Below are 55,215 nucleotides of genomic sequence, written 5' to 3'. Positions count from 1 at the left end.
TGTTCTTCGTTTGTTTATCCTATACATCTTGGTACTTATTCTCACTTTTTGTCTTTCATCTCGTGTTACCAGAAGATGTCATGACATCACTCGACATCGTCGCGTTCGGATTCAGTCCGGTTATCGCTCTTGTTGTCACCATCGGATCGCTACGTTTGATTGAACGGCGCATGAAACCTAAATTTACCCCCCTTTTATTCATCGGGTATATGCTTTCAACAAGTGTTTTGATCTATTATTCAGTTGCCTACGCGCTTCTACCCCGACTGTGACTTGCAACTCCCCAGCAATTGGCATATGCTACGCTTATAGCTTGCTAGGTAAGGGGGGATACGATGAACGCACAGTATATCCTCGACTGGATGCCGCTCGTGATTCCTGTCGGTGCCATCGTCTTTATTGTCGTCATTGCGCGTAAGGCTTCAAAAATCGATGCTGAAAAGTAAGAAGACTCCAACTAGGGAGTCTTTTTTTATCGGATTCCGTTGACACTTTATTCGCTCGATTTCCCTATTGTTCGAAAACATAACGCCACACATTTTTATGGTATAAAGAAACTAGGTGAAAGACCTAATATCAGGAAATCATGGAGGGACAGATGAGACAAAGAACCGTCATGACTTTACTTGCACTCAGTCTACTGCTTACCGTGTGTATGTTGAAAAAATCGACGTTGACGCCAAAAGCTAGTACCATCGATCTCACCATCGCTGTCGTCGGAACGGCTCCAGTTCTTACACAATCTCCGGACTTCCACTCAATTGATCTGTAGGAAATCAAAGGAGATTTACGTCAATATGACGCCGTCATGATCATGCCGGAGTACTTACATAAGGCAGCAGGACGTGACTATCCCTCCGTCTACCGGAAAGCACATATTCCATTTTTCTTCATCGGCTCTCAAAAATCCATCGAACCGTTTCTTGATCCGAGTCTCTCCTATGAGGGAAGCATCTCGGTGCCGAATCCGACGTTTGCAGCTGGTATGCTCTATGACGATACGCAAGAGACGACCTGGTTGTTCGGAGAGGGGATCGAACGACCGAATCGTTCGGAGCAACTGAGGATCTATCAATCGATTTTTCAAACGATTGAACAGAGCCACCTGGAAAATTAACGCTTGAAGGAAACTAAACCGAAAGTGTCCGGAAGTGTACTCATTTCTTTCCGCTTCGGTCTGTTTTTCGTCCATCGAAATGTTTTGTTGGCGCTAAGACGATTTCCCGGATATTGACATGTTGTGGTGGCGCGATGGTGGATCAAACCGTCTCTGCGACTGGTGACTTGCGACGACACTACGCAATCAATTGATGCGCACTTAATGCGACAAAAAGCCCTTGCTCCACGAGCAAAGGCTTTTTGTTAACGTTCGATTTGTTCGCGTACTTGACGCCGGAACGTTTGGATATCATAGGCGGGTTCGCTTGTACTGAATTCAATCCCGTCGATTAAACGCGCATTGGATGACGCATCCGGGAACTCAATCCGCATCAACCACTCAAGCGTCGTCTCCTCATGACGTCTTGGGAAGGCTTGTTCAAGTTGCGAAGCAATCTTCAGCAACGGGTGATGACTATAACGTTTTGGAGCATGCGTTCGTACCTGTTTGGAACGTTTGACAGTCTGTTCCATTTCAATCGGAATGACTTTTCGCTTCCGGATGACGTACAGCGTGATTGCAACGAACAATACAGTCACGATTGCCGTCACGATCCAAATCCAATGTGACGTTCCCGCTTGGACCGTTGCTTGTTTGACGTCTTCCACGCTTTTGATGTTTTCAAGTCCCATCGCGCGGTTCGTCATGTTGTCCGCTTTTCGTCCGAGTGGCTCCGTCCAAAGGAAGAGGGAGCCAAATGCTTCAAACAGCGGTCGGATCGAATTCGTCACGGACCCTACGAGTACTTCCTTCGTCAATCGAAAAAGACCGGCTAAAAGGAGCCCTAACGTCAGCATCAGACCAACTGTTGAGAAGATACGTCGCCATTCTGTCATATAGGTGACGACGAATGGATACGCGACGACAAGGAAGAGGAGCAAAAAGGCACCAAGCGGTGGAGTCACACCTGGGAATAGAATCATCACGCCACCGACGATCAGTCCACTTGCGGCGTAACGCCAAGCTGACTCGACCGTATCAAGAAATGCGGTCCAGGCGACGAAGATAAGAGCTAAAATACAAGCAACCGGAGATAGAATGAACAGTAATCCCGCTGCGAGTAGCTGTAGTCCAATCCGAAGCGAGCGGTGCGGCACGAAGGCAAGTGCCGGGAAAACGAGTGCTAGATAGAACGGAACGGGTAACAGACTCGCTAGGAAAATCCACCAGAGAATCATGCGCTCACCCCTTTCTGCCGATGACCGAGATGGATCTCTGCCGTCGTTGACGGAACGCTCCGTTGTAAGCGTTTCGTGAAATAGCGGCGCTCGAGTGGTAAGTCATATTCTGAGATCCGGGCAAGACATTCCATCGTCCGCAGGAACTGATGTTTCCCCGTACCGGACGGGACATGATACCACTGACCCGTTCGATTGACCATCGAGATCCAAAGACTGTAGGAAGCGCCTTGTTTTTCGAGTTCGCGGATGATTGTTGCGGCACGCGATAAGAGTTTCTCGAAGTCAGAGCGGAGGGCGAGCCCGTCTGCTGACAGACCATCGACGATCACGGCATAATCATGATTACGTTTCCGATCATATTGATACGAATACAGTTCGTTTGTCTTTGCATAGGCAGACCAATAGATCGATTTCGCATCTCCGGAATAGGGAACGACTGAATGAAAACTCGAACGATCCGAAAACGGACTCGAACGATCAATCGTCTCACCCGGAATCATCCGCTCGTTCCACTCGACGGACGCTGGTGCGAAGTCCGGGAAGACATGCCCAAGTTCCTGGATGTCGAGCGTGATATAGATCGTCATCAGATGAAACGGATCCGAGATCATGATGTCAAACGATTGAATCCGAATCGTTCCTCGCTGTGCGGCAATGACATCGATTGAAAACGGGACGATCGTCTGTTTACCGACATACATGTGTTGACGCCAAAACTGACTATTCGCGTCAGGAAGCTTGATTTGATCCCCGAGTAGACCGGAAATCGTAATCCGTCCAAGCGGCAACTTCGTCGGATTCGTCAGCTCGAACGGAATCTGGATCGCTTCTTCCCGGAAAGCACGGACTGTCTCAAGGAGGCGGACGTGGATCCGCTTCGCGACATATTCAAGATAATAGGGCATCACCCAGCCGTATATCGTATAGGCAAATAACAAGGCCGCCATCCAAACAGGACCATAGAGTCCGACGATGATCCCACTTGCGCCCGTCATGGTGAGAATGATGAGGTTAAAGGCTTTTGGTGTGATCAATTGCATGATTACACCTCAGTTGGAACGGTGAGTGAATCGAGAACCTGCTGAACGAGACGTTCGTTCGACAACTTCAGCGTCGCTTCAAGTGTTAGGACGAGTCGGTGAGCGAGAAGCGGCGTTGCTAAGTGTTTGACGTCTTCTGGTGTGACGTACGTCCGCTCTTGCATCCAAGCACGCGCTTTTGCTGCCTTTAAAAGGGCGAGTGTCGCTCGTGGACTTGGTCCAATCTCAACGTCACGATGGGCGCGGAGTGCGTCACAGACATCAAGTAAGTAATTTTCGACGCTGTCCTCAATCGTGACAGCAACCACTTCCTCTTTCCAGTCGTTGAGTTGTTCAAGTGGAATGTGTAGATCGGCTGCGGTCAGATGCGCTCCACGTAACAATGCTTTTTCCGCTTGACGCGTCAGGGGAGCGAACGACAACTTGAACAAGAAGCGGTCGAGTTGCGCATGGGGGAGCGGGAACGTGCCGTGTCCGTCGAACGGGTTTTGTGTCGCGATGACAAGAAAGTGTTGGGGTAGCGTATACGACATATCACCAATTGTCACTTGCGCCTCTGCCATGGCTTCAAGGAGAGCGGACTGGGTCCGTGGAGTCGTTCGGTTGATCTCATCAACGAGGACAATGTTCGCAAACAGCGGACCAAACCGTTGTTCGAACGACCCAGTGAGTGGGTTAAACAGCTCCATTCCGAGTAAATCCGTCGGTAACGTATCTGCTGTACATTGAACACGTGAGAATTTTGCATCGAGTGTCTGCGCGAGTGCTTTTGCTAGTGTTGTCTTACCAGTCCCAGGGCGGTCTTCGAGTAAAATATGCCCCTCGGCAAGTAAACCGATCAATAAATGATCAATCACATCGTCCTGACCAAGGACGGATTGCTTAAGTGATGTCCGTAACGTTTGAAACATAAATGATTCCCCCTTTAAGATGCTTTGTATTTCTAAAGTGTACGAAAATTCAGAAAAAACCGCTAGTAATTTTCCTAAAACGATTGGTCTAGAAATACGTCTACCTTTTATACTACCATTTTCATCCAAAAGTTTCGTGAAATATCAAAAACATTGAAACAGGATTAGGAAGTCATTTATCGAATAATGTATTTAGGGTTGCTAAGATAAGGAGGAATGGACTCATGAAACAATACACTACGGAATCCGATACCACTCCAGTCGTTCAACATGACGTCGTCCATAGTCCGCTCGATGATTACCAACGCGTCGTTTCCGGAGGTCCCCCGAATCGTCGTGCCTTTGCCGCGATCGGTCGACTCCCAATCGGATTACGTTTGCTTACGTATACGCTTGGTTTTTTATTCACAGCAAGCATCCTCACTGGACTCATCATCAGTCTACTTGATTAAAAAAGACTCCCTCAGCGCACCGAGGGAATCCCATCATTCTTCAAAGAGATCATCCATCAGCTCGGTGATCTCTTTTTTACGCACGTTCGTCTCGTTGCGTAAGATTCGAATCGAGCGTCCGCTCCAATCGAGTCGGTCGCCAATCGTCGCTTGGCGCGGTAAACGACTTTTCGGTAACGTGATCGTCTCACGGTCGTCGGTCTCACAAATTGCTAGATCATCTTCAAAATCAGCTACGGTCAATCGCATCTGATACACCTCCGCGTCTAGTTATTCCGGTCGTAAATCAGGCCGGTTCGATTCCTTGATACCGTCACCAGTCGAGATATACTGAATCGTTCCACTTTGATCGGTTCGGTCAATCGTAATCCGTTCTGCCTTCAGTTCTTGTAAGACGGAAGGACGTGGATGACGATAGGCATTGTCCTTTCCGGCTGAGATCAAGGCACGTTTTGGTGATGCAGCTTGTAGGAAGGGCAGGGAGGACGATGTGTCTGCCCCGTGATGTCCAAGCTTTAAGACATCAGCACGTACATCGGTGTTTGACTCGAGTAATTGTTGTTCAGTTCGGATCGGCGCGTCGCCCATGAAGAGGAAGCGGTCTTGTCCATGTTCGACCCGGAGGACGGCACTCCAGCTGTTAAGATCCTGTGTCCCGTCTGTTAGAGGAGCAAGGAACGTAAAGCGTGCAGCTTCACTCGGTATTTTAAGACCTGCCTTAACTGACTTGATCGTCACTCCTTCGCGTTTGACGGCAAGGAGGAAATCGCGATACGTCTCCGTCGTATGCGTGACTCGCGGGGCATAGACGCTGTCGACTGGAAAGGCATCGAGGACGGTATCGAGTCCACCGATATGATCGGCGTCCGGATGTGTCGCAATGACCGCTGTTAAGCGTTTGATACCCAATTTTTGCAGGTAGCGGACGACATCTTCGCCTTTGCCGTTATTCCCACCATCAATCAAGATCGCATCTTCCTTCGTTCGGATGAACGTGCTATCTCCTTGACCGACGTCAAAACCATAGATCTCCATCTGTCCTGCCGTCGGGGCAGGGGGTGCTTCGTCCCGTGTCGTATAGAAGATGACGATTAAACAGAGTGCTAATAGAATCGTTGATCCCCATTTCAACATGTCGGTTCCTCTTTCTCGAACAGATACAGCATGCCATTGCGCGGATGACCGAACCGTGGTCCGCTGTAACCGCGTCGTTTTAAGGCAGCGCGCATCAGAATCATCATGCCGCCGTGACCGACGAGTAGAACCCGTTCGTCGTCTTCGAACATTAATTGATTTAAGAGCACTTCAATCCGTTCATTCGCATCCTTGATTTCGGCTTGAATTCGTTTACTGAACGGGGCTGCGAATCGACCGAGAACCGCCCAGCCGAGGAACGGTAATCGGAGATTCGACCGAATCGTTGGAAACGGCACTTCACGCAGCAGATCCGTCACGATGATTTCTTGATCATAAACGCTTTGCGCCGTCTGGACGGCACGCGGCATACTACTGGCATAACAGACTGTCCAGTCAATCTGACCGAGCTCGACCGGTTGAATATCGATCTCTGACGTATCATACCGTTCAATCCATTTTTCAATATCGCTAGCGCTAATCCAGCCTTTCGTCGGATATCCTTCCGTCACCCGGTGATGCCTGACTAATCCAATTTGTTTCATATGTCGTACGACGGATTAAACCGTCTCCCTCACTTTCATTCATCGTTTACAAAGCGACACGGATTGCCAGTCCACATAAAATCGCTCCTAAGATACTGAGCAAGCTCCCGATGATGTAATATTCCGCAAAGCGGCGATCTTCAAACTGTTTAAAACGAGCCAATGCCTTCAAGGCAATGATGAAGCCAATGGCTCCAGTTGCATTTGTGACAACGAGTAGGGTGATGATTGCGCGTTCGACGAGACCGATATAACGTCCGATCCCGCTTAATTCCGTCGTATAACTGCGCGCAGAATCTTCGACTTCGTGCGTGACGGTCCGCGAGATGCCGTCTAACTGCTCTTTGCGTGTCACTGTCCGCTCGAAATGCGCTTCAATCAACCGCGGCGCGAATGGTGCGAGCATCAAGGCGATTCCGTGACCGAGTAACTCCGTCGTCACTAAACTAAAGCAAAGAATCCACAGGATCTGCTCCGGTCGCGAGAATGACAACGACCAATCGATCGGAACGAACACCCATGTCAAGGCGATGATGGCAACGATATGTAACGCTTGATCGATCCAGTACGCTACTGCTTGTTTGACGCGGCGTTTGAGCGGGGAAGCATCGAGCAGGGCGTGAAACACGAGAATGCTGCCTCCAAGCCATCCGGCGATGTCGATGGTCAATTCCCCTTGGATGACGAAGAACGCAAGCACAAGTAGCATCAGAGCCGTATGAACGGCAAGATGTTGTAGTAAGATGCGTTGGTGTCGATGTTTCAGTTGTGCCATTCGTTTCGTCTGTAATGGAAAATCAGCAAGTAGATGGACAAGTAAAAGACTAAGTAAGACGGTCACCGAATCGCCTCCCAGACTTGGAATTGCTCCAGTGCCTGGGTCAAGGCAGCTTCAAGTCGCTTCCGTTGCTTACGCTGCGAGCGGGAGACGAGTTTTGCGACATTTACGCGGGCATCTTGTTCCTTGAAGCCCATCTTCAGTCCGATCTCTTCATACGTATCATCCGGATATCGATCCATCAACCGGTGCAGTTCAATCTGACGGTCCGTCTTCCCGAAGTAAGCCGGATACAGCATCTCGAGATAACCGTTTAGCAAGGCAGTCGGTAAGTAGGGCGGTCCAGCAAAGGCAATCCGCGATGGAAGCGTCTTCGCTAATTCCTGTGCTTCGAAAGCATGAATGATCGCACTACCATTGGCTTCTTCAGCCCGCGTCGTCGAAATCGTCTCATATTGACCAAATCCAATCCCGATGTAACCTGGCAATTCTTGATTCAATAAGTGCAGAATGACCGGATAACTAACCGGATAATCCGCGAATACCGCTAGTAAACTATCGCCGGATTTGATTTGAAACGGAACAATACTCAATGGAAATGCTGTATTCAAATCGTTCGCGAGTACACGAAGCGCTTGAAGTAACGCTTCTTTGCTCGGATAATCGCGGGAGCCTTTGACATCAAACGACAAAGCAACAGCTTGCATGACGATTCCTCCAATTCATTTGTTACCACAATGATGGAAACATTTAATTTGTTACCGTTTAAAAGGTAACATTTGCAGTGTTACTGTTATTAGAGTAACAAAGAATAAGGAGGAAGACCAACAGGACGATAGACCGATTTTTAAATGGCAGGGGGATAAGTGGATCTGACTAAAATATCATTTTTTTATTCAAGTTAACATAACATATATTATCAATAGTTATAAGAATTCGTCTCATAATCAAGGTAAACTTAAGATAGTGAGACAAAACAAAAAAACACGGGATTAACCGTGTTTTCGACAATCATACGGACGTGTCCGTTCCAATCGATGAATCAAACGATCCAAGAATATATGATGGCGGCGTTCGAGTTGCGTGATCCGTTCAAGCGGCAACCACGCGAAATCAAAGAAATCACCGCAATCCTGACCGTCACCAGCAACACAATGCGTCCAGCGGTTCTCTTGGCATTCAATGTGCGCATGATAGAAATACGTGTAATGCACCCGCATTCGCTCCGGATAGCGCATCTCTTCTTCGCCGATGTACTGGACGGATGCTAACGAGAGACCACTTTCCTCAAGCGTCTCACGGACAGCCGCTTCTTTTGCGATTTCAGCATCTTCGATCGTACCTGCAGGAATCTGCCAATCACTCTCAGGAGCCGATTGTGGATGAAAAACAAGTAGTTCCCATCCGTTAGGTTTTTCCCGAGTGATATAGATTGCTACTTTTTCGCGACGTCTGAATTTCATCTTCATCACCTCTCCAAGGTCGGCAGATTGCACAACAAGCAGCTAAAGGGACGGTCCCGTAGCTGCTTGATCAATTGACGCTATAAGCAAAGCTGCGGAGACGCGTGACCCGACGCTTGTTCGTGACGAATCGTGACCTGACTATTTCTTCTATTGTAGCCGTTATTGGTCAGTGTTTCAATTTGTAAACGATATTTCTCGCGATAAATCTCAAAATTCCGAGCATTCGTCTCAAAATTCCCTCTCCTGCCCTGCTAAATCTAAAAAAGCTCCCCCGCTATCCGGAGGAGCCTTATCTCATCGTGTATACCAGTCGAGCAATGGACCGAATTTCTCTTCATCATAGGCGAATGAACCGTTCGATAAGCGGTCGAGGAACGATAACGAACCGATTTGGATCGTTTTCTCCTGCTCTTTCCCGCTGAGAACCAATTCCTTTGCTTGCGTGACATCGATCAATGCTGCGACCCGGTGTGGCTTTGACTTCAAATCACGCAGTAACTGTAAGCCACGGAGCGCACGGCTCGAGACTTGGAACTGATCTGCGAGACGCATTTTCTTCAAGGCACCCCGTTGCGTCAAAAGAACGATCTGCGGCGCTTCCTTGAAGCCAATCGCACCCGCGACGACGTCCTGATCCTTCAGGTTGATCGCCTTGACACCGGCAGCCCGGACACCGACGACCGGGACATCATCTTCCGTGAACCAGAGCCCGAAACCGTTCTGTGTCGCAAGGAACAGGTCCGTTTGACCCGTCGAGACCTGAGCGTACAAGACTTCGTCGTCTGCCTTCAGACGGACGCCTTGGAGTGGTTTTGACTTCCGCTGTGCATTGTAATCACTCAGTTTCGAGCGTTTGACCATCCCTTGACGGGTAACGAACAAGCAGTGATGGGCTTCATCGAACGAGCGGACGAGATCCGCTGAAAGAACCCGGTCACCCGGTTCGAGAGGGACGAGGTTCGCGACGTGTTGACCGCCATCTTTCCATTTCGTATCCGGCAATTGGTGGACCGGAATCAGCAAGTAGTTTCCGCGAACGGTCCAGACAATCAAGTGATCGGTCGTCATCGCTTGCCCTTGGAGCAACGGACGATCCTGTTCCTTCAAGTCCGGTAAGTCGTTCGAGGCACCGAATGAACGGAGTGATGAACGTTTGACGTAACCGTTCTTCGACAGGAAGACCATCGTTTCCTCGACAGCGATCATGACTTCCGTCTTCAGCTTCAGTTCTTCTACTTCCGCTTCGATCGTCGAGCGACGTTTGTCCGCGACTTGTTCCTTCAAGACCGTCAATTCCTTGATGATGAGACGATTACGTGTCTTTTCATCGTTGAGGATCTTCTCAAGACGAGCGATCTCCTTCTCGAGTTTTGCCGCTTCTTCCTGCAACTCGACGATATCGGTATTCGTTAACCGGTAGAGTTGAAGCATGACGACGGCTTCCGCTTGACGGTCCGTGAAGTTGAACCGCGCAATCAGCTTGTCCTTCGCATCTGCTTTATTCGATGCAGAACGGATCAAGGCAAGTGTCTCATCGAGGACAGAGATCGCTGTCATCAAGGCGGAGACGACTTCCTGGCGGCGTTTCGCTTGCTCAAGATCAAATGCTGTCCGACGGATGACGACTTCCTTGACGTGTGCGAGATACGCATCGAGGAGCGTCAAGACACCCATTTGCCGCGGTGTCCGCTCGTGGATCGCGACCATATTGTAGTTATAGGCAATTTGTAGATCCGTTTGTTTGAGATAGAAGTGTAAGACACCTTCCGCGTCCGCTTCCTTTTTCAACTCGATGACGACCCGTAAACCGTCACGATCAGTCTCATCACGGACTTCGGCGACACCTTCAACCTTTTTATCAAGACGGAGTTCTTCCATCCGTTTGACGAGGTTCGCTTTATTGACCTCATACGGGAGCTCCGTGATAACGATTTGCTGGCGACCGCCCCGCAATGTCTCAATCGTTGAACGCGAACGGATGATAACTTTCCCGCGTCCTGTCTCGAACGCTTTCTTGATGCCGTCAAGCCCTTGGACGACACCACCAGTTGGGAAATCAGGGCCTTGCATGTGCGTCAATAAGTCATCGACGTTCTGAACCGTACCGGAAATCCGACCGATCGCAGCATCAAGGACTTCCCCCGCGTGGTGCGGTGGAATCTCGGTTGCGTAACCGGCGGAAATCCCCGTCGAACCGTTCATCAGCAGGTTCGGTAGTAGTGATGGTAAGACAAGCGGTTCCTCCGTCGTATCATCGAAGTTGAGCGTGTAATCGACAGTCTGTTTATTGATCCCGTCGAGAATGAGACTCGAGACTTTCGAAAGACGGGCTTCCGTATACCGCATCGCTGCCGCGCTATCGCCGTCGATTGATCCATTGTTTCCTTGCATATCGATCAACGGATAACGGAGCTTCCACTCTTGGCTCAAGCGGACCATTGCTTCATAGACCGATGAGTCACCATGCGGGTGGTAGTTACCGATGACGACGCCGACCGTCTTCGCCGATTTCCGGTAAGCACGGTCGAACAGGTTTCCTTCCGTATGCATCGCATACAAGATCCGGCGTTGTACTGGTTTCAGACCATCACGGGCATCCGGTAAGGCACGATCTTGAATGATATATTTCGAATAACGACCAAACCGGTCGCCGACGACTTGCTCGAGCGACAGGTTCAGGATGTTTTGTAGATTAGACATGTTCGTTCACACTCTCTTTCGTCACGTGCTCATTCTCGATGATCGAGAGGTCTTCTGCGAGACCGAAGGCGACATTGTCCTCGATCCACGTCCGGCGGTGTCCGACGTTATCTCCCATCAGGACAGAGACGCGTTTTTCCGCTACGGCAGCATCGTCGATCGTAACCCGAATCAACGTCCGTGTCTCGGGATCCATCGTGGTTTCCCAGAGTTGCGGTGCGTTCATCTCCCCAAGTCCTTTGTAACGCTGGATCATATAACCTTTACCGAACTTCTTCGTCGTTTTCTTAAGTGTCTCTTCGTCCCAGACGTATTCGAACTTCTCCGATTTGCCTTTTCCTTTTGAGACGCGGTAGAGCGGTGGTAAAGCAACGAAGACCTTCCCAGCGTCAATCAATGGGCGCATGTAGCGGAAGAAGAACGTCAACAGCAAGACTTGGATATGCGCGCCATCGGTATCGGCATCGGTCATGATGATGACTTTGTCGAAATTACAATCTGACAAGTCGAAATCAGCTCCGACACCGCCGCCAATCGCGTGAATGATTGTGTTGATCTCTTCATTCTTCATGATATCGGCAAGTTTCGCTTTCTCTGTGTTCAAGACCTTCCCACGAAGTGGAAGGATTGCTTGGAACGTCCGGTTTCGTCCTTGTTTCGCAGAACCACCGGCAGAATCACCCTCAACGAGGAACAATTCATTCTTGTCCGCGTTTTTTGAAGCCGCAGGTGTCAGTTTTCCGTTCAAGATGCTCGAACGTTTTTTCTTTTTCCCGTTTCGTGCTTCTTCGCGAGCTTTCCGTGCCGCTTCCCGGGCTTGCGCAGCGCGAATTGCTTTTTTGATCAACAGCGTCGCCGTTTGTGGATTCTCTTCCAAGTACGTCGAGAGACGACGACTGATGACAGCGTCACAGCTCGTCCGCGCTTCCGGTGAGCCGAGTTTCGACTTCGTTTGTCCTTCGAACTGGAGGAATTCTTCTGGGATCCGGATCGAGACGATCATCGTCAACCCTTCGCGGATATCATTTCCGTCAAGGTTCTTATCCTTTTCCTTCAAAAGCGTGTTCTTTCGGGCATATTCATTCATGACCCGTGTCATTGCTGTTTTTGCCCCGACTTCATGTGTGCCGCCGTCGCGTGTCCGGACGTTGTTGACGAACGAAAGGACGTTTTCCGAGTACGCATCCGTGAACTGGAAGGCGATATCGACTTCGATCTCGTTTTCCGTTCCTTCGAATGCAACTGTCGGATGAAGCGTATCTTTATCATCGTTCAAGTACTGAACGAATTCGCTGACACCGTCTTGGTACTGGAAGATATCCTGTTTGTCGGACCGTTCGTCCGTCAACGTAATCTTCAGACCTTTTAGCAAGAAGGCTGATTCGCGTAAGCGTTCCGCAAGCGTATCGTAGTTGTATGTCAACGTACTGAAGATCGAGCCATCTGGTTTAAAGTAGACGCTCGTTCCTTTTTGACGCGTCGTACCCGTTTCAAGCAACGTCGTCTTCGGAATCCCGCCGTTTTCAAACGTTTGCTCATATTGTTTCCCGTCACGGAAGATCGTTACTTTCAAATCCGTTGATAAGGCGTTAACGACCGACGCCCCGACGCCGTGTAAGCCACCGGACGTCTTATATCCACCTTGACCGAACTTACCACCGGCGTGAAGGACCGTGAAGATGACTTCAGCAGTCGGTTTTCCCGATGCATGCATCCCTGTCGGCATCCCACGTCCATGGTCACGGACCGTGATCGCATTATCTTTATGGATCGTGACATCAATTTGTTCCCCGAATCCTGCAAGTGCCTCATCGATCGCGTTATCAACGATCTCGTAGACGAGATGGTGAAGTCCACGGTGATCGGTAGAACCGATATACATACCTGGGCGCTTCCGGACTGCTTCGAGTCCTTCGAGCACCTGTATGGCATCATCATTGTAGTTATTTAAGTCTGTCGCCATTCAATTCACCTCAAAATTCGAAATTACGACGTCGTTTTTACAAACGTTCGTTCGTTATTTCAAGTAGTCTGTCTCTAATTGTAGGCATCTTCTTGCTTCCTGACAAGCATAACCTGTAATGGGCATGAAAAAAGACACCTTCACGAACGGGTGAAGATGCCTAAAGTCGTGCGATGACTTACAGGTATTGATGTTCGATTTTGATGCAACGATTCTCAATATATGGAATGCCAGCGCCGAGCGCCAGGCTCTCTGCTTCGACACTTGAGAGACCAAGTTGATTCCAGATCATCCCGACGTCACCGTGAGCGACAGCATCTTTCGCGACATCCGCCAAAAACTCAGACCGACGGAAAACGTCAACGATATCGATGTGTCCTGGAATGCTTGCAACACTTGGATAAACTTTTTGACCGTTCCACTCGTTTAACGTCGGATTGACCGGAATGACTTCGTACCCGTGTTGAACCAAGTAGTCCGCAATCCAGTTCGCCGTCTTCCCAGAATCACTTGAGACACCGACGACCGCAATTCGCTTCGCATCCTTCAAATACTGACGTGCTTCTTGATCGGTAATCATTTAGAACTCCCCCTTATGAAAATAACTCTTACCTAACACTCTATACCCGAACCAAGATGAAGTATGCGAAATCGAGCACGTTTTCGACGTTTTTCAGAAAGCGTCTTGAAATCAAATGAGTCGACCAATGACCCATCAGATGTCTTCTCGATGCAACTGAGAGCGAAATTGATTATTCATTCTTTTTTAGTGATTTAGGTGACATAATACTATTATTGTTATTAAATAGTCTCTACGACCCTTAAACCTCTAAAAATAAGTTAAATTCTCACGTGCATCGAGTTGACCAACGACCCGTCTAGCACCTTGTCGATGCAACTGAGCGCTCCCTGTCTGACAATTTAACATTGCGTGAAATAACTATTTCACGCAAACAAGTGTCTGACGTATCAACGTTTGGTATACTACTACTAGAGGGGTGATTGTCGGATGAGTTTATTTAAAAACCTAGGAAAAACAATACATAAAACGACCGTTTCGGCTACAGCACCAGCGATTCCCGGTTATGAGCGGATGCCACGCTTCATTCAGTCCTATTTAGATCAGTTAGCAGCCAAACATTTTTCATTAGCAACGATGCGTCGGTACGTCTATGACTATGAAGCGTTCTTCCAATTCGTCGCTGCGGCGTCAGGTGAAGAGGTAACAGCGCGAGATATTCCGCTTGAAGCATTTGTCGAGATCGATGCAGCAGGAATCGAAGCCTACGCCGAATACCTTGCCTTAACGAAACTAAATGCACCGAGCGTCATCAACCGGAAGTTATCAGCGTTACAGTCACTGTTTCGTTATTTGGTCGATACCGGTCAGTTGTCAGAAAACCCGGTCGCCAAAGTCAATCGACCGAAACAAGCCAAACGGGAACCGGTTTATCTGACAAAACGCGAATGGGACGAATTGATTCAGTTATTACCGTCAAACGTTGAGATGAATGCCCGTGAAGCGTCGCATTATGAACGGGATCGTGTCCGCGACGTGACGTTATTCCAATTACTTGGCTATAGCGGGATGCGTTTAAGTGAGATGACGCAACTCGTCTGGAACGATGTCGATTTCCACGAAAATACGCTCCGCGTCATCGGGAAAGGCAATAAAGAACGATTGATTCCACTTGCGAAACCAGCACGAATTGCCTTACGCAAATACGCGATCCATTATCAGATGCCAACGAGCGGCGCCGTACCTGTCTTCCAAAAACACGGGAAACCACTCAGCCCACGGGCAGTCCAGCATATTTTGCAGCGGCACACGGAACGACTGAAGCCAGTCCTCCCCTTTTTAGAGCGCAAAAAAATTACGCCACATAAACTACGGCATACGTTTGCGACACGACTTGCGACCGGCGGGGTCGACGTCCTGACGATCCAGCAGTTACTCGGTCACGAATCCGTCGCAACAACGCAGGTCTATGCCCATATCGGTGATTCGGAGAAAAAACGCGCCGTCGATTTATTTGATGGTGAACGATAATAATATTATGTTAACTAAAGGAGGGATCTCATGAATTACGGGCTCAGTGAACGTAAAATCAAACAAATGTCTGATGCCTATGCCTTTCGACGGGGAAAGAAGTATGTCGCTGCCCGAAAGGTCACGTTACACAATTACCGGATGGGTGACGAGCTAATTGAAGCGAGCGTAGACGGTGAGGAACGATTCACAGTGACGGTCCGCGTCAAGGCGCACGGCGTCGACGCTGGCTGTAACTGTCCGTCGCTTGCGATGGATACGTCATTTTGTGGACACATCGTCGCTGTTTTGCTGGCGATGCATCATGTGCAGGCACACGGCACACCAACACCGCTCTCGCCGCAAATCCGCCCTTTTACGGCAATTCAAGTCGACGACGCAGGCGCGCGCAACTATTTACGCAGTCTCACACCTGATCGTCGGGTGGCGATTCATTTCGAACTGACTGGACCCGTCGTGACGCTCAAACGATTGACGGATAAACAGCAGCATCAACTGTCCCTGCCCTACTTCGATCGTTTGCTTGGACAGACGGAGTATTTGCAGCGGGTTGCGGATGTTTCGTTCAGTCCTGATTTACAGGAACGGATTGTTTCCGGTACGCCGATCGTTAAGCTCCATCTCGATCGAACGGCTCAGAAAGTTGAAGTCCGCGTGTCGTTTGATTATCAAGGGATTCAGCTGAATCCGCTCGATGAGACGATTTATGCTGGACGGGATCAGGTAACGGAGCAAAGTGTCTTACGCTATTTACGTGAATTCCAAGCAACACCATCGAATTCACACTATGTCATCACCAGTGATGCCGCGCAGTATGCTTTTTTGCGGAGTCTGCTTGACGAACGGGTTGCGCTCGGTCAACTGGAGTTATTTGCAACGCAAGCCATCCGAACGACGTTACCAAAAGGACCCTTTCATCCGCGGATCGAAGTCGACGTGACAGACCGCCTCGACTGGCTTGTGTTCAACTTTTCGATGGACGGAATTCCGGAAGACGAGCTGAAACGTGTCCTGAAGTCGCTCATCTTACAAAAACGCTATCACCGCTTGAAATCCGGACAGTTCGTATCTTTAGAGGCACGGGCCTTTCAGCAGTTGCAACGGGTTCTCGCCCAGATGGAAGCGAGTGAACGCGACTTACGCGACGGACGACTCGTCTTACCTGCCGTCCGGAACATGAAGCATCTGATTGGCGCTTCCGTCCTCCATCTTCACGCTGATTTGCTCGAGAAATGGTTCGAATTGAAATCCGGACAAGGATTCTGGCTCGACTTGCCGAATTCATTAGAGTCACAACTCTATCCGTATCAACGGACGGGCATTCAATTTCTAAAGAATTTGGACGCGCACCGATGTCACGGCATCTTGGCCGATGAGATGGGGCTTGGAAAGACAATTCAAGCGATTGGTTATGTAGCAACGATTTCGGATAGTCGTGCACTGATCGTCGCACCAGCATCACTGCTCCGCAACTGGGAGGCGGAACTGAAGCGCTTTTTACCCGGTCGACCGGTTCATGTCGTGACGGGATCTCAAACTAACCGACTTTCCGAACTGGAGTACTTGGCTGAAAACACAGTGACGATCGTCTCCTACACGACGCTTCGGACCGACGTCCGTCGCCACCCCGTATATGACGTCGTTTTCTTTGATGAAGCACAGCACTTGAAGAATCCGCAGTCACAAACGGTCAGTCAACTGCGACATCTGCAAGCAAAACGCCGGTTCGCCTTGACGGGAACACCACTTGAGAATCGACCGCGCGATATCTGGTCGATTTTCCATGTCTTGTTTCCGGAATTACTGCCGGATTTAGCGACGTTTGAGAAATGGTCGTTTGATGACATGCAACAATTCATTCAACCATTTTTATTACGGCGTGAGAAAAAAGATGTCTTACAGGACTTACCAAAAAAGCAGATCGAGCATCATTATGTCGAGCTCGGACCGAATCAAAAACGGTTATATGCGTCGTATCTCGCCAAATTGCAACTCGAGACGCTGCAGCATTTAGACGAAACGAAACGTGAAGATCGTTTGAAGTTACTGGCGGGCTTAACGCGGTTGCGGCAAATTTGCAACGATCCGGGATTATTCGTCGAGGGGTACACAGGGGAAGCAACGAAACGAACGCGTCTGCTCTCACTGATTGCAGAAAAACGAGCAGCCGGAAAACGGATCTTGATCTTCTCACAGTATACGCAAATGCTCGAGCGCATTCGTTCGGATCTCGCGCAACGTCACCTCCCCCACTTCCTATTGACGGGTGAGACACCGCTCGAAGACCGGGTCGCGTTATGCGACCGGTTCAATGACGGTGAAGTCGATCTCTTCTTGATTTCGCTGAAAGCTGGCGGAACGGGACTCAACCTCGCCTCTGCTGATACCGTCATCCTGTTTGACAGCTGGTGGAATCCGGCCGTCGAACAACAGGCAGCCGATCGCGCCCATCGGCTTGGACAACAGTCTGACGTGACCGTCATCAAATTGCTGACACGCGGAACGATCGAAGAGAAGATGACGGAATTACAAGATCGAAAAGCCAAAATGGTCGATGCCGTCCTGACGGCTCCAGACAGTGACGCCTTGACCGTCAAGGAACTCGTTCATCTCGTAACGACAAAGGAGGAACAACGGTGATCCTTGATCTCCTGCTTGGTTATCTCATCGGTAGCATTTTAGGTGGTACGCTCTTTAAGTACATTAGTCGTACCGATTTGGCACAGGTCGGTTCCGGAAACATCGGTGCCCGCAATGCCCATCGTGCCGGTGGGCTTCCGGCTTTTTTATTCGTTTATCTGTTTGATGCCGCGAAGACAGTCTTTGCGTTGCAGATCACAGACATGTTTTATCCGGTCGCCCTCGCCGTGCTCATCGGTCACTTGTTTCCGTTGTTTCACCCACGACGCGGCGGTAAAGGGTACGCTGTATTTTCCGGAATCGTCTTCGCTATCACGCCATGGGCATATCTTGCCGGATTAGGCATACTCGGTTTGTCTTATCTCGTAACGAAAGATAGTGTCAAAGCGGGGCTTATTCCGGTCGTTTTACTTCCTTTACTACCGATCTTCTTAGACGCAGGGTCAGTCAATATCTTGTGTACCGTTGCCGTAAGTCTACTTGTCCTGTGGGCTCATGATGCACTCCACAAGCCAGCCATTACATAAGGAGGACGTCTCCATGATCGACTTTTCCATTGCAACTGCGGACGACGCGGAAGCAATCCATGAATTGAACTACCTCACCTTTACAGAAGAGATTCCGCAACATCAACCGAACATCGAACGGAAACGAATTGATCGATTCCATGATCAGAACACTTACTTGATCGGTAAGGAAGACGATCGACTCGTCGCGATGATCGCCATTCGAAAGCATCGTCCCTTTTCGCTTGAGGAAAAGGGCGTGACGCTAGAAGAGACACTGACGGACCCAGCGGAAATCCGCTTACTTAGCGTTCGTCCCGAATACCGCAATAGTCGTACGTTCATGCAATTGATGCGCTTTTTAATGGTCTACCTCGAGCGGGAGACGATTGATCATGTCTATATCAGTGGTACGACGCGGGAAGCAAAACTATACGCGCGGTTCGGCTTCACACCGATTGCAGCTACGCTTGGTAGTGGTGACGCCCAGTTTGTACCGATGTTGTTGTCGCGCGCAACATACGAACGATCCGTCATCGCGGATGTCTTACGTCCCCTGCATTTTCTAGCCGGTCCGGTCGAGGTTGCGCCGACGGTCCGTCAAGCGGCACAACAAGCACCGCGTCCACACCGGACGGCCTCGATGCGGCAGCTCGATCAAGATTTACGTGGCCGAATGTGTCAGTTGCTGGATTTGCCACATGTCTCGATGGCCGTCGGCAGCGGTACGCTCGCCAATGATATTGTCGCGCAACAACTCACTGGACATGGATTGATCCTGAACGGCGGCGAGTTCGGTCAACGCTTGATTGATCACGCGGCACGTGCCGGCAAGTCCTTTGATGTCCATACGCTTCCCCCCGGTCACCCGATCGACTTGAAGCAACTCGCTCATCAATTGAGGCAAACGGCATACAACTGGATCTGGTTGACGCATTGTGAGACGTCAACGGGTGTTCTCTATGATCTTGATGCAGTAAAAGTGCTGTTAGATCAACGAACCGCGCTCGTCGTCGATGCGATCAGCGCTGTTGGAACCGGACATTTCTCATACGATGGCTGCACTTTCGTCACGACTGTTTCCGGGAAAGCGATTGGTGGTTTACCGGGTCTTGCGTTCATTGCTCACGCAGATCGCGTCCTACCTTCTCTCTGTATTCCCCGTTATCTGGATTTAGGACTCTATGCGGAAGGGGTTGCCTTTTCCGGCTCGTCGAACCTGTTGCTTGCCTGTCAGGCAGCGCTTGATGCCCTCGATCTTAATCAAGCAGCAATCAAGATGACCTATCTCGAACAAGCCGTCCGCGCAACTGGATTCCAACTCCTCGCACAACAAGAAGCACAAGCGCCGGGAATACTGACGATCGTTCATCCGTCCGCAACTGATTTAGGCGACGCTCTGCGCATTCAGGGGTATCACGTCCAGTACGAAAGCGACTATCTCGTTTACAATCAGTGGCTGCAAATTTCGACGATGGGACAGACGACGATGCGGCAAATTGAACGTCTCGTTCGTGTTTTAGTTCGTGAAAATCAACGAATCATCATAAAGAATGAAAAAAACGAAAGACCTCTCAACCCCTGATTTCAAGCGGTTTGGAGGTCTTTCGACTTCAAAAAGATAAAAAAAGAGGTTTATGGATTTAAAACATAGGGGTATAAACTCATTAGCACCGCATCAAACCGGTGACTTACTCACACATGTTTCTCAATATCAGCGTAATGACCTGGGAGAGAAATGCAAAGTCACGAAAGCGTCAGATTCATGAGAGTCTGAAACCGATTGTCTTAGCATGATTCATATTGTTCAGGATTCGTCCTGCTCCTACATTCATTACCTTTTGAGGGCTATACCAAATTCAAGGGGGAAATGAACATGTCAGTTAATTTAACAGCCGAAAAACGCGAGGTACGTCCACGCTCACTCCGTAAACAATTGCGTCATGAAGGAAAAGCTCTTGGCGTCGTGTATGGTTACAAAGTGGAAAGTACACCAATCGCATTTGAAGAAAAAGAATTGCTTAAAATCGTCCGAGAAAACGGTGAAAACGTCTTGATTTCACTCAAACTCGACGGTAAAAATATTAACGTCTTGATCAATCGCCGTGATATGGATGTCTTCACACCAACAGTCGATCACGTTGAATTCATCGCCGTGAAAATGGATGAAGAAACAGAAGTCGAAGCAGACGTTGTACTTGTTGGCGAAGCAGCCGGTGCAAAAGTTGGTGGCTTCCTATCACAAACACTCTTTAAAGTAACAGTCGCCGCTACACCAGATAAATTACCAGAGAACGTCGAAGTCGACGTCACGAACCTCGAAATCGGCGATTCGATTTCTGTAGCCGATCTTCCAGAACAAAAAGATTTCCGCATCGTTACAGAAGGCGATATTCAAGTCGCAGCTGTCGTCGAATCGACACTCGAGCAGGATCTTGAAGAAATCGAGGAAGCAGAGGCACAAGCAGAAGCTGGCGAAGACAACGAAGCGGAAGCAACAGAAACGTCTTCAGAAGAAACAGCTGAAGAGAACGAAGACAATAAATAAGTCGTTTAACGATACGCCCTTTGCGGCGTATCGTTTTTTTTGTGTCTTGACAACAGACGCTGGATTGCCTAAAGTGAACAGCGTATCACCTATTACCATATCCACTAGGGGAGCCCAATTGGCTGAGACGATTCACTTCGGACCCTTCGAACCTGATCTAGTTCATACTAGCGTAGGAAAGTGGAGCGATCACATCCAATGACTCCTGCTGCGCGCAGTTTTTCTGAGGACCGCTCTCTTTTTTACGGAGGGCGGTCTTTTTTGGCGTCTCCCCCATTCAAAGGAGGACGTATCTAATGCAACACTGGAAGATGAAAGAAATCATGGTCATGATGATGCTCGCCGTCGCTTGCGGCGTCATCTATCTTGGTTGGTCAACACTCTGGTTACCGATCTCAGCGATCTTCGGTCCTGTCGGTGCCAACTGGATGTTTGGCATCTGGATCATTGCGAGTCCGCTCGTCGCAGCAATCATTCAAAAGCCAGGTGCCGCTTTAATTGCGGAAGTCGTCGCGGCAGCCGTCGAACTGTTCACAGGTAGTCATTTTGGTTTATCCGCTCTTCTGATCGGAGTCTGCCAAGGACTTGGTGCGGAACTCGTCTTCGCGATGACGCGTTACCGTCGTTATGACACATGGACCTTGATGTTATCGGGTGTCGGAGCCGCGATTGGTAGCATCGTTTATAGTCTAATCGCGAACGGATTCGGTTACTACACAACGACGACGTTGCTTGCGACAACTGGCTTACAATTGATCAGCGGCGCATTACTCGGTGGCTTGCTTGCAGCCATTCTCGTCCGTCGCCTTGTTGCGACTGGTGTCTTGAACGGGTTTGCGGCAGGACGTGCGAAACGAGAAATCGCATGATTACTGTCGACGACCTCAGCATCCGCTATCCCGGTCAGATGAAATCGGTGCTCAATCATGTATCGCTGACGATTGAGCAAGGGACGACCCTTCTGCTCGGACGAAGTGGGAGTGGCAAGACGACATTACTTCATGCCCTTGCCGGACTGACACCGGAAACGATTGAAGTCGAACAGACTGGTACCGTTACCCGGTCCGGTTCGGTCGGAATCTTGTTTCAAAATCCAGAAGAACAGTTCTGCATGGAGACGATCGGACGCGAAATCGCTTTTAGTTTAGAAAATCGCTCGATTCCGCACGTGGAGATGGATGAACGAATTGAACGCTTACTCGCACTCGTCGGTCTCCCCCTTCCCTTCTCGACACCGATCGCGAGTCTATCCGGTGGAATGAAACAGCGTCTCGCGCTCGCAGCGGTCCTAGCACTTGAGCCGACGATCTTATTACTCGATGAACCAACGGCTCAGATTGATCCAATCGGACAACATGAGCTGATGGCGTTGATTTTTCGGATTCAAAAAGAACACGATTTAACGATCGTCTTGATCGAACACCAACTCGATGTCTGTTTGTCGTACGTCGACCAGGTCGTCTTGCTTGAGGACGGATCGATTACTGCGACAGCAGATCCACGGGATCTGTTCCCCCAGGATTACAAAGAGCTTCAAACGAAAGGTATTGCCGTTCCCTCTTTGTATCCGTATACGTTAGAGACGTTACCCATAGATGGACCGCAAGCGGCGCGACTTCATGTGCCTTCCACCGTCGCTACAGCTGGTCGCTCTTTGTTACACGTCGCTGCATTATCGACGAAAGCACCATATCCGCTGACCGATGCGACATTTTCCCTGCAGACAGGAGAATGGGTGATGCTGCTTGGGGCAAATGGATCTGGGAAAAGTACATTGCTTGCGACACTCGGGCGGTTGCTTCCCAATCGTGGAACGTATCAGCTCCAGGGACGCCCGGTTCATCGTTACTCCCGGCGTCGCTTTTATGAGCACGTTGGCTATGTCTTTCAACAACCGGATTTGCAGTTTCTTAAGCTGACGGTCGAAGCGGAAATCGACTGGAGCCACCGGGCAGCGACGAACGTTAAGCGCGCGGCGTTGCTCGAACGGCTGGAACTGACATCTGTCAAACAGCAGTCACCACTTGCTCTTAGTACGGGGCAACAACGACGGCTCAGCGTCGCAACGATGCTCGGACAAACGAAAGACTTATTGTTGCTCGATGAACCGACCTTCGGACAAGATGGATTGACGACACGACGCTTAATGGAACAGTTACAGATGGAACAACAGAACGGTACGACACTCGTCATGGCGACGCATGATATGGAGCTCGTCGCCCGGTATGCGGATCGTGTCCTCGTCATGGAGCAAGGACGGATTACTTTTGACGGTCGCCCAAGCGAGTTATTCGCTGACGTTCCATTACTCGAGCGCTGTCAGCTACAACGTCCACTTTCGTACCAATTCCAGGAGGTGAAACGTGATGCAAACGAACGTGTCCCCGTTCGCTAAACTCAATCCTGTCATTAAGGGAAGCGGATTGTTTTTGATCATGTTTGCCTTGATTGCAACGAATGACTGGGTCAAAACGTTAGTATTCCTGAGTTTTGCTATCGCACTGCTACTCCTTTCCGGATGGGGTCCTTTTGATTTCTTGAAGCGACTTGCGCCGTATAGTCTATTATTCTTATTGACGTTCTGGATGATGGCGGCTTTCGGCAAAGGAACGAATACTCTTTGGTCGTTTGGTTGGTTTCATGTCACGTCGGAAAGCGTCGCGCACGGCTGGTTACTTGCCTTGCGGATGGCCACGTTCGTCTGCCTGAGCCTCGCTTTCGTCACGACGACCGACGCGACCCGTTTCGTAATGAGCTTGATCCATCAGGCGAAGTTATCGCCCCGCTTTGCTTACGGATTCCTTGCCGGGATTCGCTTTCTGCCGCAACTGGTCGAAGAAGTCCGCGTTTTGCGGCAAGTCCGGATGATTCGCAATGTGCACAGTCGCTTTCCTGGTGATGGATTTCTTTCAATCGGCTTACCGCTCTTCTCACGGTCGATCCAGCGGGCAGAACGGATGGCGATTGCTCTCGAAGCCCGTCACTTTTCAGCAGAGCGAACGTATTACGAGGTACCGGTCGTTCAGCGTCAGGATATTATTTATCTCGTGGTCATCCTCCTATTCATCAGTCTTGTCTTTTGGCTATGATTACCGCCACCCGTATCCGGGTACACTCTAGCAAGACAGATTGAAGGAGAACGACATGAAACGTATCCTCTTGATTGGTGCAGGTCACGCTCACCTGCATTGCATTACAAACGGACCAACAGAAGATGTCGAGTGGCTGGTCCTGAACGCCTCGACGTACCAATATTACTCGGGCATGTACTCTGGGCTTGCTGACGGAACATACGACATGGATGAGATGCGTATTGACGTCGCCGCCTTATGTCGTGCCTATGATAAACCATTCATCAAGGAGACCGTCATCAAAGTCGACCCTGTTGAAAAGGTCGTCTTCGGTGCATCCGGCAGACGTTACACCTATGACGTCGTCTCAACGAATATCGGTTCATTCGACTGGTCGGAAGATACGATGCGATTATCGATTAAACCGAACTACCGGTTACCGGATACATTAAAGCGACTGCAACAAGCAAAGCGTCCGGTCGTGATTGGGAGCGGAGCAGCGGCCGTCGAGATGGCGGCGTCCTTGAAAGCGGCGGGTGTACCGATCACATTGATCACGGATCCAGATATCCTTTCTCGTCATCCGGCAGCGGAAGCCATTACGAGACGGTTAAAAGAACTCGAAGTGTACTGGATCCGGGAACGTCCTATAGATGACGAACTACCACTCCGCTTTACGCAACACCCACCAATCGAGTCAGATGCAATCGTCCGCTTGACGGGTGCCAAAGCTCCGACATTGTTTGCAGACAGCAATCTCTTCACCGAAGACGGATTTTTACTCGTCAATGAACAGTTACAAGCGCTCGATCATCCAAGTTTGTTTGCTGCGGGTGACGCGGCGACCCTCGTCGCCTACCCCGACATTCCGAAGAATGGTGTCACAGCTGTCCGACAAGCGCCAATTTTGCTTACGAACCTTTTACGATACCTCCAGGAAGAAGCACTGCAAACCTATCGTCCGCAAACGAACTATTTGACGATTTTATCGATGGGACCGCGTCATGCGGTTTCCCTATATGGTCGTCATTATTCGACTCACCCGTTCGGTTGGTACCTGAAGCGCTGGATCGATCAACGGTTCATGCGGAAGTATCGCTCTTAAAAGCGTGCGCCGGCGCACGCTTTTTCTATACACAAAAACAAGCCATGGACACTCGTCCATGGCTTGTTAAATTAGACGGTTTGATTTCCTTTAACGTACGTCAGTAATGTCTCGTTGAACTTCTCTTGTTCGTCAAGTAACATCCCGTGTCCACTCTCTTCGAAGACTTCGAGTCGCGCATGTGGGATTTCCTTTTGCATTTCTTCCGCAAACTCGAACGGACAGACTTGGTCTTTTTTACCGTGGATGATTAACGTATCGACTTTGATGTTTTCGAGTTTTCCACGTAAGTCTTCGTCACGCAAGGCGATTGCTGACTGAATCGTTCCGTGGGATGAAGCGGCGATGCTAAGACCATGGAACCATTGTTGCAGCGGTTCTGGATGTTCCTTCGCAAAGAAGATTTCACCGAATCCTTTGAGCATCGATGGACGATCCTGTTTCGTATCGGCAATCAAAGCATCGACTTCTTCTTTCGTCATTCCGTATGGATAGCCATCTCGCTGTGTAAAGACTGGTGCCGCAGCTCCTGCGAGAACGAGCTTGCTGACTTTTGAGTCCCCGTAGTGCAAGAGATAGGATAAGGCGATCCCTCCTCCCATCGAGAAGCCGAGCAACGTGACATTCGTTAATTTGAGCTGTTCGATGACTTCGTTAACGTCGGACGCCATCGTCTTATAGTCGTATCCCGTTGCCGGTGCATCTGATTTGCCATAACCACGATAATCGATTCCGACGTAACGGTACCCTTCTTCGACGAGCAGATTCTTTTGATACTCGAACATGTTGTTGTTTGCTGGCCAGCCGTGTAAAAAGACGACCGGTTGACCCGATCCGACATCCTCAACGTAAATCTTCGTGCCATCAACTGCTTGAATGAATGTACCCATCATAAAACCCCCATAGTAATAGATTGACCATGCATGCATCTATTATTCCCGAGTCGAGGGATGTCAAACATCTTGATGTTGAAACGTTATAGAAAATTCTGTCTATTATAGAAAATATGGTAAAATACAGACAATCGTATAGAGGAGGTTTTTCATGAGACGCTATATACATACTGGTATTCTCGCAGGAGCAGTTCTTCTTGCCGGATGCGGAAAAGAACAATACTTAGATCTTACATATGATGCTAATTACTGGGGCGGTATCTCGACTACCTTTGATGGTCAAGAGATACCGGATCTCCCGAAAAAACAAACGGCGGCTTTGTTGAAGGCTTGTCAGCAAAAACCAGACATGATGCGCTTGCCTGATCGATATGTGCAACACGAAGGATTTGATTTATACTTCCTGCCTCCGAGTGTCCAAGGGCGCGAGTTCCAACACGTCCGTTTCCTGTCAGACGAAAAAAAGGACTATCTGGCGTGTCAGCCGATTCGCCACGCGGATTATGCGATTCACCAAATCAAGCGCAGTGATTACCCATTCGTCGATTGGTCGAACCAACCGCTTAAAGCTAAATCGACAGACGTTCGCTTTAAACCTGTCCCAAAAGAAGTGATGGATCAACAAAAACAAGAAAATGAAGAAAGTAAAGACACGAAAGGACTTGGTCGTTACCTTTTCCCATCGTATCAATTGTCCTTACCACCGGAAGGACAATTCGTTCTCTTCATGAAAGACAAAAATAAGGATAAAGAACAAACACTTTTTGAGACGACCGAGTCCCGAGCCGGTTCCGAATTGAATTTAGCTTTTCGTGTCATTCCGAATAGTGGTTTGCAGCACACATCGATCGAACTCATGACCAGTGGTGATCGTATCGGAATTCCATCCGTCATTCAAGACCATGTAATGGGGCAATCGTATCAAATCAAGCGAAAACAACTTCCTACTACGCTTTCAGTGGGACAGACGGTTCCTTTTGCGACTGTTTGGAAGAAAGAAGGAGGCAAAATCGTTCAAGAAACATCGCTATATATGCGTCTCAATCAGACCTACAAAAAACCTGCGAATTACAAATATGGCTTTCTTGATGCATCACCAACCACATATGTCGGTTACATTCACGACTCACCAAAGCAGCTCGTCGATAACGATTTTAAATTCATCTCGGCCATTCCGGATAAACTAGCAAAAAAAATGGCTCAAGAATTAAAAGAGACCGATGTGATGGAGCCACAAGGAACAAAGCTGAAACAGAAAAAATTGACCTTGATCCGCAAAGGAAAAAGTCAAACGTTCGAACTATTCGAACGCAAACGAGCTAAAAAGCTTGAAATCTATGTTGTCAAACCGGGATCAAAGAAAGGTGCGAAGCTGTCAGGTACGACAAGTGAAGCACTTAGTGAGGTGCTCAATCAATGAATAAACGTTACTGGATCGGATTAACACTTGGTGCGACGCTAGCATTAAGCGGTTGCCAAAGTGACGCCCCGAATTTTAAATGGGATTACTTATCACAAATGTATGATGGAGGGCAATTCAACGAAAAAGAATCTCGCACTTTGTCAGCTAAAGAGCAAACCGTCATTCAAAAAACGTGTGCGTCTAAAGCGAGCGATGCACCCGTCAATTACGCTGTCGGTAACATCTATTCCGTCATGATGACGAATCCGTTCGAAGATTATGATAGTCAAACCGTTCGTTACGTGAAAGCTGGGAAAAAGACGTATTTATATTGTCAGACATCGTCTAAAGATGGGTATTATCCGTTACCAAAGAAAGAAGACATCTTCAAGAAGACTACTCTGACTCCACAACGGAAGAACTTTAGCATGAAGCCTGTTGTATTAAAAAAAGACGACTGGTTCAATCCTGATGAGAAGATCGCAGACCATTCTGCTCGAAAATTAGAACTTCCAGGATCAGGTTACCTCGTCATCGAGGCAACGGATGTCACAAAAAAAGATGCACGGACGACGACTTTCGCATACGCGAATTCTCTGACACCGTTCACCCGTGATGTCAATCTCTATCTCGTCTACAATCAACAATACGATTCGACATACGACGTTTCGGTTCGTATACCGCAGTTGTATGGTGGACGTCGTGTGGAACACCCGATCCATTCAATGAAACAACCAGGAAAGGTCCGATTCGTTCCGGGTGACGGCACGCCGGAGCATTATGGAACGGTCATCGCAACGGAGAAAAACGGACGCGAATTCCGCTACGAATTATCGATTCGCCATACGATGCAACAACCGACTGAACTCCAAGTCCAAGGACCGGATCGAACAACAGACGACGTTACGGAAAACCAAAATGAGACACTGTTCCATCAAAAACAGTTTTCGCATATCCGTTTTGAAGAAGATGATCGAGGAAATCATTATTCGGAAAAAGATATTGATTGGGAAAACATGATCATGATGACAAGTGATGAATCCGGGAAATTAAAAAAAGCGATCAAGACGAGTGAACAGGCTGATGTGCGGGGCAAGAGGGCGAAGTGGAAATACTTGACGTTTCGAAAAGGCGTGACTGGTCAACAGTACGAAGTCTATCTTGATAAACGCGTCAAAAAGACTGACATCTACTTAAAGGATCCAAAGCGTGACGTGTCGATCCACTTATCAGCAACGGGTCGTGACATCATCCTCCCTTTATTCGAGCAGTATGAAAAATGACTTATGTCATGAAGACGAAGTGTTGTAGTAAATAAATCAAGGAACACCAGAAGATGAAGGCGATCCCCTCTCGCAACCACTCTTTACGTGTCAACGGTTCACGTAAGAAGGAGACGCAAGCAAACAGTAAGACGAAGAAGTAGAGATAAATGAAGCCACCGCTCGTCAAGAAACCGAAGAGCAGGATCATACCACCGAGGACGGATAGGCTAGAGACGACAGGTTTACGATAGACCATGCGATGCCACCTCGTTTCATCTAGTTTGTTAGAATATACCCAGATTACGGTAAAACAATCTAATGTATTATTACACACAAGACCCCCGAGAAGAATCCTCTCAGGGGTCTTGTATTTATTCTGTTGCAGCGCTATGGTCGGCGACGATCGCATATTCCGTGACGGTATTCGACGTCACGAGCGGTTTGACTTCGGACGTTCCGTTATCTCGTTTATGGTGAACCCCTTTATACGCTTGACTCTCCTGCCATGCATGAAACGCCGCTTGATTCGACCATGTCGTCATGATCGTGACGATGTCTTCTTCTTCCTGACTAATATCGACGAGGACTTGCATCCGGTGGAACCCCTCCATCCGTTCGATTCCCTTCGTCGTCTTAAAACGCGCTGCGACTTGATCTGCTGCGCCCTTCACGACGTGTAGCTGATTCATGACGATCCACATGTTCTTTTCCCCCTTTTTTTCGTCTTCAGTATACTAAAAGTCACGGGTCATAGAAAACGCAGATGCGTTTTCGCTTAATGACGTCAAGCGTTGGATCGTCTCTTTTCCATCCATACGCGTCGCGATCATTTCGAAGTAGAGCGAATGCGGGAAGGCGTCCGGTAACGGTTGGATGGTATGGAAACGTTCCTGACCCGCGACGGTTAACGAGCGCTGCATCGGACGTAATGGTACTTCCCCATCAGCCGTCATCTTATACGGCTCGAACCGAATCGTTTTCATTTGTTTTGAGCCATTCATGCCGTAGGCGACGAGATACCGACCTTCCGGTGTCGCAAGTAACCGTCCCTCGAACCAATCCGCCTCCGTCGTCTGCTTGGTGCGAATGATTCGATCGATTCGTTGTGCCTCATCATTTTGTTGCAGGAGCAGAAACAAGCGATCATGTTTTGCTTCAAGATATGCGACGGCATAATGTTCAGACAATCGTTCGACGAAGTAGACATCACGCGCTTCGATCGATGTGTTCGTCATCTGTTTATATAACTTCGTGACCGTTTTTGCAGTGAAGGAAGGAGTCTCTGGACGCTGGTACATCCCCGTCAATGCTCCGAGTACTAATCCAATAACTAAAATAAAAAGAAGTCGGCGTTTCATCGGTCGACCTGCTTGACGAGCAGGTGATAGCTAGCACCCGGAGGATAATCATCGATTCGCCCGACTTCGATGAATCCCTGTCGTTCATAAAACGAGAGCGCTTGAAATGAAAAGGTCTCGACACGGATTCGGTCGATTCCTGCTTCTCGTGCCCATGTTTCTAATCGATGAAATAACGTCGTGCCAAGTCCACTTCCCCGCTCCTCCTCGACCACAAAGAACCATTCAATATGTACCCAGCCCCAATACGCATCTCCTGTGATGCCACCGATCGGTTGATCGTTTCGCTTCGCAAGCAGAGTGACGGCTTGTGTTCCATTAGACCGTTTTATGGCATGAAACGGCGAAGTCTCGACGTTATAGCGTCGCACCTGTTGTCTGATCCAATCTTGTCCGTCTTCATTTTTATTGAGTTGAAATTGCAGCATATCCGGACTCCTTTCTTGCTATAGTAGTAGTGGAGGTGAATACGATGGAACCCACATTCCAAATTGATTGTACGAAGTGTTTTGGTTTATGTTGTACGGCACTCGCTTTTTCGAAATCCAGTGATTTCGGTCATGATAAACCGGAAGCGACACCGTGTCGCAATCTTGACGCGGATTACAGTTGCCGCATCCATGAGCGGTTACGCAATAGCGGCTACAAAGGCTGTACCGTCTATGATTGTTTTGGTGCCGGGCAACATTTGTCACAGCGGACGTTTCAAGGCGATGATGCACCAAAGCGACGCCAAGCGATTTATGCTGCCTTCCCGAAGATGGTTCACTTGTTTGAGATGATGTGGTACGTAACGGACGGAAAACGTGATGTCACGCGTGACATGCACAATCAACTCGATGAGATGCTTGCCGCGTTGACCGGATACGCTGCCTTACCGGCGGATCAATTTGCACGGCTTGACCTGATGTCAATCCGTCAAACCGTCCGCCCCCTCCTTGAAATGATCGCTTCTCGTGTTCAAGTTCAGTATAGCGGAAGACGCGACCAGACACCACGCGACTGGGTCGGAAAACAGCTACAAGGACGAGATTTTTCAGGTGCCAGCGTTCAGAACCAGTGGTTGCTGGCGACGAACTTGTCGAATAGCCGTTTGTGCGGTGTCAACTTTCTCGGAGCTGATCTGCGAGACTGTAACGTCAAAGACGCGGATCTGACAGACGCGCTCTTTTTGACACAAGCACAAATCAATGCCGCAATCGGCAATGCAGCGACACAGTTACCGCCGCGTTTGCTCCGTCCGTCCCATTGGCGTTAAACAGAAGCGAACGATAAAGAGACACGTTTTCGGATCATCGACCGAAAACGTGTCTCTTTTTATATGCTTGTTATCTTTTGCCGAGCATAAAGCCGTCAAAATAACGCCCGCCAAACGGTGCGAGATAATCGTCGACTAACGCGATGACGGCTCGGCGGTCATTCGACTGATAATACAACTCAAAAGCCATTGTGTGTCGACTGGCATATTCTTCGTCAAACTCCGCAAGAGCACGAATTGTCCACTTCCCTTGTCCGATGTAGCGTTGATTGGCACGAAGGACGAATTCGATGCTCTGTTCATATAAACGTGATGCAATCGCTAGACCTTCTGCGCGGTTCGTCACACTCTCGAAGTCGTCGAGCAAGTCACTTAAAAAATAACGCGCGCGTTGTTGCTCCGGATTCGACCACGCAACAGGTCCATCCGCCAATTGTTGAACGGCTTCCTTGCGGATAGAGGCAAGGTGTGGATGATCCTCGATCGTCCAGCTGTCAGCAATCATGCGTTGCAAGGACGGGCGACCACGTTCCCGGTCACTCTCGAAAAAATGCGCGATCGTCTCAAAGGAATGGACGAATGCTTCGATCGGGACACCGTCATAGGTAAACGATTCCCGATATGCCTGCCGTCGCCTTGCTTCAAAGATGATTAAATCGACATCTGATTGTACGGTCGCTTGTCCTCGCGTATGACTACCGGCAAGTAAGACGGCACAATGATCCGGATAACGTGACGCGACGAGCGGCATGATCCAATCACACCACTCCATGCGTGTCCACTTAGTCTTCAACTTGTTCACCAATCCCGGAGAAGACGGCTAGTTCGTCACCCGGTACGGCAACGATCGTCGCGTCGGCTCGGTGTGGCGCGAGACCGATATCGATCGCCCACGATTCGTAATATGTATCCGATCCGTTCAGGACGAGCGTTTGTCCGTTACTGAAGGTCAAGAATAAATGTGGTGCCGTCTTGCCGATCCGGACACCCGTGATCCGTTCCGCGTGCAATGAGACGATCAAGTGTAGCATCTCTTCCTTTGTTGCATGGCGAACGACCCAATTCTGTGTCGTCTCGACATCACCATAAAATAGACGGTCCGTCTCGATCCGAAGTCGCAGTTCAGGCGCTGTCGTATCGAACAAATTGATGAATTCGAGCGTGACGTAGCCTGCGACATGAACCGTCGCCAATTGTGTTCCGATGAAATAGGTCGTCAAAAGCTGACGGGCGAGTTGATGATCTTCTTTGTTCATGATGAGCACCTCATTTAAAAAGAATGAATGGTATAAGGATGAGTCCGAGAAACTTACTTCCACTCAATTTACCACAAATTAGTCGATCCGAACATGAGAAGAAAGGCATGTTTTCGGTTTTCTACGGCACGAAGGTGAGAATACGGTATACTGATGAGGAACTGACGTCGATCGTGATCGACAGAGAGGAGCTCCATTTATGCAATATTTCTATATGAGACCCTATCCGGATGATCCTGACTGTTCTGCGCAACAAGCAGAGGCGGATCAGATTGATGTGACGGTACGTGTCGTTGAGGCCCATGATTCGGCCAAACGCCGGACGGAACTCGAACAGATGCTTGAGGCGCTGCAAGCGGGAGACGAAGTCATCGTCACGCATCTCTATGTCTTAGCAGACTCGACGCGGCACTTGATTGAGATGCTCGAACAAATGGAGACACGTGGCGCGACACTGTGGTCGCTCCGTGAACACATTCGCACGAGCGAACGGACATCTTTGTCGTTCCTTGAAACGGCCCGCCACCTGGTCCAGTTGCAAAGTGATGTCATCAGCATGTCAACGCGTGCCGGACTCTCAAAAGCAAAAGAGCAAGGAAAACAGACCGGTCGACCGCGGAAACCCGATGAAAATGTCCGCCGCGCGATTGCGATGTATCAAAGCAAAGAGTATTCGCTCGCTGATATCCGAGAACAGACCGGTATTAGTAAAAGTACGTTATACCGATATCTCGAAAGCGAGACGATCGATGCAACGGATAAAGGCTGACTCCATTGTGGAATCAGCCTTTTTTGTCAGCTATTTTGCTTTAATGTGTTGCCGAGCCATTTTTGGAGGGCTTTACCGCCTTCATAGAACGAACAATCCCGTAATTCATACGTATGACCGCCTTGTTCAATCAAGTCGAGGAACGTATTCCCGACGTCCCGGTTTTCCCATTTCCGCTGATCCGTCAAATACTTGAAGCCAAAGTTACACTCGACGTTGAAGATGATGTGGAAGGGTTCCTTGAAAGATTGGACGGCGCGGATCATCTCGATCAAAATCATTCGTTTTGGTGAAGACGCTTCGAACGTATCGAACAGTGTCGTCCGGCGTCCGTGAAACTCGATAACACGGATTGCGCGTCCGGTATCAGCTTTAAAGTCATAACTCGTCCGAATCGAGACGATGATTTCACGTTGGTCTGGTTGTACTGGCATGGTGTATCGCTTCCTTTCTCTCGGTCGATTATAGCATGGACCTGTTCAATTTTAATAGATGTCAACGACTCGGTCTCAAGAAGGATTGTCGTAACCCAAAATTTGTCTTATACTAAAATTACCAAATACATAAAGGAGCGTTTTCGTGAAACATCTATTTTCGATACTCCTCTCGGCGAGCCTCTTGTTCACGGGTTGCTACTGCACTCTCGACGAACGGACGGACGAGCCACACTTCAAATCACGTGCCCGCTCCATCTCCTCGTATCATACTTTCGACATCGAATACGCGAAAGGACTACGTAAGGAACAAGTCTCAAACCGTACGGTTACCGTGACGGATTCAAATGGTGAACGGATGCAAACGGAGATTGAAGTCCTAGACGGCAAAGAAATCCGAATCAAACCACCGCGTACTGGATATAAAAAAGGACGTCGCTACATCATCCACATTCTGGATTCAATCGACGCCCGGAAAGAAGTACATACGAATACGATTCGGGAACGAACCTTCACTGTCGACCGCTGACAGCCAAGGTTCGTTTTTATTTAGAGCGAGCTGGAAAAACGGTATAACTCATCGAGATGACGCCATCAATCACAAGAACGAGTCCCCACAGTTGTAACGTCCGCAAGAGGCTTTCGGTTTGTTCGGTATTTCCGAGCCAGAGAATCATTGCTCCGAGTAAGGCACCACCAATCAAGAATGCCAGGATGTGCCGATAGAATCCGTTGCGTTCCCGTCGCGCACGCGATATGCGTTCTTTTGCTACTTGTTCCCTGAGGATCACCCGGCGATACACCCCATCCGCCCAAGCAATCATCTGCTTCCCAAATGCGAGCGATACGCCGATGTAAATCGCAGCAAGTCCGTGTGCAAGCGTTGCTGTGCTACCGCGACTTAAGTCAAACACTGTTAAGACCAGTAAGACGATATCAATCACGGGTGACATCGCCATCAATCGAAAACCAAGCTTCTCTCGTCTGAATCCATAACGCACGATCAGTCCTGCGACGATGAATACCCAAAATAGAATTTCACAACAAACGATTGCCCAAGCGACGAGTTGCATCGTGATCCTCTCCTTTTTTAATACGACTGTATTATAAAGATAACATCACATTCGTCACTTGACTAGTCTTTTTAATACATTCGTGCTAAAAAAGCTGATATACTTAATGTATGCCAAAACAAGTCAATCACGAAGAACGAAAACGCCTCATCGCAAAAGCAACGTGGCGTACGATTTCTAATGTCGGTATCGAACAAGCTAGCGTCCGGACGATCGCCAAGGAAGCAGGTCTGTCCCTTGGTGCCTTACGGTATTACTTCACGACCCAAGAAGAATTGCTCCGTTTCTCGATGCAACTCGTTCAAGAACGGGTCCAAGAACGCATTACAACCATTTTCGAGAGAGGAGGAACACCAGAAGAGACGTTATGCAACGTCTTACTAGAAGTCTTGCCGTATGCACCTGAGCATCAGCTTGAGATGCAGGTCTGGTTCCAATTCATGATGTCTGCATATGCGTCTCAATCAACAGAGAATCCAGACGACATTTACCACATGTGTCTGGTATTACTGACACGGATTCCGGACGGTACGTTCCGAGCAGATATAGACATCGAGCTTGAGAGCGAACGTCTCGCAGCACTCGTTGATGGATTAGCCTTTCATGCGCTGTTTCGACCAGAACGTCTCCCGAAAGAACGATTGCGTCATGTCCTTGTCCATCACTTGAATGCCCTATTCGTCCGTCCTTTAGCGATCGACGACAAATAACCCGAAGTTCCTTCATCTGCATGAGGGAACTTCGGGTTATTCATTGTTTCGCTTCTACGAGGACCAACGATAAGGAACGAATTAAAAAGAACGTCAGAAATGCTGCCCAGACTCCCTGATTGTCAAAACTTGATGTCGACAGCAGCACAATCGCAAAACCGATCCCTGCTTGAATCATCGAGTTCCGGACTGGAGTTGCCTCGACACGACCAGCAAAGATTCCTTCGTAAATCATCGCCCACCCGGCAATCAGCGGTAAGATGATGATCCAGAGATAATAGTCGCGCGCCGCGTCTAGGATCGCTTCTTCTGAAGTGAACAACTGAAGCAGCGGTGTTTCAAGGAATAGGAGCACAAGTGACCAGAACACGACTGAGTAGAATCCGAACGTCCGTGCTAAACGGACACTCGTCCGGTATGCTTCCTGATCTTGATGCCCTCTCGCCCGACCGACAAGAACGGTTGACGCATGACCGAGTCCACCGAACCAATAAGAGATTAGATACTGAATCTGCAGTAGGATCGCATTGGCTGCAAGGATATCCGGTCCGAATTGTCCTCCCGCTCGTGTAAACCAGCCGGTAACGAGTAACAGGAAAATCGTTCGAATGAATAAATCTCGATTGACACGAAAGAATTTCCGGTAGGCGTGCCAATCCGTCAAGGCACGCAGTTCGTCGCGCGTCATCGACAAATGACTCCGAATCAGATAGAGACTGCAGGCGACAATGCTGATTTCCGCGATGACGGTCGCAAGCGCAATTCCAGCAACACCGGTGTTCAATCCGTAGACGAATCCAATATCGAGTACGACGTTGACCCCGATACTGAATAATTGGACGAACAAAGCATGTTTGACTTGTCCCGTTCCGATTAACCAGCCAAGTAACGCATAACCCATCAAGACGAATGGTGCGCCAATCATCCGGTACGAGATGTATGTCTTGACCGCATCCAGCAAATCAGCGGGTGGCGCAAGTAAATAGAGTCCAATCTGTTCAAGCGGCTGGCGGAATAACAAAATGAGCAAACCGATACAAGCTGCTAGGAACAGCGGTCGGTAGAGCGAAATCCGTAAGGCATGGGCGTCATTCGCGCCGCTTGCCTGAGCACTGAATCCTGTCGTACTGACTTTTAAAAAGCCGAACAACCAGTAGATTGTATTGAAGAAGACGGCACCAACAGCAATGCCACCGATCGCGCGCGGATCACCCGATTGACCGATGACGACGGTATCGGTCACACCAAGCAACGGTGTCGCAATACTTGAGAGAATGAGCGGATAGGCAAGTAACCAAAACGTTTTGTGGTTCGGTTGAGTACTCACCATACTAGTTGGACCTTCATATGTAAGACAAATGATGTAGTAGTTGGTTCAAAAATCATTGGTTCACATCCCTTCAAAGTAATTTTCGAACATACAAGGTATGTAAGCTCTAAGGATATCAAACTCTTTTTCTAAACACTATGGTTTTAGTAGCATGAACCAATTGTATAGATTAAACTTCATGTCGGATTTAAAATTACAAGAATAAATTTGGTAGGTGAAATAAATAGTGTGATATTTTCTTTATTTGCGATCTTTTCGTATTCTTTTTCTACCTCTATAACAGCATTGCATTGCTAATTGTTTGCCATATTTTTTTGTAAATGCATAAAAAGAAGCCGGACCTAGGGTCTGACTTCTTAAGTCTATTTAAATAGTGTCACTCGTTCATAAGACATCGACGAATTGTTTGGCCTGGTGCTCCAGTTGTTTCGCAGAATCAGCCAACTGATCGAACTCACTCACCGTATGTTCAAGCTGACCGGTACTGTCCTTTACCTTGCTTGAAATCCGTTCGATACTGTGCGAGACCTCCTTGATCCGCTCAACGATCCCTTCGATATTCTCCTTGATTTCTCCGATCGAATGCGAGACTTTATTCGACAGGTTTCGGACTTCGGTCGCGACGACATCGAATCCGCGTCCATGTTCTCCAGCACGTGCTGCCTCAATGGCCGCATTCAAGGCGAGTAGATTCGTCTGCGCGGCAATTTCACGGATCGTCTTGACGATGTCAGTGATCGAGTTTGCATCTTTACGCAAGGCGACAAGACTCGATAAGTTCTCGACGGATTCCGACTCGATTTGTTGGACAGTCGCAAGAACGTTCAAACCGTCTTGTCGACCACTTTCCGATTTGACCGTCAAGAAAGCTGATGTTTCGTTGAGTTCGGCCGCCATTCGTAAAACGTCCTGCTGGCGAATCGTGATGTCCGATGCAATTTTCGAGACCCCGACGACCCGACGTCCGTCATCCGAGTAAATCGGCATATATGTCGCTTCGAGCCACTTCTGTTGTCCGTCAGCAGCCCGGCGTTCAATCTTATCCTGATACGTGATGCCTTGCATCAATTTTCGCCAAAACAACTCGTACTCTGGACTATTAACGAAAGCCGGAAAACAGAGATCACGATGGTATTTACCGATTAACTCTTCCACTTCGTACCCCATCGTCCGGGCAAATAACTCATTTACGTATGCGACTTTGCGTCGATCGTCAAAACGAATGATGGCTAGATTTTGTTCGATTGCCCGGATGACTTGTGTGTCGGTGACCTGTGTTACTTGCTCACGCATCGACATGCCGATTCCTCCCTGGATTCAAACTAAGGTCATGATTTACCTATTGTCATATTATCCCTTATATCGACAAGTTCCTGCTATTTTAAATTAAAATCTAGTAAATAAAGTATTCAATTTAATACGCACTCCATCCCCCATCTGCGACGACGATTGCCCCGTTGATGAAACTCGCCTCGTCGGACACGAGAAATAATGCCAAATTTGCGATTTCATTCGGCTGACCGGCTCGTGGATTGAGACCCATGCCAAGCATCGCGCGCCCCATCCCGAATTCATTCAGGTTCGACATCGATTGTCCGATGTTCGTCTCGACAGCGCCAGGTGCGATTCCGTTACAGCGAATACCATCTCCGGCATAAAAGAAGGCGGTATTCTTCGTCAGACCGATGACGGCATGTTTGGAAGCCGTATAGGCTGCTCCTGCTCGGGCACCGTTCAGACCGCCAATCGAGATGTTGTTCAGAATCACGCCACCTCCGACTTCTTTAAAGTGTTTGACCGCTTCGCGCATCAGACGCATCGTTCCTGTCGTATTGACTGCAAGGATATGATCCCAACGTTCATCTGAGATGTCTGCTACGCCCTCCATCCCGTCCATGATCCCGGCATTATTGACGAGAACGTCCAGTTTACCGAAAGCGTCGATTGCTTGTTTGATGAGTTGTCCTGCTGCCTTTTGTTGTGCGATATCACTCGCAACAGCCATCGCTTCTCCGCCCGCTTCCTTGATGTCAGAGACGACCCGTTCAACGGTTTCCAACCGAATGTCCGCTGCGACGATTCGTGCGCCTTCTTGTGCAAACAATTTTGCCATGGCTTCACCCATTCCTGAGCCGGCTCCGGTGACGATGATCGTTTTTCCTGTTAGTCGCATCTTGAATCATCCTTTCGTCTATCATGATACTAATCTATTCCCGTTCTCATCATCAAATGTATCAAACGTCATGTCGATTCCATGAAAAAAAGACCCGACGAGTTTCGTCAGGTCCTATAGCTAGTTCGTTGTAATTGGTTCATCGCGACTTCAGCACGTAGTCGCCGTCCGATTTTCAACGATGCTTGGAATATACTTGGATCAAATAATCTAAAGTGACTATCAATCCAGTTTTGTCGATAAATTTCATGTGCTTGTCTAACGATTTCTTCATCTGACAACTGTTCCATGTCTATTTCCGCGCAGTCGAAATCATCCACACCGAACTCGAAACCACAACATGGACAAATTTCGTTACTCCCCGCAAAGTGTTCATAATATGGCGGACCCTCGAGCTTATCAAATCCACATACGGGACAGATATAATACGGATCGTTTTGTTTCAAAGATACATCCCCTTCTCAAACAATGATCAATCTTATATATATCGTACCTCATCCATCCGCTACTTTTGAAAATTACGTCATTTTTTACACACATAAAAAAAGACCCGACGAGTTTGTCGGGTCTTTCGACTTGCTTATTGCAGTTCGCGGCTTTTTTCTTCTTGTTCGTTGTTCGATTTATTTTTAGCTTCGAACTCGGCACGTGTCATGACGTCCTCGACATGCATATTGACTTCAACGACTTCAAGGCCTGTCATGTCACTGATTGATTTTTTGATTTTAGCGACTGTCTCTTGGAAAATTGACGGAATATTTTTGCCGTATTCGACGATGACTTTCAAATCGAGTGCAACTTGACGTTCTCCCACTTCGGCACCAATTCCTTTTGTGATGTCTTCCGTGCTCCGGAGACGATCCGTCAGTCCACTCATGAATCCACCACTCATTGACAAAATGCCTGTCACTTCGTTCGACGCGATCCCAGCAATTTTTTTGATGACTTGATCTTCGAATGTCAATTTATTCTCGCGTACCACTTCGTTTTCAGTTGTTGGGTTTACTTCGTTTGCCATTTGAAATCTCTCCTTTTAAATGTTTAGTAAGTTATATATGAATCAGTCCCGTTGAAAGAACTGAATCCACCCTTCAATGTCGAGTGCACCATCGCGCCATTTTCCAATTAAAAATCCAATTGCTGCGAAGGCAACGATAAGGATTGTCGGACCAAAGCCAATCGTCAGGAATAAGATGGCGAGGATTAGACCGGCAAGTCCCCCGATCAGTCGGAACCGATACGGATAGAGTGCTTCTCTTGTCTTCATGTTCCCTCTCCTCCTTTAGACGACACGTTCCGATGTTTTCGTTTTCGTGTCACTGATCGTGACTTTCGTACTCGTTACTGGCAACTCAAGTAAGGATTCGACAGCTTGTTTAGCTCGTTCTTGAATTTCCTTCGCAATCGTCGGTAACCCATCTTGTCCAAAGACCGAGCAGTCGACTTTTAAAGCGACCGTTTCTTTTTTCGAATGGATATCGGCATGGACACGCGGTGTCCGTACACCACCGATTCCACGAATCGACTCTAAAGCCGTCCGTTCGATCGTCTCCTTCGAAATCGTAATCGTTCCGTCACCCGTTTGAATCAACAGTCGTTGACCTTTCGAGCGGCTAAATAATCCTGTGAATAATAGAATGACGAATACGAATGCTAAAAATCCTCCAATGGATAGAACGGTATAGCTATACCATTGCTGATCCTGCCACTGCTCGATTAACGAACTAAGCCGTGGAACATCATACACACCGAGCACAAGCAGCCCGACACTGATTAGTCCGAGTATGCCTATGATGACGAGTAAGAATCGATTGAACCCATTCATCTGCACCTCTCCTTTACGATTATTGACTTCTTTCACCTAGGTGATTCAACACATGAAATATTATGTGTATGGTGTGTTTATTCCCGTTCATTAGAACCCGAAACATTCAAATACACTTTCGTTCAAATGTTCATATATTCTGATTATTCAGACTAAATCAATCAAAACTAGTGGCTTATTTACTATATTTCACACAAAAGACCTCTTCCAACTTAAGAAGAGGTCAGTATTCGATTCATTTATCATTAAACATATATCCTGTCAATATGTTTTTTCTGTTTTTCATTTCACATCAATTGGAAAGGCAAAATCGCCATTACCTTCTTTCCAATCGGCTTTAATCTGATAGACATACTTTCCGGGAGTCGAAGGAACGGTAATCCGCTCAATCTTCTTATATGTTTTCATCTCTTTATGATCTTTGACCGACCATAAGACAATCGCGACGGACTTCGGAGCTGGTCCGTCTTCAAAACGAATCGTCAATCGATCTTCAGGATTGGCTCGCGTACTCGAATCACCTTTTACTAAATCGACGGCTTCGGCCTTTGCATCAGCTGTTTCTCCGCGAAACATGCCTGACCAACTATAGGTACCTCTATATACCTTTACTTCACGGTTTTCGATTGTCACGGTAAGTTCTGGTGGTTGATGTCGAAATGGATCACGTGAAAAAAACCATCCGACTGCAATCGCAATCACAATCAATCCAATAAATAGAAAACGTTTCATAGACAAACCTCCTACTTGATGTTTTTAAATCAACAAAAGCGGCAATATCTCTCAAGGAGTACGTTATTCAGAAGGAGGAGTTCAGATGATTCAAGATAAAGTCGTCATCATTACAGGGGCATCAAGCGGTATCGGGGAAGCAACCGCGAAAGAGCTTGCGAAACAAGGAGCAAAACTCGTTCTTGCTGCACGTCGGGAAGATCGTTTGCAAGAGCTTGTCAAAGCGGTTGAAGCTGAAGGTGGTCAAGCCGTTTATCAAGTGACGGATGTTACCGATCGTGAGCAAGTTGATGCACTCGCAAAACTTGCGAAAGACAAGTTTGGTTCTGTTGATGTCATCGTCAACAACGCTGGATTGATGCCACTATCGCACCTCCATAAGAATCAGCAGGACGAATGGAACACGATGGTCGATGTCAACATTAAAGGCGTCCTCCATGGAATCGGAGCAGTCCTGCCGTATATGCGCGAACAAAAAAGCGGACATGTCATCAACATCTCTTCTGTCGCCGGTCATGAAGTCATGCCGTCGAGCGCCGTCTACAGCGGTACGAAATTCGCGGTGCGCGCCATCACGGAAGGTCTTCGTAAGGAAGAATCGGTCGACAATCACATCCGTGCAACAATCATCTCACCGGGAGCGGTCGATACGGAATTGAAGGACCATATCTCGGATGAAGAGATCAAACAAGGAATTGGTGACTTGAAAGCCATTGATGCGAGCGCGATTGCGCGTGCCATCGCATATGCTGTCAACGAACCAGAAGATGTCGCGGTCAACGAGATCTTAATTCGTCCGACAGCGCAACGTTAATTGAATGTAGATGTGTAGACAGGACCCCTCATTAGCAAAACAGCTATTGAGGGGTCCTGTTCTGTTTAAAGAAGTCGCTCCGCGATGAGCTGGTACGACTGCAATCGCTTTTCTTGATCAAAGGCATTGTTGATGAGTAAAAACTGATCTGTTTGATAACGCGTTGCTAATGCTTCAAGCTCCTGCGCAACAACGTCCGGTGTACCGACAATCGCTCGCCGTCGATCTTTACGGATCCGTTCCGCTTGAACGTCATTACAGATTTTTGCTTCAGTCGAGGCAAACGACGGAACGATTGAATTGCCGAGTCGAACGCCTTGAATCCAGGCATCTTGAGTTCGAGCGAGACGTTCTGCTTCTTCTTGCGTCGGGGCACAGATGACGAAAACGCAGACGATGACGTCTGTTCCTCCTGCCTCACGATAAGTGGAAAGTGTCTCTTCCCAACGATCTGGATTAATAAAGTGACCAAAAACGAGACCACGGTCTTGTTCTGCAGCAATTTGCGCACTACGTGGCGACAGACCAAGGATTGAGATCGGAGACGCTTGCCGATCACGCGGTGTCGTCTTGACGATCCGGTATGGGTGTCGATTCGATAGACTATCTGTCAAGAATCCAGCCGTTTCCTGAACGAGTCGACTAAACTCAGCTGCTCGATTTTTTTCACCATCTGTCAAAGCAAGTCGTGTCCGCTCACTTCCACCTGGCGAATTGCCGATCCCAAGTTCGATCCGTCCCGGATAAAAGGCGTCGAGTGTTGCAAAACTCTCGGCCACTTTTAGCGGATGATATTGCGGTAACAACACTCCACCTGAACCAAGTTTGATTTTTGAAGTCTGCGCACCCATTCGGGCAATGAACAACTCCGGTGATGCACTGAGCAAACCGTTCGTATTATGGTGTTCTGCGAACCAGTACCGTTCGTAACCGAGTCTCTCGGCTTCTAAGACGAGTCGTTCCGTCGCTTCCATCGTCGCTTCGACCGTATCATCCTCATGCAATGGTACTTGATCCAGTATTCCTAGTCGCATCACGCATTCCTCCTCTACCCTCTTAAGTGTAAAGGGTGGAGGAACGGAGTTCAAAAACGAGGCTCAGACACGGACGAGACGATCTTCGATAATAACGCCGTCTCGCATCTCGATCGTTCGATTCGCTCGTTCCGCAAGTGCCGGGTCGTGGGTGACAAACAAGACGCCACACCCTTTCTCTTCGTTTAATGACCGTAAAAGATTGAAGATGATTTCTCCCGTATCTGTATCGAGGTTCCCTGTTGGCTCATCGGCAAGCAACCATTTCGGTTCATGAACGAGTGCTCGGGCAACGGCGACCCGTTGTTGTTGTCCACCGGAAAGTTGCGACGGCAAACTGCCCGCTTTATCGGCGAGACCGACTTGCGCGAGTAACTGCTCGGCGCGTTCTTTTTTATCATACGGTACTTTCCGACCGAACAGTGGCGCCATGACATTTTCAAGCGCCGTCAGCGTCGGAATCAAATGAAACTGCTGGAAGATGAAGCCGATGTTTTCGAAGCGAAAGTCGGATAATTCTTTACTGTTCAATTTGTTGATTGGTTTCCCGTCATAATGCAACTCCCCGCTCGTCGGTCGATCGAGCGTGCCGATTAGACTGAGTAACGTTGATTTTCCAGATCCCGAAGGTCCGATGATCGAAATGAAGTCGCCCGCCTCAAGTGTCACGTCGATGTCTTGTAACGCTTGTGTCTCGACACCGTCTCCTGAAAATGATTTTCCCATCTGTTTGCATTGAAATGTTCCTTCCATATGTACCCCTCCATTATTCTTGATAACGTACTATTCAAGAATAGATTGGTAATTCCTTCTAAATGAAAGGAAATAAAAAACAGTACTCTTATGGAACAAGAATACTGTCAGGAAACTCTCGGTTGAATAGAAACGAAATTTTTACGATAGACGACCTCATATGGTAAGACGAACAATATACATGCAAGAGTCGTGAACTGAATCATGCTACCGATTGGTGGTAGTGGAGACAGCGATGCTTCGTGCCATACTTCATATAGACCAATGAACAAAAACAGAACGACGCTACTCGTCGTCACGTAGATAAGCAACCGAAGGGTCAATGGATAATGTCGGACAATCCATAACATCGGTAACCCAAAGATAAAATAGGATAACGTCATCGCAAACGTTCCGAACTGATAGACGATCTCAAAGTCGATCGTCGTCAAGAACGAATACGCTGTGAACGCTAAGAACGAAAGAATCGTCACAACAGCCGCATAACTGATCCAGCGCATACGGTTGGGCTCCTCTCCTGAATGTCGTTCCTGTTCGCGCAATCGCGACAGAAACCGGATATGTACAATTAGTGTAGGCAGTCCGATTTCATTTGTCAATTGTCTTCAGATTGACTTATTCAGTCTATGTACGATTGCAATGAGAGCGAATTCATAGAATAATGAAAAAAGTGAATAAGAAAGTGAGGTTTTATCGATGGATGAACAATTAACGGTGTTTCGTGATCGCTTTGAAGCTACACCTGATTACCACGATGGTCTTTCGTTTATTGAGGTCGAGTCACGCCTGACACCTTCAAAACGAGCAGCACTCGCTTGGATGGAACAAACAGGAGGAGAACCGAATATCGTAAACCTTGATGGACGATTCGTCATCATCGATACGGTCAAAGAGAGTCCAGCTGGTCGACGAAGCGTTTGTTTTGACGAAGTCGCTCGACTCGGTCGAAAGAAAAATGCGCCCGGAGCTAGCGTCGAGTCAATGATTGAAGCACTCGAACTCGACCTGTTGACACCAGAACAATATCAAAAACTTCAGACACAGTTTTCGTTTGACGAAAAGACCTCCAGTTGGCTCGCAACACCAGACGTGATTCGTCAAAAAGGTGGCGCTTTGTTTGGAGATCGTCGTTATGAGACGACATTCATCTATCACAACGGAGTGGACTCCTATTATGCGAGCCGCGGATTTCGTGTTTTACTTGAATTGGAATAAGCCAAAAAACCGCTTCGTAGTCCAAACGAAGCGGTTTTTTACAATAATAGGGAATAATACCCAATCGTGATATGATGGACGTTGAGTACAGGAGGTGGACGTCATATTTGTATTGGGATTGATTATGGGTAGTCTTTTAATGTTGCTCAGTTTCCGGTTATTCCACCAGCAACAACCGGATACAATTGCGTTATGTAAAGATATCTTCTATGTGTTTGAAGTCCATCCGGAATATCGATTCCGATATATCAGTCCGTCCCTCGATGACCATATCGGCAAGGGAGTGGCAACAGCCAGCTATATGGATCCGGATCAGTGTTTTGCAAGGATTCATCCGGAAGACATCGAAGTCTTGATGTCGAAGATTTCGGGCGACTGTGACTACGATCAACCGTTCCGGCAACGCTGGCGGACAAATGACGGGACGTACGTCTGGTTCGAAGAATATGCGACACCAATTCGCGAAAACGGACAGATTGTTGCCATCCAAGGGGTGATCCGTAACATTGACGAGCAGTTGAAATCACAACAGGCACTGCTCGATCAATACCGTATCGATGCCTTGACACGGCTTGGGAATCGCCATGCCTTCAACGAGGCTGTCCGCGATCTCGATCAAGAGAAGACGACGTATGGATTGATTCTGCTTGACTTGAATGAACTAAAGGAGCTTAACGACCGGTTCGGTCACGCGGTCGGTGACGCCTTGCTTGAACAAACAGGACTTTGCATCCGCCGCTTAACAGATCATGGTTACCGGATCGGTGGTGATGAATTCGTCTTGATTGACGATAGTGCGTCAATTGACACGTTTGAGGCATTCGTCGAACACGTCCGCTCGACGTTCGCGACGCACGAGATTGGACTCGCGATCGGTGCCGTTCATTCGACAACAGGACGCCGGATCGACGACGTCCTGCATGAGGCAGATGCACGGATGTATCAAGAGAAGATATTAAGTCGTCAGCATGGATTGATGGGCTTGAAGCAATAAGGCGTTGAAACGTTCCGGTTGATCGAGATTCGCTGTATGCCCTGCTCCCTCGACTGGTAAGACGATGACGTTCGGCACGTGTTCCGCAACGAACGCGGTTGCGTCGACTTCGTATATTTCATTCGTTCCGTTTAGGATGACGACCGGTAAGGTGATCGACTGCAACATCGTTTCCGTCAGTGCCGGGAAATGGAATGTCATCAAATCAAGGACTGCCCGCGCCGTCGTTTTCCAGCCAGGACCATGCAACTGTTCGAACTGGTCGGCAATTTCCGGCGCCTGCTGTTCGAGGTCGAGGAAGAACTCTCGTTGCTTGCGCATCAGCGGCTCCATCGCTTTAGGAATGAATGGTGAAAAACCCGTGATACATACCGCTTCGAGTTCGTCCGGTGGGTCGAGTGCCAGTTGCATCGCAAGCGTTGCGCCAAGCGACAACCCGAGAATCCATCCTGGACCTTCCTGTGCCATCCGTTCGCGGATGGCACGTGTTGCTTGTGATAAGTAATCTTCCGTTGCCGGTTCCGTCGTCATTCCGTGACCAGGCAGATCAATCGGAATGAACGTAAAATCATCCGCTAAAGCGGATAGCTGTGGTGCAAAGTGTGTTGCTGCCGTTCCCATTAAACCATGTAGTACATACATACGTATCATACGGTAAACTCCTTAAATTGATGTAGTGTCAATATCGCGTCTACGATGACGTCCGGACGATCGCGATGCATCAGGTGTGATGTTCCCGGAACGAACGTCACGTTCGCCTGATAGGATAGATTCGCCTGTCGCTGAATCAATTCCTGCCATTTTTCTTCCATCCGCTCCAGTTCGTCTTTTGGAAAACCAGCAGCCATCATCGTTTCGATCGACTGCACTTTGTCCCGTCCAAGAACGGTCAACGGAATACCGAAATCGCGCATGCGTGGTTGAAGATCTTTCGCATCACTTTTCCACTGCGAGATGATCGCATGCATCGCCAGGTAATACGCCGGGTTCCAATCCGTGCGGTCATCCCCGTCCGGGAAACGGTCACGTAAATCGGTTGCTGTCGCTAATTCCGCGAACCGATCGATCCAGACGGCGTCATCCCCTTCTCGGTCGAGCATCGGTGTATCCAGCTGATCGAGTTCTGCTAAATCAACGGACGTCGCATCCACGAGAACGAGACCGGCGACACGTTCTGGATGATGTAGAGCAAAAGCTTGCGCGACAAGACCACCGTAAGAATGACCGACGAGTGTGACCGGAGTCGTAATCTTCGTTGCGTTAAGAAACTGATTGATTTGCCGTAAGATGCCGGTCGTCCCGTCGATGTAATCGTCCGACCATTCGTGCGGATGAAAGCTGACGACCCGGTAGTCTGGCACTAAATTTGTCAAAATGTCCGACCAGTCCTGATACGTCCCACCGAGCGAGGGTAATAACAACAATGGTCGACCTGTCGAACCGTTATCATAGTACGTCACTTGTTTCTCTTGTTGCTGAATCATTCGTTCCAATGAAATCACTCCTCTATAGTATGAAAGGTGTTGTTGATCTTGATTCGTGCGCTATTGTTTGATTTAGACGAGACATTACATGACCGGAACGGGTCTCTTCCCTCCTTTCTCGAGAACCAATATGAGCGTTTTTCAGCTCAAATCTCGCCTATTGCGCTAGACGAATACGTCAGCGTCTTCTTAGAGCTTGATCAAGGCGGACGGGTTTGGAAGGATGTCGTTTACGCCGAAATGATTACTCGCTTTCAGTTGTCACTTTCTGTTGAAGTACTGCTACACGACTACGTGACGCGTTATCCGATCTTCGCACGGAGTTTCCCTGCCGTTACTACCTTTTTTGCGCAATTACCACCCGAGCTACCGATTGGTTTGCTCTCGAACGGTAGAACGACGTTTCAACGTGCCGTCCTTGACGCGATTGGACTCACTTCTGCCTTAACGCAGATCGGAATCTCTGAGCAAGAAGGCTTACGTAAACCGGATCCGGGGTTTTTCTTACGTGTGACAGAACGTTTAAGTGTTCGTCCAGAAGAGGTGCTGTTTGTTGGAGACAACTACGATCACGATATCCTACCGGCGCGAGCGCTCGGTATGCAGACCATTTGGAAGCGCACGGGCGATGTTGCGTTGACCGACGCCCAATTTTCGGACTGGCACCAGTTGCCGCTTCCGTTACACAACCTTATTCCAAAGGAGACTCATCTATGACTGAACAGATTCGCCGTTTCCAACCTGAAGATTTTGATCAGATTCATCGCTTGAACGAATTAGAAGGGTGGCAGGATCTCGTCGCTGATCAAGAGCGGACGCGTGAAGCATGGATCAGTGCCAATGCTGCTTACGTCCTCGAGTACGACGGACAAGTCGTTGCTTATGTCCGTGCTTTGACAGATGGTTTCGTGACGACGTATGTCTGTGAGCTTCTCGTCAGCCGCGAGGCACGTAAGCAAGGATACGGACAACAGTTGCTCGATCACTTGCAACATACCTATCCGACGCGGATTGATTTACTGGCAACCCGTCAATCTGCTCCTTTCTATGAAGAGCAAGGATTTCGTGCTTTCCATGGATTCCGTAAATCACGATGACGTGAACGACTTCGATTAACTCTTGCTCGTCACGTTGTAGCCCATCTCCTGATAAAAGTGATGGGCTGTTTCGTGTTCCAGTCGAATGCCACTGTTCACTTACTGTGTTGGCGACAAAATCATTACCCGTTCTCGGCCCTCTTCCTCACCAACGACTAGCACATGCTCGGATACCGGATCGTTCTTGACTTGATAGACGGTAAACGCATCAAGGTTCGATGCAAAATCAGATGTGTCCTGTTCTAGTTTCGTATCGGTCAAGACATCGTCAGTAACGCCAATTCGCTTCCCTTTCAGCTGTTGCCAGTCTGGATCCGTGATTCTTTTTGCTACCGTGTAAAACTGTTCATCATAATACATGCCGACCACCACCGATTGCGATGATTGTTCGGGAACGGTCTCTAGTAAGGAACTAAAACCAACGATCGTCAGACCAGCTGCGAGACAGGCGGCTTGTACGGAACGCCGACGTCGTCTCGCTTTCCTAATGCCTTGGACCGTCCGTTGTCTGACGGATGACGGTACATCAATCAAGATTGATCGCTCATGACTCATAGGCTCATTCCCTTCTGTCGTCGACGTATTTTCTCAAGTGCACGGTACAACGTGCTTTTGACTGTACTCAGTGGCACATTGAATGTGTCTGCAATCTCTTGCAAGGACAAATCCTCTTCATACCGCAAGTAGACGATTGAGCGTTCGGTCGGCTCGAGGATCTCGAGCAAATCCTTTAGATACAAACGGACGCTCTTCAAACGACATGGTAGGGCTGAGTTCAACTGTCAACGGTTGAAACGACGCACGCTGTTGCTTGAACGCACAATTCATCGTGATGCGCATCAACCACGTCTTAAAATACGAGGCATCACGTAGACTCTTTCGCGCACGCCACGCTCGATACGCGACCTCTTGGACATTTTCAAGTGCCGCTTCCTCTTCTTTTAGATAAATGAAGGAGATACGGTATACATAGTCCTCTTCTGCGAATAAAGCTGCTCCAAAAGCAGCGTCGGATAATGCTGCACCGGTTTTTCGAAACACATCGGCATCCTCCTCTTTTGCAATCACTCCCTTATTAGATACGCAACACATTTAAAAAGTTTCATTTTTTTCAAATTTTTCTTATAATTCCCTTTTCTTGAGTGAATGAATTCGATAGGATGGGACACAGAGAGATAAAAAAGGAGGATGTACGACGAATGAAACTCTATATCGCTTCTCGCTTTGACCACATTTTGACCGTCCGCTGGCTCCGGGATGAACTCCGCTTGCGTGGTCACGATTTAACATACGACTGGACGAAGAACGACCGGGCAGAAGATTCTGAAGCATTAAGAAAAATTGGTCTTGCGGAATTCGAAGCTGTCAAGCAAGCAGACGCCTTTGTCCTCGTTTTACCAGCAGGAAAAAGTAGCCACGTCGAACTCGGGATTGCACTTGCGACGAATCGACCGATTTATTTATGTATGCCGGATGCGACTTATTTCACCGGACCGTTAGCAAGTACGTTTTATCATATCGGGCGAACGACTCCTTGCTTCGGTACGAAGGAAGAGTGGCTAACGCAAATCATTGCCGATCGCTTACCCGAGGAACAACTAACGTCATGAGGACGGTCCTGTTGACGATCGGTCCGACACATGCCGGGAAAACGACGTTCGCCAAAAAGCTTGCCTGTCGTCTCCCCTCAAGCCTTATCATCGATCAGGATCTACAAGCACGCTTTTTGCTCGAACATTATCCGGATCTCGTCCCAACAGAAGGTCCGAATCACATCAAACATGACTTGACGGGATGGTTGATCGAAAAGGCGATTACTTCCTCCTTTGAGACAATCATTTTATGTAATGCCAACACTACACGGACCGGTCGGAAACAGCTGTTAAATCAATTTCCCCTTTCGTCGTTCCGCTCGATCCTCGTCTGGTTCGATTTACCCGAAGCCATCCTTTCAAACCGACTGACTCACTCCAAACGCGATGGACGAGAAATTCGTGGCGAATCGTCGTACTACGACATCTATCAGCAACAACGAATCGAGCCGCCAGTTACAGGTGAAGCGGACAAAATCGTTCGTCTTCGTTCGCCGGAAGACGTTGAAGCATTCCTCGATCATGTCACGGATTCGTCGCATGACTTTCTTTTCGATGAAGTGTCGACTGATTGAAAAACATTACAATCGCAAGTAAAGCATGAACATGAGATTCGACCTTCTTTCGACTCTTTGACCGTCGATTCCAGGCTCGTGGTAAAGACAATTCGTTTCTCTTAAGCGGATTCATAATGACCAGTCGATATGTAACCGATTACAAATGAAACAAAGAAAGTAGGAACGATTATGTCTGAAGAACAACGATTGACTGGCGGAAATGTCTCCGCTGTCTATCAAAAAGGCAACTATGTCTATCGTACACAAAATGAGAACAGTCCAAATGTTCACCGTCTATTACGCCATTTAGAAGCGAAACATCTATCCGGTGTTCCGCGTTTCGTCGGCATCGACGAACAAAATCGAGAGATTCTGACCTTCCTCCCCGGTGAGACGGCTGACTATCCGCTAAAAGCGTACATGTGGCAAGACGATGTGTTGGACGATGTCGCACATCTGATGCGCAAGTATCATGACGCTACAGTCGACTTCGAAACCAGTGACTGGGAGCCATTGATCAACACCCCTATTCCATACGAAGTCATCTGTCACAATGATTTTGCTGTCTATAATACGATTTTTCAGAATCAACGTCTAAGTGGCGTGATCGACTTTGATTTTGCAGCACCCGGACCACGTGCATGGGATATCGTCTACGCGCTCTATACGTTCGTCCCGCTCAGCAGTAGACGGCAATCACCTGACGGATCCATTCTTGCCTATTCATCGGAGCAAGATGATGCACGCTTCGCCGAACGAGTGAGTCGATTCCTTGATGCTTATGGTTATGAAGGTCCGCGTTCCGAATTGCTACCGATGTTATTGTTGCGCGTCGAAGCGCTATATCTGTTGATCGATCAACGAGCTGTCGACGGCGATGTTGCCTTCATGAAGATGAAAGAAGAGGGTCACGATACACATTATCGCGCAGAACATCGTTTCATCGCGGAACATGGTCCGAAATGGTTCATCGATAAAGATTCATCAGAAAAATAACAGTTTATCTTTCACGTTAGATGTCCGTGATCTTCATAGAGGAGTGATTTCCCGTGAAAACGATTGATCTTGATTTTTTACTGACGACTGAAGAATACGAACTTGAACTGGATAAGATGTCGCTAAAGGCAAATGATCATTATGCGATTGATTTCTATTTTTATGGGGCTGACGAAGCGTTCAAGCTTATAATCAACGATCCTTCGCGTGATTACTTTTTGATGCGTTTTGAAAAGTACGCCGTCTTCCTAGGAACGTTACAAGAGCATGGCATCATCGACGAGAAACTTCGGAAGCCGTATCCAGTCGTGAAGTCAAAAGAATCGATGTTCGGTGATTTTGCTGCGAAGTTTATGAAAACGGACGAAATCTATACTGAACGGGGAGACTTGCACTTATTTGCCGTCAGGACACATGAACAGGATTTTTACATTTTGTCTTACAGCGATCCGATCGTCGTTGATCATGTGGCGAAAGAGGATTGATATAGAAAGCAGTTGTTACATCATAAAAAAGGAGGATGAACGTAACTTGAAAAAATCATTGATATTACTTTTAACTGCTCCCCTTCTGTTTTTGTCTGCTTGTACACAGGAGCAAAAGACAACACAACCCACTACTGAACTGTTATCAAAGAGTACAAAAGTAAAATCCGAATCTGTAAAAATCGATGCCGAAAGTAAATTGAACATTGTTTTTCTTTATGAACCATACAAACAATATCTACAATCGTCCTTAAAAAACAATGATCCTGAAGAAGATAAAAAGAATTATGCGAAATATGTCTTAAGCTATATCGACAAAATCGGGGAAAAGGAGCAGTTTGCGACAGCCGACTTGAAAGGTTTCCCGATGTTGCAATCAACCGTGTACGAACAAGAGTTACTCGACAAAATCGAGAACTTGATGAAACAACAAGATGACATTACAAAAATCATTAAAAAAAATTACATCGCTTCTCATAAGATCCTTCCCAAAAAGAAAAGTACCATCATCGTCGCTCCGGTTAATCCTGAATCCTCTTTCGATCTTCAGTCAATGAAAGGTGTTACAGGAGCAGCCTATAAAGATGCATTCATTCTCTATCTGGATACAAACTACGATAAAGACATCCTGGCATATTCTACGGCACACGAATATCATCACTTAGTCCTCAAGGATACACCTGATTTTAGTTTAAGTACGACTCTTAATTCCGTCATCGTCGAAGGAAAGGCAGATGCCTTTGCCGACCGAATCGTCAAAGGCGTCTCCCCTCCATGGAATGTCGAAATGGATGAAGCAACGAAGAAACATGTCGTACATCTGGTCAACAGCTATGAAGTATCACAACTCGACTTCGTCGTAGGTAACGAACAAAAAGAGATTCCTCGCTGGAGTAACTACATTTTGGGGCGTGATATCCTCAATCACTATTTTGAGTCGCATCCAGATCAGTCCATTACTGACTGGACCTATACGAATCAAGCAGATATCTTAAAAGGGTACACGTATCAAAAGATTCTTGAACAATGAGGTGCTTTCATGAAATACATATGTCCCGTCTGCAGATATGCGCAAATGGACGACGTTGCTTATGACGAAAATGGTGACGCTTCGTTTGAAATTTGTTCTTGCTGCGGCTTTCAGTTCGGAGTAGACGATAATGTCGAAATCGAGGACGGTATCTTTTTATCGAGAAGTGAGACACATGACTTGTATCGCTCAAACTGGCTCAAAGAAGGTGCTAAAGTCTTTAGCCCTTATGCCTTTGAGCCTGGTACAGGAAAGGGTGAACCTTTAGCGAGAACGGCTTTGAAAAAACAATTACGAGCAATTCATATCAGACTAGAAACATAAAAAAGGAGCGCCACTTTTCACGATGACTAGACTGACCTAGCAATATGAGACACATATAAAACACCTTGATTAGGCTGCCAGCACACCGTATTTCTTCGGTGTCAGGTAGCCTAATTTTTCTTGAATTCGTTCTTCGTTATAGTAATTTAAGTAATTGATAACGCGTTTAGAGACCTCATGGTCTCTTAGTGAATTAAATTTGACGTACTGAAACTCCTCGGACTTTAAATTAGAGTGGAATGATTCGATCACTGCGTTGTCCCAACAGTTTCCTCTACGAGACATGCTGCTTGTTAGGTGATTCCTCTTAACGAATTCTTGAAAGGCGTATGACGTATAGACACTGCCTTGGTCCGAATGAAGGATGACCCCCTCGGGGTAGTTTCGATTCTCAAGCGCTATCTTCAACGTATCAATTACAAGAGGCGTTTGTTGATGCTCGTATAACTTATAGGCGATGATTCCATTATTGAATAAGTCCATGATAGTTGAAAGATATTTCGTCGTGCTGCCGTATTGGATATAGGTGATATCCGTTACCCACTTCTGATTCGGTTTACTTGCTGTGAAATCACGCTTGATAAGATCCGGTGCCGTTATGATGCGGTCACCTTGAGACTTCCATCTTCGTTTCGGCTTGATCCGACATTGAAGATGGTGTTTTTGCATGATTTTCTGTACAGTATTCCGATTGGCTTTCATTTGATAGATTTACTGTAATAATGTCTTTATTTTTCGGTGTCCATTCCGATACTTCGTCTGCTTACTTAGTTCAATGATGGCTTTTTCTAGCACCGAAGGTGCTTGCACAGATTCTTTAATCCAACGGTAATAGCTTGCTCTTGATACGTTCGATGCACCAAGAATGGCGGTGACTGTATACCTCTTCCGAAGAAACTTTACAATTTTTAGGACTGCTTCTTTCTCAACTCTCTTTCGATCTCCATGTACTTTTTTAAAATCTCGTTTTCCATCTTCAAATGAGATATTTGTCGTTCTCTCTTGTCATCCTCACTCGCAGAATCCGGTCCATATCCATAAGTGTATTGTTTTCCAATCGGCTGATCGAATCGATAGAGTTCATTAGACCGATACCATCTCATCCATGTTTCG

General features: G+C 48.0%; 67 protein-coding genes, 1 pseudogene and 1 riboswitch (2 of these 69 cut by a window edge). Of the genes and pseudogenes, 30 read left to right on the top strand and 38 right to left on the bottom strand.

The annotated features are described in order from the left end of the window. The 3 genes from BW42_RS04420 to BW42_RS04415 all read left to right on the top strand — a co-directional run. On the top strand, positions 1-272 hold the 3' portion of the coding sequence (locus BW42_RS04420) for a hypothetical protein (RefSeq protein ID WP_035407975.1). Its footprint begins 55 nt before the window's first position; only the last 272 of its 327 coding nucleotides appear in the window; its start codon lies beyond the left edge, outside the window; the stop codon is at positions 270-272. Between the two features lie 326 nt (positions 273-598). Beyond that, positions 599-772, top strand: a complete 174-nt coding sequence (locus BW42_RS16270; RefSeq protein WP_155960150.1) for a hypothetical protein — start codon at positions 599-601, stop codon at positions 770-772. Positions 773-814: 42 nt separating this feature from the next. Beyond that, positions 815-1,117 (top strand): hypothetical protein, encoded by a 303-nt coding sequence (locus BW42_RS04415; RefSeq protein ID WP_155960149.1) that lies wholly within the window; start codon positions 815-817, stop codon positions 1,115-1,117. Positions 1,118-1,362: 245 nt separating this feature from the next. On the opposite strand, the gene BW42_RS04410 is transcribed toward BW42_RS04415, so the two are convergent. The 3 genes from BW42_RS04410 to BW42_RS04400 are packed head-to-tail and all read right to left on the bottom strand — an operon-like array spanning position 1,363 to position 4,291. After that, complete coding sequence (locus tag BW42_RS04410) at positions 1,363-2,337, bottom strand: hypothetical protein (protein WP_035407970.1); 975 nt, start codon at positions 2,335-2,337, stop codon at positions 1,363-1,365. Beyond that, complete coding sequence (locus BW42_RS04405; protein WP_035407969.1) at positions 2,334-3,380, bottom strand: DUF58 domain-containing protein; 1,047 nt, start codon at positions 3,378-3,380, stop codon at positions 2,334-2,336. The genes BW42_RS04410 and BW42_RS04405 overlap by 4 nt, the downstream gene beginning before the upstream one ends. A gap of 2 nt (positions 3,381-3,382) precedes the next feature. Then, complete coding sequence (locus BW42_RS04400) at positions 3,383-4,291, bottom strand: MoxR family ATPase (RefSeq protein ID WP_035407966.1); 909 nt, start codon at positions 4,289-4,291, stop codon at positions 3,383-3,385. A gap of 224 nt (positions 4,292-4,515) precedes the next feature. Here BW42_RS04400 and BW42_RS04395 point away from each other — a divergent pair, with 224 nt between their 5' ends. After that, entirely contained in the window at positions 4,516-4,743 is a 228-nt protein-coding gene (locus BW42_RS04395) for a hypothetical protein (RefSeq protein ID WP_035407964.1), read from the top strand. Positions 4,744-4,776: 33 nt separating this feature from the next. Here BW42_RS04395 and BW42_RS04390 read toward each other — a convergent pair whose 3' ends face one another. The 9 genes from BW42_RS04390 to BW42_RS04350 all read right to left on the bottom strand — a co-directional run bounded on the left by BW42_RS04390 (position 4,777) and on the right by BW42_RS04350 (position 13,909). Next, positions 4,777-4,992, bottom strand: coding sequence for a DUF3006 domain-containing protein (locus BW42_RS04390; protein ID WP_035407963.1), 216 nt, complete (start codon positions 4,990-4,992; stop codon positions 4,777-4,779). A 21-nt stretch (positions 4,993-5,013) separates the two neighbouring features. Then, positions 5,014-5,877 carry a ComEC/Rec2 family competence protein gene (locus tag BW42_RS04385; RefSeq protein ID WP_231496851.1) on the bottom strand — a complete coding sequence of 288 codons (864 nt, stop codon included), beginning with the start codon at positions 5,875-5,877 and terminating at the stop codon, positions 5,014-5,016. Beyond that, on the bottom strand, positions 5,871-6,422 hold the full coding sequence (locus tag BW42_RS04380; RefSeq protein ID WP_035407960.1) for a histidine phosphatase family protein: 552 nt from the start codon (positions 6,420-6,422) through the stop codon (positions 5,871-5,873). Before BW42_RS04380 ends, BW42_RS04385 begins: the two co-directional genes overlap by 7 nt. A gap of 46 nt (positions 6,423-6,468) precedes the next feature. Next, a complete protein-coding gene (locus BW42_RS04375) occupies positions 6,469-7,263 on the bottom strand; it encodes a DUF3307 domain-containing protein (protein WP_035407958.1) in 795 nt (264 codons plus the stop codon). After that, positions 7,260-7,907 carry a hypothetical protein gene (locus tag BW42_RS04370; protein ID WP_035407956.1) on the bottom strand — a complete coding sequence of 216 codons (648 nt, stop codon included), beginning with the start codon at positions 7,905-7,907 and terminating at the stop codon, positions 7,260-7,262. The genes BW42_RS04375 and BW42_RS04370 overlap by 4 nt, the downstream gene beginning before the upstream one ends. 285 nt (positions 7,908-8,192) lie before the next feature. Continuing rightward, entirely contained in the window at positions 8,193-8,663 is a 471-nt protein-coding gene (locus tag BW42_RS04365; RefSeq protein ID WP_230088538.1) for an NUDIX domain-containing protein, read from the bottom strand. Between the two features lie 297 nt (positions 8,664-8,960). Beyond that, complete coding sequence (gene parC, locus BW42_RS04360; protein ID WP_035407954.1) at positions 8,961-11,366, bottom strand: DNA topoisomerase IV subunit A; 2,406 nt, start codon at positions 11,364-11,366, stop codon at positions 8,961-8,963. Next, positions 11,359-13,329 (bottom strand): DNA topoisomerase IV subunit B, encoded by a 1,971-nt coding sequence (gene parE / locus BW42_RS04355; protein ID WP_035407952.1) that lies wholly within the window; start codon positions 13,327-13,329, stop codon positions 11,359-11,361. The genes parC and parE overlap by 8 nt, the downstream gene beginning before the upstream one ends. A gap of 178 nt (positions 13,330-13,507) precedes the next feature. Beyond that, complete coding sequence (locus BW42_RS04350) at positions 13,508-13,909, bottom strand: CoA-binding protein (RefSeq protein ID WP_035407950.1); 402 nt, start codon at positions 13,907-13,909, stop codon at positions 13,508-13,510. A 429-nt stretch (positions 13,910-14,338) separates the two neighbouring features. Here BW42_RS04350 and BW42_RS04345 point away from each other — a divergent pair, with 429 nt between their 5' ends. The 9 genes from BW42_RS04345 to BW42_RS04305 all read left to right on the top strand — a co-directional run bounded on the left by BW42_RS04345 (position 14,339) and on the right by BW42_RS04305 (position 25,249). Beyond that, positions 14,339-15,379 carry a tyrosine-type recombinase/integrase gene (locus tag BW42_RS04345; RefSeq protein WP_035407948.1) on the top strand — a complete coding sequence of 347 codons (1,041 nt, stop codon included), beginning with the start codon at positions 14,339-14,341 and terminating at the stop codon, positions 15,377-15,379. Positions 15,380-15,409: 30 nt separating this feature from the next. Further along, a complete protein-coding gene (locus BW42_RS04340; protein ID WP_035407919.1) occupies positions 15,410-18,019 on the top strand; it encodes a DEAD/DEAH box helicase in 2,610 nt (869 codons plus the stop codon). Then, the gene (locus BW42_RS04335) at positions 18,016-18,546 is read left to right on the top strand and encodes a glycerol-3-phosphate acyltransferase (RefSeq protein WP_052019018.1); all 531 of its coding nucleotides are present in this window, start codon (positions 18,016-18,018) and stop codon (positions 18,544-18,546) included. Before BW42_RS04340 ends, BW42_RS04335 begins: the two co-directional genes overlap by 4 nt. A gap of 13 nt (positions 18,547-18,559) precedes the next feature. Next, on the top strand, positions 18,560-20,110 hold the full coding sequence (locus tag BW42_RS04330; protein WP_052019017.1) for a GNAT family N-acetyltransferase: 1,551 nt from the start codon (positions 18,560-18,562) through the stop codon (positions 20,108-20,110). 291 nt (positions 20,111-20,401) lie between these two features. Next, a complete protein-coding gene (locus BW42_RS04325; protein ID WP_035407916.1) occupies positions 20,402-21,073 on the top strand; it encodes a 50S ribosomal protein L25/general stress protein Ctc in 672 nt (223 codons plus the stop codon). 96 nt (positions 21,074-21,169) lie between these two features. After that, positions 21,170-21,269, top strand: a riboswitch (TPP riboswitch). A gap of 100 nt (positions 21,270-21,369) precedes the next feature. Further along, positions 21,370-21,942, top strand: coding sequence for an ECF transporter S component (locus tag BW42_RS04320; RefSeq protein ID WP_035407914.1), 573 nt, complete (start codon positions 21,370-21,372; stop codon positions 21,940-21,942). After that, the gene (locus tag BW42_RS04315) at positions 21,939-23,468 is read left to right on the top strand and encodes an ABC transporter ATP-binding protein (protein ID WP_035407909.1); all 1,530 of its coding nucleotides are present in this window, start codon (positions 21,939-21,941) and stop codon (positions 23,466-23,468) included. Before BW42_RS04320 ends, BW42_RS04315 begins: the two co-directional genes overlap by 4 nt. Next, on the top strand, positions 23,440-24,162 hold the full coding sequence (locus tag BW42_RS04310) for an energy-coupling factor transporter transmembrane protein EcfT (RefSeq protein WP_035407907.1): 723 nt from the start codon (positions 23,440-23,442) through the stop codon (positions 24,160-24,162). The genes BW42_RS04315 and BW42_RS04310 overlap by 29 nt, the downstream gene beginning before the upstream one ends. 55 nt (positions 24,163-24,217) lie before the next feature. Next, a complete protein-coding gene (locus tag BW42_RS04305) occupies positions 24,218-25,249 on the top strand; it encodes an NAD(P)/FAD-dependent oxidoreductase (RefSeq protein WP_035407904.1) in 1,032 nt (343 codons plus the stop codon). A 71-nt stretch (positions 25,250-25,320) separates the two neighbouring features. On the opposite strand, the gene BW42_RS04300 is transcribed toward BW42_RS04305, so the two are convergent. Continuing rightward, positions 25,321-26,139: an alpha/beta fold hydrolase gene (locus BW42_RS04300; protein ID WP_035407900.1), complete on the bottom strand. Its 819-nt coding sequence runs from the start codon at positions 26,137-26,139 to the stop codon at positions 25,321-25,323. Between the two features lie 154 nt (positions 26,140-26,293). Between BW42_RS04300 and BW42_RS04295 the strand changes: the two genes are divergently transcribed. Next, a complete protein-coding gene (locus tag BW42_RS04295) occupies positions 26,294-27,562 on the top strand; it encodes a hypothetical protein (protein ID WP_035407898.1) in 1,269 nt (422 codons plus the stop codon). Beyond that, positions 27,559-28,827 carry a hypothetical protein gene (locus BW42_RS04290; RefSeq protein ID WP_035407895.1) on the top strand — a complete coding sequence of 423 codons (1,269 nt, stop codon included), beginning with the start codon at positions 27,559-27,561 and terminating at the stop codon, positions 28,825-28,827. The genes BW42_RS04295 and BW42_RS04290 overlap by 4 nt, the downstream gene beginning before the upstream one ends. Position 28,828: 1 nt before the next feature. Here the strand turns inward: BW42_RS04290 and BW42_RS04285 are convergent, their stop codons facing one another. From BW42_RS04285 to BW42_RS04270, 4 genes are all read right to left on the bottom strand, one after another. Beyond that, the gene (locus BW42_RS04285) at positions 28,829-29,065 is read right to left on the bottom strand and encodes a hypothetical protein (protein WP_035407893.1); all 237 of its coding nucleotides are present in this window, start codon (positions 29,063-29,065) and stop codon (positions 28,829-28,831) included. 115 nt (positions 29,066-29,180) lie between these two features. After that, complete coding sequence (locus BW42_RS04280) at positions 29,181-29,510, bottom strand: antibiotic biosynthesis monooxygenase (RefSeq protein ID WP_035407890.1); 330 nt, start codon at positions 29,508-29,510, stop codon at positions 29,181-29,183. Positions 29,511-29,543: 33 nt separating this feature from the next. After that, positions 29,544-30,167 carry a hypothetical protein gene (locus BW42_RS04275; protein WP_035407887.1) on the bottom strand — a complete coding sequence of 208 codons (624 nt, stop codon included), beginning with the start codon at positions 30,165-30,167 and terminating at the stop codon, positions 29,544-29,546. Next, positions 30,164-30,595, bottom strand: a complete 432-nt coding sequence (locus BW42_RS04270; protein ID WP_035407885.1) for an N-acetyltransferase — start codon at positions 30,593-30,595, stop codon at positions 30,164-30,166. The genes BW42_RS04275 and BW42_RS04270 overlap by 4 nt, the downstream gene beginning before the upstream one ends. Before the next feature lie 44 nt (positions 30,596-30,639). On the opposite strand from BW42_RS04270, the gene BW42_RS04265 reads away from it, so the two are divergent. Beyond that, positions 30,640-31,425, top strand: coding sequence for a pentapeptide repeat-containing protein (locus BW42_RS04265; protein ID WP_035407883.1), 786 nt, complete (start codon positions 30,640-30,642; stop codon positions 31,423-31,425). 70 nt (positions 31,426-31,495) lie between these two features. Here the strand turns inward: BW42_RS04265 and BW42_RS04260 are convergent, their stop codons facing one another. Both BW42_RS04260 and BW42_RS04255 read right to left on the bottom strand, forming a co-directional pair. Further along, the gene (locus BW42_RS04260) at positions 31,496-32,197 is read right to left on the bottom strand and encodes a nucleotidyltransferase domain-containing protein (RefSeq protein WP_035407881.1); all 702 of its coding nucleotides are present in this window, start codon (positions 32,195-32,197) and stop codon (positions 31,496-31,498) included. 10 nt (positions 32,198-32,207) lie between these two features. Next, a complete protein-coding gene (locus BW42_RS04255) occupies positions 32,208-32,681 on the bottom strand; it encodes a hypothetical protein (protein WP_035407879.1) in 474 nt (157 codons plus the stop codon). A 199-nt stretch (positions 32,682-32,880) separates the two neighbouring features. Here BW42_RS04255 and BW42_RS04250 point away from each other — a divergent pair, with 199 nt between their 5' ends. Further along, entirely contained in the window at positions 32,881-33,450 is a 570-nt protein-coding gene (locus tag BW42_RS04250; protein ID WP_035407877.1) for a recombinase family protein, read from the top strand. 26 nt (positions 33,451-33,476) lie between these two features. On the opposite strand, the gene BW42_RS04245 is transcribed toward BW42_RS04250, so the two are convergent. Further along, positions 33,477-33,884, bottom strand: a complete 408-nt coding sequence (locus BW42_RS04245; protein ID WP_035407875.1) for a hypothetical protein — start codon at positions 33,882-33,884, stop codon at positions 33,477-33,479. A 145-nt stretch (positions 33,885-34,029) separates the two neighbouring features. Here BW42_RS04245 and BW42_RS04240 point away from each other — a divergent pair, with 145 nt between their 5' ends. After that, a complete protein-coding gene (locus BW42_RS04240; protein ID WP_035407873.1) occupies positions 34,030-34,413 on the top strand; it encodes a hypothetical protein in 384 nt (127 codons plus the stop codon). 16 nt (positions 34,414-34,429) lie between these two features. Here the strand turns inward: BW42_RS04240 and BW42_RS04235 are convergent, their stop codons facing one another. After that, on the bottom strand, positions 34,430-34,957 hold the full coding sequence (locus BW42_RS04235) for a hypothetical protein (protein ID WP_035407870.1): 528 nt from the start codon (positions 34,955-34,957) through the stop codon (positions 34,430-34,432). Between the two features lie 110 nt (positions 34,958-35,067). Here BW42_RS04235 and BW42_RS04230 point away from each other — a divergent pair, with 110 nt between their 5' ends. After that, on the top strand, positions 35,068-35,667 hold the full coding sequence (locus tag BW42_RS04230) for a TetR/AcrR family transcriptional regulator (protein ID WP_035407868.1): 600 nt from the start codon (positions 35,068-35,070) through the stop codon (positions 35,665-35,667). A 40-nt stretch (positions 35,668-35,707) separates the two neighbouring features. Here the strand turns inward: BW42_RS04230 and BW42_RS04225 are convergent, their stop codons facing one another. From BW42_RS04225 to BW42_RS04190, 8 genes are all read right to left on the bottom strand, one after another. Then, entirely contained in the window at positions 35,708-36,997 is a 1,290-nt protein-coding gene (locus BW42_RS04225; RefSeq protein ID WP_035407866.1) for an MATE family efflux transporter, read from the bottom strand. A gap of 384 nt (positions 36,998-37,381) precedes the next feature. After that, the gene (locus tag BW42_RS16650) at positions 37,382-38,296 is read right to left on the bottom strand and encodes a methyl-accepting chemotaxis protein (RefSeq protein ID WP_290750521.1); all 915 of its coding nucleotides are present in this window, start codon (positions 38,294-38,296) and stop codon (positions 37,382-37,384) included. A 115-nt stretch (positions 38,297-38,411) separates the two neighbouring features. Beyond that, entirely contained in the window at positions 38,412-39,170 is a 759-nt protein-coding gene (locus tag BW42_RS04215) for a glucose 1-dehydrogenase (protein ID WP_035407863.1), read from the bottom strand. A 107-nt stretch (positions 39,171-39,277) separates the two neighbouring features. After that, entirely contained in the window at positions 39,278-39,616 is a 339-nt protein-coding gene (locus BW42_RS04210) for a hypothetical protein (RefSeq protein WP_052019016.1), read from the bottom strand. A 134-nt stretch (positions 39,617-39,750) separates the two neighbouring features. Further along, positions 39,751-40,188 carry an Asp23/Gls24 family envelope stress response protein gene (locus BW42_RS04205; RefSeq protein WP_035407860.1) on the bottom strand — a complete coding sequence of 146 codons (438 nt, stop codon included), beginning with the start codon at positions 40,186-40,188 and terminating at the stop codon, positions 39,751-39,753. 42 nt (positions 40,189-40,230) lie between these two features. After that, positions 40,231-40,437 (bottom strand): DUF2273 domain-containing protein, encoded by a 207-nt coding sequence (locus BW42_RS04200; RefSeq protein WP_035407857.1) that lies wholly within the window; start codon positions 40,435-40,437, stop codon positions 40,231-40,233. Between the two features lie 15 nt (positions 40,438-40,452). Further along, entirely contained in the window at positions 40,453-40,995 is a 543-nt protein-coding gene (amaP, locus tag BW42_RS04195; protein ID WP_035407854.1) for an alkaline shock response membrane anchor protein AmaP, read from the bottom strand. Positions 40,996-41,277: 282 nt separating this feature from the next. Next, the gene (locus BW42_RS04190) at positions 41,278-41,727 is read right to left on the bottom strand and encodes a hypothetical protein (RefSeq protein WP_035407851.1); all 450 of its coding nucleotides are present in this window, start codon (positions 41,725-41,727) and stop codon (positions 41,278-41,280) included. A gap of 85 nt (positions 41,728-41,812) precedes the next feature. Between BW42_RS04190 and BW42_RS04185 the strand changes: the two genes are divergently transcribed. After that, complete coding sequence (locus BW42_RS04185) at positions 41,813-42,541, top strand: SDR family oxidoreductase (protein ID WP_035407846.1); 729 nt, start codon at positions 41,813-41,815, stop codon at positions 42,539-42,541. 65 nt (positions 42,542-42,606) lie between these two features. On the opposite strand, the gene BW42_RS04180 is transcribed toward BW42_RS04185, so the two are convergent. The 3 genes from BW42_RS04180 to BW42_RS04170 all read right to left on the bottom strand — a co-directional run bounded on the left by BW42_RS04180 (position 42,607) and on the right by BW42_RS04170 (position 44,828). After that, positions 42,607-43,575 (bottom strand): LLM class flavin-dependent oxidoreductase, encoded by a 969-nt coding sequence (locus BW42_RS04180; RefSeq protein ID WP_052019015.1) that lies wholly within the window; start codon positions 43,573-43,575, stop codon positions 42,607-42,609. A gap of 63 nt (positions 43,576-43,638) precedes the next feature. Further along, positions 43,639-44,328 carry an ABC transporter ATP-binding protein gene (locus tag BW42_RS04175; protein WP_052019014.1) on the bottom strand — a complete coding sequence of 230 codons (690 nt, stop codon included), beginning with the start codon at positions 44,326-44,328 and terminating at the stop codon, positions 43,639-43,641. 107 nt (positions 44,329-44,435) lie between these two features. Beyond that, positions 44,436-44,828 carry a hypothetical protein gene (locus BW42_RS04170; RefSeq protein ID WP_035407841.1) on the bottom strand — a complete coding sequence of 131 codons (393 nt, stop codon included), beginning with the start codon at positions 44,826-44,828 and terminating at the stop codon, positions 44,436-44,438. Positions 44,829-45,024: 196 nt separating this feature from the next. Between BW42_RS04170 and BW42_RS04165 the strand changes: the two genes are divergently transcribed. Together BW42_RS04165 and BW42_RS04160 are read left to right on the top strand one after the other, a co-directional pair. Beyond that, a complete protein-coding gene (locus tag BW42_RS04165; protein ID WP_035407838.1) occupies positions 45,025-45,543 on the top strand; it encodes a DUF4256 domain-containing protein in 519 nt (172 codons plus the stop codon). A 139-nt stretch (positions 45,544-45,682) separates the two neighbouring features. After that, positions 45,683-46,537: a sensor domain-containing diguanylate cyclase gene (locus BW42_RS04160; protein ID WP_231496850.1), complete on the top strand. Its 855-nt coding sequence runs from the start codon at positions 45,683-45,685 to the stop codon at positions 46,535-46,537. On the opposite strand, the gene BW42_RS04155 is transcribed toward BW42_RS04160, so the two are convergent. Together BW42_RS04155 and BW42_RS04150 are read right to left on the bottom strand one after the other, a co-directional pair. Then, positions 46,499-47,188: an alpha/beta fold hydrolase gene (locus BW42_RS04155; protein WP_052019012.1), complete on the bottom strand. Its 690-nt coding sequence runs from the start codon at positions 47,186-47,188 to the stop codon at positions 46,499-46,501. The two genes, BW42_RS04160 and BW42_RS04155, sit on opposite strands and share 39 nt — an antisense overlap. After that, positions 47,185-48,021, bottom strand: a complete 837-nt coding sequence (locus BW42_RS04150; RefSeq protein WP_231496892.1) for an alpha/beta fold hydrolase — start codon at positions 48,019-48,021, stop codon at positions 47,185-47,187. The genes BW42_RS04155 and BW42_RS04150 overlap by 4 nt, the downstream gene beginning before the upstream one ends. A gap of 48 nt (positions 48,022-48,069) precedes the next feature. Here BW42_RS04150 and BW42_RS04145 point away from each other — a divergent pair, with 48 nt between their 5' ends. Together BW42_RS04145 and BW42_RS04140 are read left to right on the top strand one after the other, a co-directional pair. Continuing rightward, the gene (locus tag BW42_RS04145) at positions 48,070-48,738 is read left to right on the top strand and encodes an HAD family hydrolase (RefSeq protein WP_052019011.1); all 669 of its coding nucleotides are present in this window, start codon (positions 48,070-48,072) and stop codon (positions 48,736-48,738) included. Then, positions 48,735-49,118 carry a GNAT family N-acetyltransferase gene (locus tag BW42_RS04140; protein ID WP_035407832.1) on the top strand — a complete coding sequence of 128 codons (384 nt, stop codon included), beginning with the start codon at positions 48,735-48,737 and terminating at the stop codon, positions 49,116-49,118. Before BW42_RS04145 ends, BW42_RS04140 begins: the two co-directional genes overlap by 4 nt. 99 nt (positions 49,119-49,217) lie before the next feature. Here BW42_RS04140 and BW42_RS04135 read toward each other — a convergent pair whose 3' ends face one another. From BW42_RS04135 to BW42_RS04130, 3 genes are read right to left on the bottom strand one after another with little or no spacing between them, the layout of a single operon-like run. Beyond that, entirely contained in the window at positions 49,218-49,673 is a 456-nt protein-coding gene (locus BW42_RS04135) for a hypothetical protein (RefSeq protein ID WP_035407829.1), read from the bottom strand. Further along, on the bottom strand, positions 49,670-49,801 hold the full coding sequence (locus tag BW42_RS16665; RefSeq protein ID WP_369792027.1) for an RNA polymerase sigma factor: 132 nt from the start codon (positions 49,799-49,801) through the stop codon (positions 49,670-49,672). Before BW42_RS16665 ends, BW42_RS04135 begins: the two co-directional genes overlap by 4 nt. Then, positions 49,791-50,159 carry a sigma factor gene (locus tag BW42_RS04130; RefSeq protein WP_035407825.1) on the bottom strand — a complete coding sequence of 123 codons (369 nt, stop codon included), beginning with the start codon at positions 50,157-50,159 and terminating at the stop codon, positions 49,791-49,793. The genes BW42_RS16665 and BW42_RS04130 overlap by 11 nt, the downstream gene beginning before the upstream one ends. A 158-nt stretch (positions 50,160-50,317) precedes the next feature. Between BW42_RS04130 and BW42_RS16400 the strand changes: the two genes are divergently transcribed. From BW42_RS16400 to BW42_RS04100, 6 genes are all read left to right on the top strand, one after another. Beyond that, a complete protein-coding gene (locus tag BW42_RS16400) occupies positions 50,318-50,728 on the top strand; it encodes a hypothetical protein (protein WP_035407822.1) in 411 nt (136 codons plus the stop codon). Then, complete coding sequence (locus BW42_RS04120) at positions 50,725-51,285, top strand: AAA family ATPase (RefSeq protein WP_052019010.1); 561 nt, start codon at positions 50,725-50,727, stop codon at positions 51,283-51,285. Before BW42_RS16400 ends, BW42_RS04120 begins: the two co-directional genes overlap by 4 nt. A 171-nt stretch (positions 51,286-51,456) precedes the next feature. After that, entirely contained in the window at positions 51,457-52,263 is an 807-nt protein-coding gene (locus BW42_RS04115) for a phosphotransferase (RefSeq protein WP_035407820.1), read from the top strand. 53 nt (positions 52,264-52,316) lie between these two features. Next, complete coding sequence (locus BW42_RS04110; RefSeq protein ID WP_035407817.1) at positions 52,317-52,748, top strand: hypothetical protein; 432 nt, start codon at positions 52,317-52,319, stop codon at positions 52,746-52,748. Positions 52,749-52,794: 46 nt separating this feature from the next. Next, a complete protein-coding gene (locus tag BW42_RS04105) occupies positions 52,795-53,778 on the top strand; it encodes a DUF2268 domain-containing protein (RefSeq protein WP_035407815.1) in 984 nt (327 codons plus the stop codon). A 9-nt stretch (positions 53,779-53,787) separates the two neighbouring features. Further along, on the top strand, positions 53,788-54,102 hold the full coding sequence (locus BW42_RS04100) for a hypothetical protein (RefSeq protein ID WP_035407812.1): 315 nt from the start codon (positions 53,788-53,790) through the stop codon (positions 54,100-54,102). Between the two features lie 69 nt (positions 54,103-54,171). Here the strand turns inward: BW42_RS04100 and BW42_RS16120 are convergent. Beyond that, positions 54,172-55,215, bottom strand: a pseudogene (locus tag BW42_RS16120) (IS3 family transposase); it runs 119 nt beyond the window's last position.

Source organism: Exiguobacterium sp. RIT341 (genome assembly GCF_000632205.1).
In the GTDB taxonomy this organism is placed as follows: Bacteria; Bacillota; Bacilli; order Exiguobacteriales; family Exiguobacteriaceae; genus Exiguobacterium_A.
Note: the sequence above shows the minus strand (reverse complement) of the source record. Positions and strands in the feature narration are given on the sequence as shown.

Excerpts from the sequence above, each read along its gene's own strand:
- BW42_RS16270 (WP_155960150.1), top strand. The coding sequence starts at position 599 with ATGAGACAAAGAACCGTCATGACTTTACTTGCACTCAGTCTACTGCTT.
- BW42_RS04415 (WP_155960149.1), top strand. The coding sequence starts at position 815 with ATGCCGGAGTACTTACATAAGGCAGCAGGACGTGACTATCCCTCCGTC.
- BW42_RS04410 (WP_035407970.1), bottom strand. The coding sequence starts at position 2,337 with ATGATTCTCTGGTGGATTTTCCTAGCGAGTCTGTTACCCGTTCCGTTC.
- BW42_RS04405 (WP_035407969.1), bottom strand. The coding sequence starts at position 3,380 with ATGCAATTGATCACACCAAAAGCCTTTAACCTCATCATTCTCACCATG.
- BW42_RS04400 (WP_035407966.1), bottom strand. The coding sequence starts at position 4,291 with ATGTTTCAAACGTTACGGACATCACTTAAGCAATCCGTCCTTGGTCAG.
- BW42_RS04395 (WP_035407964.1), top strand. The coding sequence starts at position 4,516 with ATGAAACAATACACTACGGAATCCGATACCACTCCAGTCGTTCAACAT.
- BW42_RS04390 (WP_035407963.1), bottom strand. The coding sequence starts at position 4,992 with ATGCGATTGACCGTAGCTGATTTTGAAGATGATCTAGCAATTTGTGAG.
- BW42_RS04385 (WP_231496851.1), bottom strand. The coding sequence starts at position 5,877 with ATGTTGAAATGGGGATCAACGATTCTATTAGCACTCTGTTTAATCGTC.
- BW42_RS04380 (WP_035407960.1), bottom strand. The coding sequence starts at position 6,422 with ATGAAACAAATTGGATTAGTCAGGCATCACCGGGTGACGGAAGGATAT.
- BW42_RS04370 (WP_035407956.1), bottom strand. The coding sequence starts at position 7,907 with ATGCAAGCTGTTGCTTTGTCGTTTGATGTCAAAGGCTCCCGCGATTAT.
- BW42_RS04365 (WP_230088538.1), bottom strand. The coding sequence starts at position 8,663 with ATGAAATTCAGACGTCGCGAAAAAGTAGCAATCTATATCACTCGGGAA.
- parC (WP_035407954.1), bottom strand. The coding sequence starts at position 11,366 with ATGTCTAATCTACAAAACATCCTGAACCTGTCGCTCGAGCAAGTCGTC.
- parE (WP_035407952.1), bottom strand. The coding sequence starts at position 13,329 with ATGGCGACAGACTTAAATAACTACAATGATGATGCCATACAGGTGCTC.
- BW42_RS04350 (WP_035407950.1), bottom strand. The coding sequence starts at position 13,909 with ATGATTACCGATCAAGAAGCACGTCAGTATTTGAAGGATGCGAAGCGA.
- BW42_RS04345 (WP_035407948.1), top strand. The coding sequence starts at position 14,339 with ATGAGTTTATTTAAAAACCTAGGAAAAACAATACATAAAACGACCGTT.
- BW42_RS04340 (WP_035407919.1), top strand. The coding sequence starts at position 15,410 with ATGAATTACGGGCTCAGTGAACGTAAAATCAAACAAATGTCTGATGCC.
- BW42_RS04330 (WP_052019017.1), top strand. The coding sequence starts at position 18,560 with ATGATCGACTTTTCCATTGCAACTGCGGACGACGCGGAAGCAATCCAT.
- BW42_RS04325 (WP_035407916.1), top strand. The coding sequence starts at position 20,402 with ATGTCAGTTAATTTAACAGCCGAAAAACGCGAGGTACGTCCACGCTCA.
- BW42_RS04320 (WP_035407914.1), top strand. The coding sequence starts at position 21,370 with ATGCAACACTGGAAGATGAAAGAAATCATGGTCATGATGATGCTCGCC.
- BW42_RS04315 (WP_035407909.1), top strand. The coding sequence starts at position 21,939 with ATGATTACTGTCGACGACCTCAGCATCCGCTATCCCGGTCAGATGAAA.
- BW42_RS04310 (WP_035407907.1), top strand. The coding sequence starts at position 23,440 with ATGCAAACGAACGTGTCCCCGTTCGCTAAACTCAATCCTGTCATTAAG.
- BW42_RS04305 (WP_035407904.1), top strand. The coding sequence starts at position 24,218 with ATGAAACGTATCCTCTTGATTGGTGCAGGTCACGCTCACCTGCATTGC.
- BW42_RS04300 (WP_035407900.1), bottom strand. The coding sequence starts at position 26,139 with ATGGGTACATTCATTCAAGCAGTTGATGGCACGAAGATTTACGTTGAG.
- BW42_RS04295 (WP_035407898.1), top strand. The coding sequence starts at position 26,294 with ATGAGACGCTATATACATACTGGTATTCTCGCAGGAGCAGTTCTTCTT.
- BW42_RS04290 (WP_035407895.1), top strand. The coding sequence starts at position 27,559 with ATGAATAAACGTTACTGGATCGGATTAACACTTGGTGCGACGCTAGCA.
- BW42_RS04285 (WP_035407893.1), bottom strand. The coding sequence starts at position 29,065 with ATGGTCTATCGTAAACCTGTCGTCTCTAGCCTATCCGTCCTCGGTGGT.
- BW42_RS04280 (WP_035407890.1), bottom strand. The coding sequence starts at position 29,510 with ATGTGGATCGTCATGAATCAGCTACACGTCGTGAAGGGCGCAGCAGAT.
- BW42_RS04275 (WP_035407887.1), bottom strand. The coding sequence starts at position 30,167 with ATGAAACGCCGACTTCTTTTTATTTTAGTTATTGGATTAGTACTCGGA.
- BW42_RS04270 (WP_035407885.1), bottom strand. The coding sequence starts at position 30,595 with ATGCTGCAATTTCAACTCAATAAAAATGAAGACGGACAAGATTGGATC.
- BW42_RS04265 (WP_035407883.1), top strand. The coding sequence starts at position 30,640 with ATGGAACCCACATTCCAAATTGATTGTACGAAGTGTTTTGGTTTATGT.
- BW42_RS04260 (WP_035407881.1), bottom strand. The coding sequence starts at position 32,197 with ATGGAGTGGTGTGATTGGATCATGCCGCTCGTCGCGTCACGTTATCCG.
- BW42_RS04255 (WP_035407879.1), bottom strand. The coding sequence starts at position 32,681 with ATGAACAAAGAAGATCATCAACTCGCCCGTCAGCTTTTGACGACCTAT.
- BW42_RS04250 (WP_035407877.1), top strand. The coding sequence starts at position 32,881 with ATGCAATATTTCTATATGAGACCCTATCCGGATGATCCTGACTGTTCT.
- BW42_RS04245 (WP_035407875.1), bottom strand. The coding sequence starts at position 33,884 with ATGCCAGTACAACCAGACCAACGTGAAATCATCGTCTCGATTCGGACG.
- BW42_RS04235 (WP_035407870.1), bottom strand. The coding sequence starts at position 34,957 with ATGCAACTCGTCGCTTGGGCAATCGTTTGTTGTGAAATTCTATTTTGG.
- BW42_RS04230 (WP_035407868.1), top strand. The coding sequence starts at position 35,068 with ATGCCAAAACAAGTCAATCACGAAGAACGAAAACGCCTCATCGCAAAA.
- BW42_RS04225 (WP_035407866.1), bottom strand. The coding sequence starts at position 36,997 with ATGGTGAGTACTCAACCGAACCACAAAACGTTTTGGTTACTTGCCTAT.
- BW42_RS16650 (WP_290750521.1), bottom strand. The coding sequence starts at position 38,296 with ATGTCGATGCGTGAGCAAGTAACACAGGTCACCGACACACAAGTCATC.
- BW42_RS04215 (WP_035407863.1), bottom strand. The coding sequence starts at position 39,170 with ATGCGACTAACAGGAAAAACGATCATCGTCACCGGAGCCGGCTCAGGA.
- BW42_RS04205 (WP_035407860.1), bottom strand. The coding sequence starts at position 40,188 with ATGGCAAACGAAGTAAACCCAACAACTGAAAACGAAGTGGTACGCGAG.
- BW42_RS04200 (WP_035407857.1), bottom strand. The coding sequence starts at position 40,437 with ATGAAGACAAGAGAAGCACTCTATCCGTATCGGTTCCGACTGATCGGG.
- amaP (WP_035407854.1), bottom strand. The coding sequence starts at position 40,995 with ATGAATGGGTTCAATCGATTCTTACTCGTCATCATAGGCATACTCGGA.
- BW42_RS04190 (WP_035407851.1), bottom strand. The coding sequence starts at position 41,727 with ATGAAACGTTTTCTATTTATTGGATTGATTGTGATTGCGATTGCAGTC.
- BW42_RS04185 (WP_035407846.1), top strand. The coding sequence starts at position 41,813 with ATGATTCAAGATAAAGTCGTCATCATTACAGGGGCATCAAGCGGTATC.
- BW42_RS04180 (WP_052019015.1), bottom strand. The coding sequence starts at position 43,575 with ATGCGACTAGGAATACTGGATCAAGTACCATTGCATGAGGATGATACG.
- BW42_RS04175 (WP_052019014.1), bottom strand. The coding sequence starts at position 44,328 with ATGGAAGGAACATTTCAATGCAAACAGATGGGAAAATCATTTTCAGGA.
- BW42_RS04170 (WP_035407841.1), bottom strand. The coding sequence starts at position 44,828 with ATGCGCTGGATCAGTTATGCGGCTGTTGTGACGATTCTTTCGTTCTTA.
- BW42_RS04165 (WP_035407838.1), top strand. The coding sequence starts at position 45,025 with ATGGATGAACAATTAACGGTGTTTCGTGATCGCTTTGAAGCTACACCT.
- BW42_RS04160 (WP_231496850.1), top strand. The coding sequence starts at position 45,683 with ATGTTGCTCAGTTTCCGGTTATTCCACCAGCAACAACCGGATACAATT.
- BW42_RS04155 (WP_052019012.1), bottom strand. The coding sequence starts at position 47,188 with ATGATACGTATGTATGTACTACATGGTTTAATGGGAACGGCAGCAACA.
- BW42_RS04150 (WP_231496892.1), bottom strand. The coding sequence starts at position 48,021 with ATGATTCAGCAACAAGAGAAACAAGTGACGTACTATGATAACGGTTCG.
- BW42_RS04140 (WP_035407832.1), top strand. The coding sequence starts at position 48,735 with ATGACTGAACAGATTCGCCGTTTCCAACCTGAAGATTTTGATCAGATT.
- BW42_RS04135 (WP_035407829.1), bottom strand. The coding sequence starts at position 49,673 with ATGAGTCATGAGCGATCAATCTTGATTGATGTACCGTCATCCGTCAGA.
- BW42_RS16400 (WP_035407822.1), top strand. The coding sequence starts at position 50,318 with ATGAAACTCTATATCGCTTCTCGCTTTGACCACATTTTGACCGTCCGC.
- BW42_RS04120 (WP_052019010.1), top strand. The coding sequence starts at position 50,725 with ATGAGGACGGTCCTGTTGACGATCGGTCCGACACATGCCGGGAAAACG.
- BW42_RS04115 (WP_035407820.1), top strand. The coding sequence starts at position 51,457 with ATGTCTGAAGAACAACGATTGACTGGCGGAAATGTCTCCGCTGTCTAT.
- BW42_RS04100 (WP_035407812.1), top strand. The coding sequence starts at position 53,788 with ATGAAATACATATGTCCCGTCTGCAGATATGCGCAAATGGACGACGTT.